Origin of the sequence: Rhodococcus sp. PSBB066 (assembly GCF_017068255.1) — a bacterium.
In the GTDB taxonomy this organism is placed as follows: Bacteria; Actinomycetota; Actinomycetes; order Mycobacteriales; family Mycobacteriaceae; genus Rhodococcus; species Rhodococcus aetherivorans.
The window spans coordinates 2,106,210-2,163,880 of the sequence record NZ_CP070859.1 but is presented as its reverse complement, the minus strand read 5'-3'; the positions used below and the strand labels follow the sequence as shown (position 1 = coordinate 2,163,880).

51 protein-coding genes (2 of these 51 cut by a window edge) are annotated in these 57,671 nt (G+C 68.0%); 26 read left to right on the top strand and 25 right to left on the bottom strand.

From position 1 onward, the window contains the following. From JYA75_RS10095 to JYA75_RS10040, 12 genes are all read right to left on the bottom strand, one after another. Positions 1-76 carry the 5' portion of a CaiB/BaiF CoA-transferase family protein gene (locus tag JYA75_RS10095; RefSeq protein ID WP_006934175.1) on the bottom strand. The gene continues 1,115 nt to the left of window position 1, outside the view, so 76 of the gene's 1,191 nt are visible here — the first part of the coding sequence; its start codon is at positions 74-76; its stop codon lies beyond the left edge, outside the window. An 83-nt stretch (positions 77-159) separates the two neighbouring features. Beyond that, entirely contained in the window at positions 160-1,110 is a 951-nt protein-coding gene (locus tag JYA75_RS10090) for an EamA family transporter (RefSeq protein WP_029545748.1), read from the bottom strand. A gap of 5 nt (positions 1,111-1,115) precedes the next feature. Next, positions 1,116-1,901 (bottom strand): enoyl-CoA hydratase-related protein, encoded by a 786-nt coding sequence (locus JYA75_RS10085; RefSeq protein WP_006934177.1) that lies wholly within the window; start codon positions 1,899-1,901, stop codon positions 1,116-1,118. Between the two features lie 64 nt (positions 1,902-1,965). Next, positions 1,966-2,823, bottom strand: coding sequence for a 1,4-dihydroxy-2-naphthoyl-CoA synthase (gene menB / locus JYA75_RS10080; RefSeq protein ID WP_203330171.1), 858 nt, complete (start codon positions 2,821-2,823; stop codon positions 1,966-1,968). Between the two features lie 289 nt (positions 2,824-3,112). Beyond that, positions 3,113-4,747 carry an alpha/beta fold hydrolase gene (locus tag JYA75_RS10075; protein WP_006934186.1) on the bottom strand — a complete coding sequence of 545 codons (1,635 nt, stop codon included), beginning with the start codon at positions 4,745-4,747 and terminating at the stop codon, positions 3,113-3,115. Between the two features lie 292 nt (positions 4,748-5,039). After that, positions 5,040-5,798: a 3-oxoacyl-ACP reductase family protein gene (locus JYA75_RS10070; RefSeq protein ID WP_006934189.1), complete on the bottom strand. Its 759-nt coding sequence runs from the start codon at positions 5,796-5,798 to the stop codon at positions 5,040-5,042. 55 nt (positions 5,799-5,853) lie between these two features. After that, positions 5,854-6,777: a hydroxymethylglutaryl-CoA lyase gene (locus tag JYA75_RS10065; protein ID WP_006934203.1), complete on the bottom strand. Its 924-nt coding sequence runs from the start codon at positions 6,775-6,777 to the stop codon at positions 5,854-5,856. 30 nt (positions 6,778-6,807) lie between these two features. After that, the gene (locus tag JYA75_RS10060; protein WP_006934204.1) at positions 6,808-8,046 is read right to left on the bottom strand and encodes an acetyl-CoA hydrolase/transferase C-terminal domain-containing protein; all 1,239 of its coding nucleotides are present in this window, start codon (positions 8,044-8,046) and stop codon (positions 6,808-6,810) included. Further along, complete coding sequence (locus JYA75_RS10055; RefSeq protein ID WP_203329939.1) at positions 8,046-9,239, bottom strand: thiolase family protein; 1,194 nt, start codon at positions 9,237-9,239, stop codon at positions 8,046-8,048. The genes JYA75_RS10060 and JYA75_RS10055 overlap by 1 nt, the downstream gene beginning before the upstream one ends. After that, positions 9,239-9,988, bottom strand: coding sequence for an SDR family NAD(P)-dependent oxidoreductase (locus JYA75_RS10050; RefSeq protein ID WP_006934208.1), 750 nt, complete (start codon positions 9,986-9,988; stop codon positions 9,239-9,241). Before JYA75_RS10050 ends, JYA75_RS10055 begins: the two co-directional genes overlap by 1 nt. After that, positions 9,988-11,154, bottom strand: coding sequence for an acyl-CoA dehydrogenase family protein (locus JYA75_RS10045; RefSeq protein WP_006934209.1), 1,167 nt, complete (start codon positions 11,152-11,154; stop codon positions 9,988-9,990). The genes JYA75_RS10050 and JYA75_RS10045 overlap by 1 nt, the downstream gene beginning before the upstream one ends. Positions 11,155-11,226: 72 nt before the next feature. Further along, a complete protein-coding gene (locus JYA75_RS10040) occupies positions 11,227-12,303 on the bottom strand; it encodes an acyl-CoA dehydrogenase family protein (protein ID WP_203329938.1) in 1,077 nt (358 codons plus the stop codon). Between the two features lie 165 nt (positions 12,304-12,468). Between JYA75_RS10040 and JYA75_RS10035 the strand changes: the two genes are divergently transcribed. Beyond that, positions 12,469-13,188 (top strand): FadR/GntR family transcriptional regulator, encoded by a 720-nt coding sequence (locus tag JYA75_RS10035; RefSeq protein WP_006934213.1) that lies wholly within the window; start codon positions 12,469-12,471, stop codon positions 13,186-13,188. Positions 13,189-13,280: 92 nt separating this feature from the next. Here the strand turns inward: JYA75_RS10035 and JYA75_RS10030 are convergent, their stop codons facing one another. Together JYA75_RS10030 and JYA75_RS10025 are read right to left on the bottom strand one after the other, a co-directional pair. After that, positions 13,281-15,239, bottom strand: a complete 1,959-nt coding sequence (locus JYA75_RS10030) for an AMP-binding protein (protein ID WP_203329937.1) — start codon at positions 15,237-15,239, stop codon at positions 13,281-13,283. Positions 15,240-15,241: 2 nt separating this feature from the next. Further along, positions 15,242-16,417, bottom strand: coding sequence for an acyl-CoA dehydrogenase family protein (locus tag JYA75_RS10025; RefSeq protein WP_006934215.1), 1,176 nt, complete (start codon positions 16,415-16,417; stop codon positions 15,242-15,244). 65 nt (positions 16,418-16,482) lie between these two features. Between JYA75_RS10025 and JYA75_RS10020 the strand changes: the two genes are divergently transcribed. Then, on the top strand, positions 16,483-16,935 hold the full coding sequence (locus JYA75_RS10020) for a MaoC family dehydratase N-terminal domain-containing protein (RefSeq protein WP_006934216.1): 453 nt from the start codon (positions 16,483-16,485) through the stop codon (positions 16,933-16,935). Beyond that, complete coding sequence (locus tag JYA75_RS10015) at positions 16,932-17,351, top strand: MaoC family dehydratase (protein WP_006934217.1); 420 nt, start codon at positions 16,932-16,934, stop codon at positions 17,349-17,351. The genes JYA75_RS10020 and JYA75_RS10015 overlap by 4 nt, the downstream gene beginning before the upstream one ends. Before the next feature lie 225 nt (positions 17,352-17,576). On the opposite strand, the gene JYA75_RS10010 is transcribed toward JYA75_RS10015, so the two are convergent. Both JYA75_RS10010 and JYA75_RS10005 read right to left on the bottom strand, forming a co-directional pair. Next, on the bottom strand, positions 17,577-19,262 hold the full coding sequence (locus tag JYA75_RS10010) for an AMP-binding protein (RefSeq protein ID WP_006934219.1): 1,686 nt from the start codon (positions 19,260-19,262) through the stop codon (positions 17,577-17,579). A gap of 231 nt (positions 19,263-19,493) precedes the next feature. Further along, positions 19,494-20,273, bottom strand: a complete 780-nt coding sequence (locus JYA75_RS10005; protein ID WP_006934220.1) for an enoyl-CoA hydratase-related protein — start codon at positions 20,271-20,273, stop codon at positions 19,494-19,496. 249 nt (positions 20,274-20,522) lie between these two features. Here JYA75_RS10005 and JYA75_RS10000 point away from each other — a divergent pair, with 249 nt between their 5' ends. Together JYA75_RS10000 and JYA75_RS09995 are read left to right on the top strand one after the other, a co-directional pair. Beyond that, positions 20,523-21,653, top strand: a complete 1,131-nt coding sequence (locus JYA75_RS10000) for a LuxR C-terminal-related transcriptional regulator (protein ID WP_029545761.1) — start codon at positions 20,523-20,525, stop codon at positions 21,651-21,653. Further along, the gene (locus JYA75_RS09995; protein ID WP_006934223.1) at positions 21,646-22,629 is read left to right on the top strand and encodes a LuxR C-terminal-related transcriptional regulator; all 984 of its coding nucleotides are present in this window, start codon (positions 21,646-21,648) and stop codon (positions 22,627-22,629) included. The genes JYA75_RS10000 and JYA75_RS09995 overlap by 8 nt, the downstream gene beginning before the upstream one ends. 72 nt (positions 22,630-22,701) lie before the next feature. Here the strand turns inward: JYA75_RS09995 and JYA75_RS09990 are convergent, their stop codons facing one another. Continuing rightward, positions 22,702-23,019 carry a 2Fe-2S iron-sulfur cluster-binding protein gene (locus tag JYA75_RS09990; RefSeq protein ID WP_006934224.1) on the bottom strand — a complete coding sequence of 106 codons (318 nt, stop codon included), beginning with the start codon at positions 23,017-23,019 and terminating at the stop codon, positions 22,702-22,704. A gap of 364 nt (positions 23,020-23,383) precedes the next feature. On the opposite strand from JYA75_RS09990, the gene JYA75_RS09985 reads away from it, so the two are divergent. The 5 genes from JYA75_RS09985 (at position 23,384) to JYA75_RS09965 (ending at position 28,915) form a co-directional block, all read left to right on the top strand. Then, positions 23,384-24,706, top strand: coding sequence for a cytochrome P450 (locus JYA75_RS09985; RefSeq protein WP_006934225.1), 1,323 nt, complete (start codon positions 23,384-23,386; stop codon positions 24,704-24,706). A 4-nt stretch (positions 24,707-24,710) separates the two neighbouring features. Further along, positions 24,711-25,940: an FAD-dependent oxidoreductase gene (locus JYA75_RS09980; RefSeq protein WP_006934226.1), complete on the top strand. Its 1,230-nt coding sequence runs from the start codon at positions 24,711-24,713 to the stop codon at positions 25,938-25,940. 59 nt (positions 25,941-25,999) lie between these two features. Further along, the gene (locus JYA75_RS09975; protein WP_029545763.1) at positions 26,000-27,106 is read left to right on the top strand and encodes an NAD(P)-dependent alcohol dehydrogenase; all 1,107 of its coding nucleotides are present in this window, start codon (positions 26,000-26,002) and stop codon (positions 27,104-27,106) included. A 36-nt stretch (positions 27,107-27,142) separates the two neighbouring features. Beyond that, positions 27,143-28,588 (top strand): aldehyde dehydrogenase, encoded by a 1,446-nt coding sequence (locus JYA75_RS09970; protein ID WP_006934228.1) that lies wholly within the window; start codon positions 27,143-27,145, stop codon positions 28,586-28,588. 75 nt (positions 28,589-28,663) lie between these two features. Next, positions 28,664-28,915: a DUF3263 domain-containing protein gene (locus tag JYA75_RS09965; RefSeq protein WP_006934236.1), complete on the top strand. Its 252-nt coding sequence runs from the start codon at positions 28,664-28,666 to the stop codon at positions 28,913-28,915. Between the two features lie 35 nt (positions 28,916-28,950). On the opposite strand, the gene JYA75_RS09960 is transcribed toward JYA75_RS09965, so the two are convergent. Both JYA75_RS09960 and JYA75_RS09955 read right to left on the bottom strand, forming a co-directional pair. Then, positions 28,951-32,424 carry a serine/threonine-protein kinase gene (locus JYA75_RS09960; RefSeq protein WP_239010556.1) on the bottom strand — a complete coding sequence of 1,158 codons (3,474 nt, stop codon included), beginning with the start codon at positions 32,422-32,424 and terminating at the stop codon, positions 28,951-28,953. Positions 32,425-32,946: 522 nt separating this feature from the next. Beyond that, positions 32,947-34,023 carry a LuxR C-terminal-related transcriptional regulator gene (locus tag JYA75_RS09955; protein ID WP_155948158.1) on the bottom strand — a complete coding sequence of 359 codons (1,077 nt, stop codon included), beginning with the start codon at positions 34,021-34,023 and terminating at the stop codon, positions 32,947-32,949. 563 nt (positions 34,024-34,586) lie between these two features. Between JYA75_RS09955 and JYA75_RS09950 the strand changes: the two genes are divergently transcribed. From JYA75_RS09950 to JYA75_RS09910, 9 genes are all read left to right on the top strand, one after another. Continuing rightward, positions 34,587-35,918, top strand: a complete 1,332-nt coding sequence (locus JYA75_RS09950; protein ID WP_006936686.1) for a cytochrome P450 — start codon at positions 34,587-34,589, stop codon at positions 35,916-35,918. Next, positions 35,915-37,153, top strand: a complete 1,239-nt coding sequence (locus JYA75_RS09945; protein ID WP_203329936.1) for an FAD-dependent oxidoreductase — start codon at positions 35,915-35,917, stop codon at positions 37,151-37,153. The genes JYA75_RS09950 and JYA75_RS09945 overlap by 4 nt, the downstream gene beginning before the upstream one ends. Positions 37,154-37,208: 55 nt before the next feature. Then, a complete protein-coding gene (locus tag JYA75_RS09940; protein WP_006936691.1) occupies positions 37,209-37,529 on the top strand; it encodes a 2Fe-2S iron-sulfur cluster-binding protein in 321 nt (106 codons plus the stop codon). 81 nt (positions 37,530-37,610) lie between these two features. Then, positions 37,611-39,086, top strand: a complete 1,476-nt coding sequence (locus JYA75_RS09935; protein WP_006936692.1) for an aldehyde dehydrogenase — start codon at positions 37,611-37,613, stop codon at positions 39,084-39,086. 39 nt (positions 39,087-39,125) lie between these two features. Continuing rightward, positions 39,126-40,244 (top strand): NDMA-dependent alcohol dehydrogenase, encoded by a 1,119-nt coding sequence (locus JYA75_RS09930; protein WP_006936693.1) that lies wholly within the window; start codon positions 39,126-39,128, stop codon positions 40,242-40,244. 77 nt (positions 40,245-40,321) lie between these two features. Beyond that, positions 40,322-41,602, top strand: a complete 1,281-nt coding sequence (locus JYA75_RS09925; protein ID WP_006936694.1) for an aromatic ring-hydroxylating dioxygenase subunit alpha — start codon at positions 40,322-40,324, stop codon at positions 41,600-41,602. Continuing rightward, positions 41,599-42,159, top strand: a complete 561-nt coding sequence (locus tag JYA75_RS09920; protein ID WP_006936696.1) for an aromatic-ring-hydroxylating dioxygenase subunit beta — start codon at positions 41,599-41,601, stop codon at positions 42,157-42,159. Before JYA75_RS09925 ends, JYA75_RS09920 begins: the two co-directional genes overlap by 4 nt. Next, entirely contained in the window at positions 42,156-42,953 is a 798-nt protein-coding gene (locus JYA75_RS09915) for an SDR family NAD(P)-dependent oxidoreductase (RefSeq protein ID WP_006936698.1), read from the top strand. Before JYA75_RS09920 ends, JYA75_RS09915 begins: the two co-directional genes overlap by 4 nt. Before the next feature lie 63 nt (positions 42,954-43,016). Beyond that, positions 43,017-44,795 carry an AMP-binding protein gene (locus tag JYA75_RS09910; protein ID WP_006936700.1) on the top strand — a complete coding sequence of 593 codons (1,779 nt, stop codon included), beginning with the start codon at positions 43,017-43,019 and terminating at the stop codon, positions 44,793-44,795. 477 nt (positions 44,796-45,272) lie between these two features. Here JYA75_RS09910 and JYA75_RS09905 read toward each other — a convergent pair whose 3' ends face one another. Beyond that, complete coding sequence (locus JYA75_RS09905) at positions 45,273-46,307, bottom strand: amidohydrolase family protein (RefSeq protein ID WP_006936701.1); 1,035 nt, start codon at positions 46,305-46,307, stop codon at positions 45,273-45,275. 258 nt (positions 46,308-46,565) lie between these two features. On the opposite strand from JYA75_RS09905, the gene JYA75_RS09900 reads away from it, so the two are divergent. The 3 genes from JYA75_RS09900 to JYA75_RS09890 all read left to right on the top strand — a co-directional run bounded on the left by JYA75_RS09900 (position 46,566) and on the right by JYA75_RS09890 (position 49,377). Then, positions 46,566-47,333 carry an FCD domain-containing protein gene (locus JYA75_RS09900; RefSeq protein WP_044475980.1) on the top strand — a complete coding sequence of 256 codons (768 nt, stop codon included), beginning with the start codon at positions 46,566-46,568 and terminating at the stop codon, positions 47,331-47,333. A 92-nt stretch (positions 47,334-47,425) separates the two neighbouring features. Then, on the top strand, positions 47,426-48,547 hold the full coding sequence (locus JYA75_RS09895) for an extradiol ring-cleavage dioxygenase (protein WP_029545782.1): 1,122 nt from the start codon (positions 47,426-47,428) through the stop codon (positions 48,545-48,547). Then, on the top strand, positions 48,544-49,377 hold the full coding sequence (locus JYA75_RS09890) for an alpha/beta hydrolase (RefSeq protein ID WP_203329935.1): 834 nt from the start codon (positions 48,544-48,546) through the stop codon (positions 49,375-49,377). The genes JYA75_RS09895 and JYA75_RS09890 overlap by 4 nt, the downstream gene beginning before the upstream one ends. A 168-nt stretch (positions 49,378-49,545) precedes the next feature. Here the strand turns inward: JYA75_RS09890 and JYA75_RS09885 are convergent, their stop codons facing one another. From JYA75_RS09885 to JYA75_RS09875, 3 genes are all read right to left on the bottom strand, one after another. Then, entirely contained in the window at positions 49,546-49,962 is a 417-nt protein-coding gene (locus JYA75_RS09885) for a hypothetical protein (protein ID WP_006945883.1), read from the bottom strand. A 152-nt stretch (positions 49,963-50,114) separates the two neighbouring features. Continuing rightward, the gene (locus JYA75_RS09880; RefSeq protein ID WP_006945884.1) at positions 50,115-50,597 is read right to left on the bottom strand and encodes a nucleoside deaminase; all 483 of its coding nucleotides are present in this window, start codon (positions 50,595-50,597) and stop codon (positions 50,115-50,117) included. A 61-nt stretch (positions 50,598-50,658) separates the two neighbouring features. Further along, positions 50,659-51,912: a lipase family protein gene (locus JYA75_RS09875; RefSeq protein ID WP_239010555.1), complete on the bottom strand. Its 1,254-nt coding sequence runs from the start codon at positions 51,910-51,912 to the stop codon at positions 50,659-50,661. A gap of 177 nt (positions 51,913-52,089) precedes the next feature. On the opposite strand from JYA75_RS09875, the gene JYA75_RS09870 reads away from it, so the two are divergent. From JYA75_RS09870 to JYA75_RS09855, 4 genes are all read left to right on the top strand, one after another. Beyond that, complete coding sequence (locus JYA75_RS09870) at positions 52,090-52,569, top strand: nuclear transport factor 2 family protein (RefSeq protein WP_203329934.1); 480 nt, start codon at positions 52,090-52,092, stop codon at positions 52,567-52,569. 1 nt (position 52,570) lies between these two features. Beyond that, positions 52,571-53,401 carry an SDR family NAD(P)-dependent oxidoreductase gene (locus JYA75_RS09865; protein WP_006945887.1) on the top strand — a complete coding sequence of 277 codons (831 nt, stop codon included), beginning with the start codon at positions 52,571-52,573 and terminating at the stop codon, positions 53,399-53,401. Positions 53,402-53,526: 125 nt separating this feature from the next. Further along, positions 53,527-54,678 carry a bifunctional alpha/beta hydrolase/OsmC family protein gene (locus JYA75_RS09860; protein ID WP_006945888.1) on the top strand — a complete coding sequence of 384 codons (1,152 nt, stop codon included), beginning with the start codon at positions 53,527-53,529 and terminating at the stop codon, positions 54,676-54,678. Beyond that, positions 54,675-56,504 (top strand): glycoside hydrolase family 15 protein, encoded by a 1,830-nt coding sequence (locus tag JYA75_RS09855; protein WP_050035820.1) that lies wholly within the window; start codon positions 54,675-54,677, stop codon positions 56,502-56,504. Before JYA75_RS09860 ends, JYA75_RS09855 begins: the two co-directional genes overlap by 4 nt. 73 nt (positions 56,505-56,577) lie before the next feature. On the opposite strand, the gene JYA75_RS09850 is transcribed toward JYA75_RS09855, so the two are convergent. Beyond that, positions 56,578-57,573, bottom strand: coding sequence for an oligopeptide/dipeptide ABC transporter ATP-binding protein (locus tag JYA75_RS09850; RefSeq protein WP_050035821.1), 996 nt, complete (start codon positions 57,571-57,573; stop codon positions 56,578-56,580). Then, a protein-coding gene (locus tag JYA75_RS09845; RefSeq protein WP_050035822.1) for an ABC transporter ATP-binding protein crosses the window boundary here: on the bottom strand, positions 57,570-57,671 show its 3' end. The gene runs 885 nt beyond the window's last position; 102 of the gene's 987 nt are visible here — the last part of the coding sequence; its start codon lies beyond the right edge, outside the window; it ends in the stop codon at positions 57,570-57,572. Before JYA75_RS09845 ends, JYA75_RS09850 begins: the two co-directional genes overlap by 4 nt.

Sequence of the window (57,671 nt, the reverse complement as noted above, 5' to 3'; positions counted from 1 at the left end):
CGATCGAACCGATTTCGACCACCTTCAGACCCGACAGCGGACCCGTGAACGAGCGTTTCGTGTCGTTCTGCGTCATTGCTGCACCTTCCCGAATTTGGTCTGATAATAATACCTTCTTGTGGTTCAGGGAAGGCTCCCAGAACACAGGAATGCTCCGGTTCAGTCGCGGACCATGCTCGTCTCCCCCGAGCGGTCGGCAGCGCGCCCACGTCGAAGCCGAGCCTGCGCACTCACCACCAACACGACGGACATCAGGACCACGACGCCACCGACGACCAGCGCAGGAGTGACCGGCTCGGACAGGACGACGGACCCGAGAGCGACGGCCACCACGGGGTTCACGTACGTGTGGGTCGCCACCAGCGACAGCGGTGCATGGTGCAGCAACCACGCGTATGCAGTGAATCCGACGACCGAGCCGAAGATCACGAGATAGCCGAACGCGCCCCAGGCCCGCAGTCCGATCTCGCCCCCGAAACGCTCGCGGGTGACCACCGACGCCAGCATCATCGCCGCACCGGCCGCCAGGAGTTGATACGTCGCGCCCACGTACACGTCCTGCGGCAGCCAGAGCCTCGGCTTGATCCAGGAGCCGAACGACCACGACAGGCTCGACAGCACGATGACCGCCGCGCCGACCAGCGGGAGGCTCGAACGGTCACCGCCGGTCGGCAGCACCAGCACGGCCAGGCCGATGAGGCCCACCCCCACCCCGGCTAGCTCGAGCGCTCGCGGGCGGTCGCCGGACACGGCACGGTAGATGCAGATCCACACGGGCACCATCGCGACGAGAAGCGCCGTCACTCCGGAGGGCACGCCGTGCAACTGGCCGACCGACGTCAGGCCGTTTCCACACGCGAGGAGCAGGACCCCGAGGAACGCGGCACCGCCGGCCTCACGCCGGGTGACGAGCAGCCGCCTCCAGCCGCGGCGCACGGCGAGAAATACGGCCATCAGCAGGGCGGCAAGAAGGAATCGCGCACCCATCGAGCCGAGGGGCGGCACCTCCTCGATGACCAGGCGGATCGCGAGGTAGATCGATCCCCAGATCAGGTAGACCAGCGACAGGGCGAGCGCGACCGCTCCCCGCCCGGCGGATCCGGACGACACGGCGCTCAGGAGAAGCGCGGGGCGCGCTTCTCGAGGAACGCGGTGATGCCCTCCTTCGCCTCCCCGCTCTCGAACAGGTCCTGCTCCTGGGCGACCTCGAAGCGGAAGCCCTCGTCGAGCGGCGTGTCGAACGCGGCGTCGACCGTCCGGATGACGGCGCGCTGCGCGGGCAGCGACATCGTGCACAGCTCGGCCGCGAGGGCGAGCGCCGCCTCCGTCGCGCCGCCGGCCGCGACGAGCCGGTCGATCAGCCCGATCGCGTGTGCCTCGTCGGCGCGGACCTGGCGGGCGGTCAGCATGATGTCGAGCGCACGACCACGGCCCACAAGACGCGGGAGACGTTGGGTACCACCGGCTCCCGGGATGAGACCGAGCTTGACCTCGGGAAGCCCGAACTTCGCGTCCGCCCCGCCGACCCGCAGGGTGCAGGCCATCGCGAGCTCGAGGCCACCCCCGAGCGCGAGACCGTCCACCGCGGCGATCGTGATCCGGTCGGCCGACGCGAGCCGGTCGAGCGCCCCGCGGAGCCGATCGCCGTAGGCGGTAAATGACTCTGCATCCACCGACGACATGTGCTTGATGTCCGCCCCTGCAGCGAAGAAGCCGGGGATATCCGATCGGACGACGATCACCTTCACCGAACCGTCGGCATCGGCGGCGTCCAGCGCCGCGTTCAGGCCGTCGATGATCGGCAGGCCCAGGGCGTTCGCGGGCCTACGCTGGAGCGTGATCGTCATGACGCCGGCAGCGGCGTCACTCCATGTGACTGCGGGCGTAGCGGTTTCCGACATGCACACCATCCTGTTCGAACCAGCAATGACCCAACCATACTAATTGTTGGACCGAAATGGAAGGTCAGGGCCGGCGCGGGAACTTATCGAACTCCGGACGGCGCTTCGCCTTGAACGCCTCGCGCCCCTCCCTGGCTTCTTCCGTGGAGTAGAACAGCAGATTCGCATCGTGGGCGAGCTGCTGGATGCCGGCCATGCCGTCCTCCGCCGCATTGAAACTGGCCTTCATGAGGCGCAGCGCGAAGGGGGAGAGCTCGAGCATCTCGCGGCACCACTGGACGGTTTCGCGCTCGAGGTCGGCCAGTGGCACCACGGTGTTGACCAGCCCCATCTCCAGGGCCTGCCGTGCGTCGTACTGGCGGCACAGGAACCAGATCTCCTTGGCCTTCTTCACCCCGACCAACTCCGCGAGCAGACCCGCGCCGTATCCGCCGTCGAAGGAACCGACCTTGGGACCGACCTGGCCGAAGCGGGCGTTGTCCGCCGCGATTGTCAGATCGCACACCAGATGCAGGATGTGCCCGCCGCCGATCGCATACCCGGCGACCATGGCCACCACCGGCTTCGGCAGTCGGCGAATCTGGATCTGCAGGTCGGTGACGTGGAAGCGTCCCACGCCGCCCGCCTTACCCGGCTCGGTGAGGTAGCCGGTGTCTCCGCGCACCCGCTGGTCACCTCCCGAGCAGAACGCGTCGGGCCCCTCCCCTGTCAGCACGATGACACCGATCGAGGAATCCTCCCGGGCATCGACCAACGCGTCGGAGATCTCCATCAACGTCTGCGGCCGGAACGCATTGCGCACCTCGGGACGGCAGATCGTGATCTTTGCGATCCCGTCACCGCTGTGCTCGTACCGGATGTCCTCGTACTCTTCCACCGGAGTCCAGGCCACGGTTGCGCCTGCTTCGTTGTTCGTCGTCATGTCGCGATCATAGGCGCACCTGCAAACGATCGTTAACGTTCCAGCCGTGTTCACACTCCCGATCGTCCGCCGCTCCTTGTCCACCAATCACTTCCAGCCCCGCACTGTATGGACTTTGCACTGCGTGCGCGTGGATGCAGACCTTTCCGTCACGTCCGTCGACCCGGTGTCACTGTGGTGCAGCCGACCGTCACGGAGACGCACAAGGACGGTCTCGCCGTCCCGCCGTCGGGAGCGACGGAGTCGGCGATTTCGAGATCCATGCGTGCCTCCTCGGCCGGCGAAGCTGTCAGTTCGAGGGCTCCCCGACATAGCGTCCCGGAGCGGGGCCGAGCGGATACTCGGCTTCGTGCAGGACCGGCGACGACATGCGGTCTCCTGACCTCTCACTTACCCAGTCGGCCCACGGCTCCCACCAACTGCCCGTCACGCGGGTGGCCTGGTCGAGCCACTGGTGCGGGTCCGCACCGGGGGCGCCGCCGGTCCAGTAATGGGACTTCGGATTGCCGGGCGGATTGACGAGGCTCGCGATGTGCCCGGAGTAGCTGAGAACGAACGTGCAATCACCTCCGAGGAGCTGTGTGGTCCGGTAACACCCCTTCCAGGCGGTGAGATGGTCGTCGATCGCACCGGAGACGAAGGTCGGGACTGTGACGGTCCCCGGGTCGACGGGCGTGCCGAGCACCGTCATCGAGCCCGGCTTCGCCAGCATGTTGTCGCGGAAGATGTCGAGGAACTGAGCATGTAGGGAGCCGGGCAGATTCGTGCCGTCGGCGTTCCACGCAAGTATGTCGAATGCAGGCGGGGTCCTGCCCATCAGATAATTGTTGACGACGTAGTTGAACACGAGGTCGTCCGGGCGCATCCACAGGAAGGCGTTGCCCATGTCGCGGGCGCTGATGATGCCGTTCCTCAATGAGCGGCCCCGCGCGAAAGACACCAGCTTTTGCCCGGCGAACGCATCGAGCAGTTCCTTGTTCTCGAAGTCGAGCATGGTGACCGCATAGGACATCGAGTGCACCCGCGTGTCGCCGGTGGCCGCCATATGATTGAGCAGCCCGGTCGAGATGATGCCACCCGCGCAGAATCCGATGAGATTCACGTCGTCGCTGCCGGTTTCTGCTCGAACCGTGTCGATCGCCTCGGAGACTCGCCGAGCGTAGGTGTCGAGATCCCATCCGCCCTGGTCCTGGTTGGGGTTACGCCAGGAGAGCATGAAGGTTTGCAGACCGCGGGACACGGAGTGTTCGACGAAACTGCGTCCCGGCTGGAGGTCCAGGAAGTAGAAGCGGCCGATCGGGGGCGGCACCACCAGTACCGGACGGGCGTGCACGGTGTCGGTGGTGGGCACATAGCGGAGCACCTCCGCGACCTCGTCCCGGGCCACCACGGCACCGGGTGTGACGGCGAGATCGCGGCCGACCTCGAAGGCACCGTGCGGGACCATGGCGGGCATGCCACCGTTTCGCCGCACGTCGGTGACGTAGTTCCGGAGTCCGCGCACCAGGTTCAGGCCGGCCGTGTCGAACGTCTCCTTGAGGACCGTGGGGTTCGTCATGAGGTAGTTCGTCGGGGCGAGTCCGCTCACGACGATCCGTGCTGCGAAGGCGAGTTGTTGTGCCCGAACCGGATCGGCGATTCGGCCGATACGGTCGACCGCGTCCTCGATCTCCCGAGCGGACAGCAGATAGGCCTGACCGATGCGCCGGTACATCGGGTTCGAGGTCCACGCGGGATCGACGAATCGACGATCCCCCTTCGGGGGTGCGACCTCGGAAGCGCCGAGGGCGATCCGAGATAGTTCACCGCCGAATCGGGCCGAGCCGGCGGCAACCGCGCGGACACCCTCGGCGGCTCCGCTCACGACGCCGGCCCACCGGCCCATCCGTCGATACAGGCCGCTGCCCGGTAGGGGAATCTTCATGGTTGGTGGCTCCTTCGGGTGCCGCACTATCGCGTTCCTGCCCGAACCGCGAGAGCCGAGTCGCCTTACCCCCGCGCCCGTTCGAGATTCACACGAATTTGAATTACGTTCATGGTCAAATTGTTCGAGTAATTCGAGGGACCTGCCGCAGGTGGGTGGGCCGCTCGGTCTCGGATCGACCCGATCGCACGCGGCACGCCGAGCTCCGGACACGACGGACGGACACGACGGACGGACACGCCGGCCGGCAGCCGATCGACTGCCGGCCGGTGTGTGGGACAGGCAGTGGCGCTCAGGCCATCGTCAGGCCACCACTGACGGACAGGGTCTGGCCGGTGACGAACTCCGCCTCGTCGGAGGCGAAGAACGCCACGGCGGCGCCGATGTCGGTGGCCTTGCCGAGCCGCTTCATCGGCACCGCGCGGGTCATGCCGGCGATCACCTTGTCGGCTTCCTGACCGGAGTTGTCGGCGAACTTGCGCAGGGCCGGGGTGTCCGTCGGTCCGGGGCACACCGTGTTGGCGGTGACGCCCTTCGTGGCGACCTCACGAGCGAGGGTCTTGGTGAACGCGATGATGCCGCCCTTGGCACCCGAGTACACCGCTTCGAGCGACGAGCCGACGCGTCCGGCGTCCGAACCGATGTTGATGACGCGCCCCCAGCCACGCTCGACCATGCCCGGCAGGGTCGCCTGGACGACCCGCAGCTGGCCCTTGAAGTTGATCTCGAGGATCCGGTCCCAGAACGCCTCGTCGGTCTTCAGGAACGGCATGAAGTCGTCCCATCCGGCGTTGTTGACGACGATCTCGACGGGACCGAACTGCTCGGCGACCTGCTTGACCGCCGCCTGCACGGACTCGGTGTCCGTCACGTCGACCGGGACGGCGATTGCCTGGCCTCCGGCCTCGCGGATGGCGGCCGCGGTCTCCTCGGCGGCCTCGAGGTTGAGGTCGGCGACCGCGACGCGGAAGCCCGCGGCACCCAGCGCATCGGAGATTCCCTTGCCGATGCCCTGCGCGCCGCCGGTGACGAATGCGACTCGATTGCTCATGATTTCACTCCGTGTTGTTGGTTCTGATGTCGAAGTCGTACCGGGGACGAGGGCGTCAGCGCACGCCCGCGGCCCACTGGATCGGGCCGGCCACGATCGAGTGGCTGGTGAGCTTGCGGCCCAGCACCTGCTGAGCTTCGCGAGCGGCGTCGATGACCAAGTCGAGGTCGAGGCCGGTCTCCACGCCCATTTCGTGGAACATGCTCACCAGGTCCTCGGTGGCGATGTTGCCGGTCGAACCCACCGGGACGGGGCAGCCGCCCAGTTCACCGAAGCTCGACTCGAAGCTCGCGCACCCCGCCTCGAGCGCGGCGAACGCGTTCGCGAGGCCCTGGCCGCGGGTGTTGTGGAAGTGCGCGGTGACCTCGACGCCGGGCAGACGTTCGATGGCCGCGGCGAAGAACTCCGAGGCGTAGGCCGGATTGCACATGCCGGTGGTGTCACCGAAGCCGATCTCCGTGGCTCCGGATTCGGCGAATCTCTCCGCCAGGTCCAACACCCGCTTCAACTCCACCTTGCCCTCGAAGGGGCATCCGAACGACGTCGCGATGACCGCAGCGCAGTGCAGGTCCTCGGCGACGATCCGGCGAGCCATGATGTCGTTGTCCGCCATGGTTTCGTCGACGGTGCGGTTGACGTTCTTCTTGTTGTGGGTTTCGGATGCGCTGACGAAGATCGCGACCTCGTGGAAGGTGTCGCGAACCTTCAGCGCGTTGTCCAGTCCCTTGCTGTTCGGCACGAGGACCATCAGCCTCACGTCGTCGGGCACGTCGATGCGGCTGAGCACCTCCACCCCGTCCGACAGCTGCGGGATGACGTCGGGCCGCACGAAACTGGCGACCTCGATACGCTTCAGGCCGGCGCGCCCGAGGGCGTTGATCAGCCGCACCTTGTCGTCGGTCGGGATGGTCTCCGGCTCGTTCTGGAAGCCGTCGCGCGGACCGACTTCTCGGATCTGTACCCGTTGGGGACGCGTCATGGCGTTCACTCCTCGTTTCCGCTCGCTCCGCTACGAAGCAAGGTCGTGCTCGGTCAGTGCGATGTCCAGCTGCTCGCGATGTTCCGGGGCTGCCACGGCGATCATTCGTCGGGCCCGTTCCGCGAGCGAACAGCCCCGCAGTTCGGCGACGCCGTGCTCGGTGACGACGTAGTCCACGTCGGCGCGGGCCGTGGTGACGGATCCGAACTGGAGGGCCGGCTTGATCGACGAGCGGCCCCGCGCGGTGGACCGCAGCGCGATGACCGAGCGGCCCCCGGTCAGGGCCGCGGCCCGGGAGAAGTCCACCTGTCCGCCGACCGCGCCGACGTAGGTGGCTCCGGCCTGTTCCGCCCCCACCTGCCCGGTGAGGTCGACCTCGATGGCGGAGTTGATCGACACGAGCGCGGTCAGCTGCGAGAGCACTTGCGGCGCATGGGTATAGCTGGCGGGACGGAATTCCACCGGCAGGTGCGGGAGTCGCTCGTACAGGGTGGCCGTGCCCAGCGCCGCCCCGGTGACGTGGCGTCCGATGTCGATCTGTTTGCGCGCACCGGTCAGCACGCCCTTGTCGATCAGCCGCAGCACCGCATCGGAGATCATGCCGGAGTGCAGGCCGAGGTCCCGATGTCCTTCCAGGGCCGCCAGCACCGCCGAGGGCAGCGTGCCCACACCGACCTGGATGGTGTCGCCGTCCTCGACGAGGCCGGCGACGTGCCGGGCGATCGCCGTCTCGACGGCGGCGGGCTCACGGTCGGGCGCTTCGAGCAGCGGCCGGTCGGTCTCGACGACCGCCGCGAACCGCGACAGCGGGATCCTGGGTGCACCGTGGGTGGTCGGCATGCGCTGATTGATCTCGGCGATCAGGACGGGGGTGTGCTCGAGTGCGTCGGCGACGTAGTCGACGCCGACGCCGAGCGAGCAGTTGCCGTCGGCGTCGGGAGGAGCGACCTGCACGAACCCGACGTCGCACGGCAGGCGGTGCTCGGCGAACAGCCGGGGTAATGCCCCGTAGTGGCAGGGCACGACCTCGAGCCGGTCCCGTTGGCTGAGCCGGCGCAGTTCACCGAGCCCGCCGTAGGAGACGACGGACAACTCGTCCGGGGTCTGCTCGGTGAGTCGGCGGTCCCAGGTCAGTCCCACGAACGCCCGGACCGGGCCGATCGACGGGAGCTGGTCGAGCAGGGCGTGGACGAGCGGGGTGGGTTCCGCGCTCGTCTGGCTCCACCAGATTCCGTCGCCGGCCCGGACGTGGGGCGTGAGGTCGATCATCAGTCGATCCGTTGGATCAGGGTGGCGGTTCCGAGTCCGCCACCGCAGCACATGGTGACCAGTCCGATTTCGGCGTCGCGACGTTCGAGTTCGGCGACGATCGTCGCGATGAGACGGGCGCCGGTGGCGCCGACCGGGTGCCCGAGCGCGATCGCGCCGCCGTTGACGTTGACCCGGTCCATGTCGGGCTTGAGTTCGCGTTCCCAGGCCAGGACCACGGAACTGAACGCCTCGTTGATCTCGAAGAGGTCGATGTCGTCGATCGTCATCCCGTTGCGGTCGAGCAGCTTCTGTGTTGCCGGAATCGGACCGGTGAGCATGATGATCGGGTCGACTCCGACCGTGGTCTGGTCGAGGATCCGGGCGCGGGCGCGCAGACCGTGGGTCTCGACCGCGTCCCGCGAGGCGAGCAGGACACCGGCCGCGCCGTCCGAGATCGGCGACGAACTGCCGGCGGTGATCCGGCCGTTCTCCCGGAACGCGGTCCTCAGGCCGGCCAGGGTATCCAGGCTCGTGCCGGGCCGGACGGTCTGGTCGGTCCTGCGGAACTCGCCGTCGAGCTCGAGGGGGATCATCTCTTCGTCGAACCGCCCGGCCTCGATGGCCTCGGTCGCCAGACGATGGGATCGCACGGCGAATTCGTCCATCTCCTGCCGGGCGATGCCCCACCGGTCGGCGATGAGCTCGGCGCTCTCGCCCTGGTGCACGAAGTCGTACTTCTCCCGCAACTCGGCCGGCCACGGATCGCCGTAGAACTCGGAGATCTTGGCCGGGGAGTTGATCGGCACGTGGCCCATGTGCTCGACACCGCCGGCGATGACGAGGTCGTGCGTGCCGGACCCGACGAGGGCGGCACCCATCTCGACCGCGGTCTGCGCGGAGCCGCAACGGCGGTCGAGGACGACGGCCGGCACCTCGGGCGGGTATCCGGCCTGCAGCCATGCGTTGCGGCCGATGTTGCGGGACTGCTCACCGAAGGGCGCGGTGCAACCGACGATGAGGTCCTCCACTGCCGCCGGGGCCAGACCGCTGCGGCGGATCAGATCCGTGTAGACCGCGCCGAGCATCTCGTTCGGATGCGTATCACGGAACCATCCGCGTTCGGCGTGGGATCGGCCCATGGGGGTGCGAGCCGCTTCGGCGATGATCACCTCGCGCGCGGAGCGCTGGAACGGGTTGGTTGCGTTGGTCATCAGATCACCGTTCCACCGTCGACGGGCAGCACCTGGCCCGTGATGTACGAGGCGCCGTCGGAGGCGAAGAACACGAAGCTGGCCGAGATCTCGTTCGGCTCGGCCCAGCGCCTCAGCGCGACACGCTCGAGGGTCTTGGCCGCGAGCTTGTCGTTGCTGCGGATGTTCTCGGTCATCGGCGTGGCTGCAAGGGGCGCAATGGCATTGACGGTGATCTGTTTGCGGGCGAGCTCGCGGGCCAGCGACTTGGTCAGGCCGATGATGCCCGCCTTGGCCGCCCCGTAATTGGCCTGGCCGATGGTACCTTGCAGGCCGGCGGCGGAGGTGACGTTGATGACGCGCCCGGTGCCGTCCTCCGGCAGATAGGGCAGCACGGCTTTGCTGCACACGTAGCTGCCGACGAGGTGGATGTCGACGATGCGGCGGAAGTCGTCCTCCTCGAGATTCGGGAACATCGCGGGTGCGATGGCCCCGGCGTTGTTGACCAGGATGTTGACGACGCCGCCCCCGAGGGCGGCGGCCTGCTCCGCCGCGGCCGCGGCCTGGGCGGCGTTGCGGACGTCGAGCACGGCGGACTTGGCGGTACCGCCGGTGGCGGTGATCTCCGCGGCGACGGCGGCGGCCGCGTCCTCGTCGACATCGGTGACGAGGACGGCAGCGCCGGCGGCGGCGTACGCGTGCGCGACGGAGGCGCCGATGCCGCTGCCCGCGCCGGTCACGAGGGCGGATCTTCCGGTGAGTTCGAACATCAGTAGCTCCTGGGGAGGCCGAGCACGTGCTCGCCGAGGTAGTTGAGAACCATTTCCTGGCTCAGTGGTGCGATGCGCGTCAGGCGCGCCTCACGGAAGTAGCGCGCGACGTGGTACTCCTCCGAGTAGCCCATGCCGCCGTGGGTCTGCAGGGCGCGGTCGGCGGCCTGGAAGCCGGCGTCGGCGCACAGGTACTTGGCCATGTTGGCCTCGCGGGCGCAGGGGCGGCCGTTGTCGTAGAGCCAGGTCGCCTTGCGCAGGACGAGCTCGGCGGCGTCGAGGTGGGCGAGGGAGTCCGCGAGGGGGAACTGGATGCCCTGGTTCATGCCGATCGGGCGGCCGAACACCTCACGCTCGGTGGCGTACTGGGTGGCGCGGTGCAGGGCGGCGCGGCCGATGCCGAGGGCCTCGGAGGCGACGAGCATCCGTTCCGGGTTGAGCCCGTCGAGGATGTACTTGAAGCCCTTGCCCTCCTCGCCGACCCGATCCTCGACGGGGATCTCGAGTCCGTCGATGAACAACTCGTTGGAGGTGACGGCATTGCGGCCCATCTTCTTGATGGGGCGGATCTCGACCTTCGAGCGGTCCAGGTCGGTGAGGAAGAGCGTGAGACCGTCGGTCTTCTTGGTCACGTCCTCGAACTTGGTGGTGCGGGTGAGCAGGAGGATCTTCTCCGACTCCATCGCCTTCGAGATCCACACCTTGCGTCCGTTGACGATGTACTTGTCGCCGTCGCGCCGCGCGAAGGTGGTGATCTTGGTGGTGTCCAGGCCCGCGCCGGGTTCGGTGACCCCGAAGCACACGTGCAGGTCTCCGTTGACGATTCGCGGCAGGGTGCGCTGCTTGAGTTCCTCGGAGCCGTGCACGATCACCGGGTGCATGCCGAAGATCGACAGGTGCATCGAGCTGGCGCCGTTCATGCCGGCTCCGGACGCGGCGACCTCCTGCAGCAGGATCGAGGCCTCGGTGATGCCCAGGCCGTGTCCTCCGTACTCCTCGGGGGTGGTGATGCCCAGCCAGCCGCCCTTGGCGAACGCGTCGTAGAACTCCGTGGGGAATTCGTGGGCGGCGTCCTTCTCCACCCAGTACTGCTCGTCGAACTTGCCGGCGAGTTCTCGTACCGCATCTCGGATCGTTGCCTGATCCTCGGTCAGATCGAAGTCCACAACACAGTCCCGTCGTCGTCGCTACCGTTTGGCATTAAGTTACTAAAGGACAGACCATTTAGTCAACGGTGGTCAGCCGGCCGCCGGCAGAAGAGGCAGATCCCGAGCGAGACGCTCGTTCCACACCTCCGGGCTTCCGAACAGCTTCTCGTCGAGCTTGGTGCGCTTGTAGAACAGCTGCAGGTCGTGCTCCCACGTGTAGCCGATGGCGCCGTGCATCACGAGCGCACCGTCGGCGGCCTGGACCGCACTCCGGGTCACCTGCGCCTTCGCGATCGCAGCATGCATCGCGCGCTCCTCGAGGCCGAGATCCACCGAGGCCGCGGCATAGTAGGCGATGGACCGAGCCGCCTCCACGGACACGAGAATCGTTGCGGCAGAGTGCTTCATCGCCTGGAAGGAACCGATCGGCACACCGAACTGGTGGCGTGTTCGGCTGTAGTCCACCGCCAACCGCAGCATCCGCTCCATCGCCCCGAGCGCGTCCGCGGAGACGAGCACGGCGGCGCGCAACCCCGCGTCGGCCAGCGCGGCCGGCGCGTCGACGTCGAGGCGCTGCGCAACGACGTTCTCGAACCGTACGTCCGCCGCGCCCCGGGACGGATCGAGGAAACGCCGCGGCGTGACCGTGACGCCCGGGTCTGCGACCCGAACGAGATAGAGGGCCGCTCCCTCGCTCCCCTCGGCGGGGACGACGAGCCGAGCGGCCCGTTCGGCGCCGAGCACCGCGGACACGCGACCGGTCAGCGCCCCTCGCTCGTCGACGCGCACGGCGTCGCGGAGCCCGAGGGGACGACTGGAATCGAGTGCCAGGGCAGCGAATTCGCCACCGGTGAGCACCGCGTCGGCGACATCAGGCGGCAACAGAGGGGCCGCGAGCACCGACGCGGTCCACGCGCTCGCCGGTGCGGCACACCGGCCCAGCGCCTCGGCGGTCAGCGCGAGTTCGACCAGACCGCCGCCCTGTCCGCCCACGTCCTCCGGCAGGCCGGCCGAGAACCACCCCTCCTCCACGAATCTGCGCTCGAACTCGGCAGGTTCACCCGATTCGCCCCACTTCCGGACGTTCGCGGGTGCCGCGAACCGCTCGAGCCAGCCGCCGAGGGCTTCGGTGAACATTTCCTGCTCTTCTGACAGCTCCCAACGCATGGAACTGGTCCTCTCGATGAGTCGGGGAATACCCTGCAAGATGAATGCAGCGACGATTCGATGGTATATTAGGTCTGACCGTTAGACCAGAGAGGGCGGGGAGTCATGTCACCAGCCGCACCGAGCACGACCCGGACCGGACGTTCCTCCATCCAGCTGACTCCGATGGAGGTTCCCAAGGCGTCGGATGTTCTTGCCAACGAGCTGCGCGAACGCATCCTCAGCGGCGAATACACCGAAGGGACCCCGCTTCCCCCGGAACGCGAACTCGTCGTCCAGACGAAGATGAGCCGGACCACGGTGCGCGAGGCTCTGCGTATCCTCGAGGTACAGGGCCTGGTACGAATCAAGGCGGGACGCGCCGGGGGTGCCTTCGTCCAGCGACCCGGCGAGCAGTCGATGGCCGACACCGTGGCGCTGCTCATCCGAGGACGCCAGATCCGCCTGGGCGCGCTGCTCGAAACGCGCGAGGCGATCGAACCGTTCTGCGCGCAACTGGCCGCCCGCCATCGGACCGACGAGGATCTCGCCCGGCTCGACGCCGCGAACGAGGACATCGCGGCCGCCGGCGACAAGCTCGACGCGTTCCTCCAGGCCAACGTCGACTGGCACATCGCCGTCGCCAGCGCGAGCCACAACGAACTGCTGTCGGGTCTGATGATCTCGCTGTCCCGTGCCATCTACGCTGCCACCGAGAACGAGGGCTTCATCGACGAGAAGGTCCGCGAGATCACCGTGAAGGCGCATCGTTCGGTCACCAGAGCGATCCGAGACCGCGACCCCGATGCTGCGGTCCGTCGCATGAGCCGCCACGTTCACTCGTACGCCGAGTCGATTCGGGAGTTCGAAGAGCGCACCGACATTCCACTGGACCAGGAGTCCTGAGCGACGCCCCCGTCCAGGCTCGCAGGAGTCCCCCTCACCCCGAGGGACACGATGGCCCCCATACCACTTCGGTATGGGGGCCATCGCGTCGCCTACGTCCCTACGGCGCCCAGCTCGGCACCGGTCACCACGGCGCGGATCTCCTCCACCGCCTCCGGGTTCTCGGCACCGGACAGGTCTCCCGGATCGGTGCCCAGCGCCGCCGCCCGCACCGCGCGGCGCAGGATTTTCGCCGACCGTGTCTTCGGCAGACGCGACACCCGGTGAACCACGCTGGGCGCGAACGGCTTACCCAGTTCTGCGGCCACACTGGCGGCCAGCTCCCCCGAGATGTCCGTCCCGTCCGCATCCGCGCGGGGCACCCAGAACGCCCACACCGTTTCCCCCTTCTTCGGGTCCGGGACACCGACCGCCGCGGCCTCCGACACTGCCGGGTGCGCGGTCAGGATCGCCTCGACCTCCGCTGGGGCCAAGCGTTTGCCGGCCACGTTCATGACGTCGTCGGACCGGCCCCGGATGTACCACTGCCCGTCGCTGTCGACAAGCGCATAGTCTCCGTGCCGCCACATACCGGGGAACGTCGACCAATACGCCTCGAGGTACCGCTCCTCGTCCTTCCACACCCCGCGGGTCATAGACGGCCACGGCTGCCGGCACACCAGCTCGCCCTGTTCACCGCGCAGCGGACGGCCAGCATCGTCGACGACGTCGACGTCCATGCCCAGCGACGGACCGCCCAGCGAGCAGCTGCGGATCGGCTGCACCGGATACGGTGCGAGGAACGACCCGCCGACCTCGGTACCGCCGGAGAAGTTGATGATCGGGACGCGGCCACCGAACACCTCGCGTGCGAGCCACTCGTACGAGTCCGGGTCCCACGGCTCCCCGGTCGAGCCGATCGTGTGCACCGAGGACAGGTCGTACCGGGCGGCGACATCGCTTCCCTGCCCGCGCAGCGTCCGGATGAGCGTCGGAGAAACTCCGAGCATCGTCACCCGATGCCGTTCGGTCAGCTGCCACAGCCGGTCCCGGTCCGGTACGTCCGGTGAGCCCTCGTACAGCAACAGCGTCCCACCATTGGCATGCGTGCCGACGATCGACAACGGACCCATGATCCAGCCCATGTCGGTGATCCAGCAGAACACCCCGCCCGGTTTCAGATCGAACGAGTACGCCACTTCGCTCGCCGTCTTCACCAGGAACCCGGCGTGGGTGTGTACGGCGCCCTTCGGCTTGCCGGTCGTGCCGGACGTGTAGGCCAGCGCGAACGGCTCGGAGGCGTCCATGGCCTCGATCGGGACCGCATCACGGCTCGCGAGCAGTCCGGTCCAGGACATCTCGCGCTCACCCGATCCTGCTCCGGCGTCGAGGTTGTCGACCACGACGACCGACTCCACCGTGGGGCAGGTCTTCAGGGCCTCGTCGAGGGCCGGCTTCATCGGGACCGACTTGCCCCGGCGGATGGTGCCGTCCGCGACGACCACCACTTTCGCGTCCGCATCCTGAATGCGGGACGCGATCGCGCTGGGCGCGAACCCCGAGAACAGCGGCACGAGAACCGCACCGAGCCGGGCGATGGCGTACATCGACACGACGGCCTCGGGAATCATCGGCAGGAACAGGGCGACCGCGTCGCCCCGGCCCACTCCCAGCTCCCGCAGTCCGGCGGCGGCACGCTCGACCTCCGCCCCCAGCTCGCGATACGTCAGCGTGCGGACAGTTCCGTCCTCCGCCTCGTGCACGACGGCGAGCCGATCGGCGGCCACCGGATCGGCGACCCAGCGCCGCAGGCAGGCGTCGACGATGTTCGTCCTACCGCCGACGAACCAGTCGGAATGCTCGATGCCGCGCGAGGTGTCGAGCACGTCGCGATACGGCACCTGGAACGGCAGCTCGAGATCACGGACCACCGCATCCCAGTACCACCGCACGTCGGCGACGGAACGGGCACGCAACTCGTCCAGGCCGCCGAGGCCGTGCGCGCGGGCGAGCCGCGTGACGTTGGCGTTGTCGACGTAGTCGGCGGTGGGGATCCACGTGTAGTCGGACATGGTCAGCTCCTCGGCATCTCGAGCATGCGCTCGGCGACGATGTTGCGCTGGATGAAGGTGGAACCACCGGCGATGGCGGTGCCGCGCGCCTGGTACGCGAGCCGGAGCCAGCGTGACGTTCGCTGCTGCTCGTCGTCGAGTGCGAACTGGCCGCCGGCGGGCTCCAGGGACAGCCGGAAATCCGCCAGTTCTTCGACGAGTGGGCAGAAGAACAGCTTGCCGATCGATGTCACCGGACCGGGCGGGCCGTCGTTCGCCGCCAGCGTGATCACGCGCTGGCCGATGAGATAGTGCACGAGCGCGCGGCCGTAGAGGTCCGCGACCTTCTGCCGGATCACCGGATCCGCACCGAGCGGGCGGCCCGACTCGTCGGTCATCTCCGCGATGTCGTCGACGATGTCGTCGACGGCCCGTTTGGTGTTGACCCGGCCGGTGGCGATCGCCACCCGCTCGTACGCGAGCGTGCCCATGGCCACCTTCCACCCGCCGTCGACGTCGCCGACGACGAGATCGTCGGGGATGAACACGTCGTCGAGGAAGACCTCGTTGAATTCGGCCTCACCGAGCATGTGGGCAAGCGGGCGAACCGTGATTCCCTCGCTGTCCATGGGAAGGAGGAAGAAGGTGATGCCCTTGTGGCGGGGTCCCCCGCCCGTGCGGGCGAGCAGGATGGCATGAGCTGCGATGTGCGCTCGGCTGGTCCAGATCTTCTGCCCGTTGATCTTCCATCCGCCGTCGACCTTCGTGGCCTTGGTGCGCAGGGACGCGAGGTCGGACCCGGCCTCCGGTTCGGAGAACAACTGGCACCAGATTTCTTCTCCGGTGAGGATCGGGCGGAGGAACCGTTCCTTCTGTGCCGGTGTGCCGAAGTCGATGATGGTGGGACCGGCGAAGTCCTCGCCGATCGTGTTGAGTCGCTCCGGCGCGCCCACGCGATCCATCTCCTCGGTGAAGATGGCTTTGCGGATGGGGTCGGCGGCCTGCCCGCCGTACTCCTTCGGCCACGACATTCCTCCGTAGCCGGCGTCGAAGAGCAACCGCTGCCATCGTCGCCAGAACGGGACCTTGTCGACCAGATCCACCGGTTCCGGCCAGGGCAGCGTCGTGACTGCCTTCTCGGCCCATTCGCGGACTTCTCTGCGGAAACGGGCTTCGTCCGGGGAATCAGCGAGTTCCATTGCACCCCTCCTCACGTATTTAGGACGAATGATACTATAGGTCAGTCCAAAAAAGGAGGGCCGTCATGACAGATCCACTCCACTCCGGCGAGGTGGACCGGGTCGAGTACGACATCGAACGCGGCAAGATCCGCGAGTTCGCCCGCGCGACGTTCACCACCGATCCCGTCCACACGGACCGGTCCGTGGCGCATACAGCCGGATTCGCCGATGTTCCCGCGACCCTCACCCACACGGTCGTCGCCGGGCACCAGCGCGACCAGCGCAGGTTTGTCGAGACGCTCGGGCTGGCACTCGAGCGAGTGGTGGTCGGCTCGGTGAAGTGGACATTTCTGCGACCCCTGAGTGCAGGCGACCACGTCGTCGGCACCCGGCGCATCGTCGACGACGTGCAGCGCGAGGGCAAGCGCGGCGGATCGATGCGCGTCGTAACGCTGGAGACCGAATACGTCGACGCCGCCGGTGATCCGGTGGTGCGACTGGAGGAAGTGCTGATCGAGCGAGGAGAACAACGATGAGAGCACCTGCGAAGGCCCGCATCGGCGCGGTCGTCGACACGCGTGTCGTCGGTCCGATCACCCAGACGGACATCGTGCGATTCGCCGGCGCCGGAGGCGACTTCAACCCCCTGCACCATGATCCGGAGTTCGTCGCGACGTCCGGGTTCCCGGGCATCATCGCGATGGGCCAGATGCAGGCCGGGATCCTGGCCGGCTGGCTCTCCGACACATTCGGCGTCGAGCACGTCCGTTCCTTCGGCGTCCGCTTCGTCGCCCCGGTCTTCCTCGGCGACACCCTGACTGTCGGTGGGACAATCACGGCGATCACCGAGACCGACGGGGAGGCGCGGGCCGATCTCGATCTCGTCGTCTCCGGAACGAAGGGGCCCGTCGTCACCGGTTCGGCGACGGTCGTCGTCGCCGAGGTCAGATAAGCCCCCGGATTCCGGAGGGGGGTGATCCGCTGCCGCGCCCCGGCCCGCACGCAGCAGGCAAAGACCGCGTACACCGGCAGCGCCGGCGGGGAAGTCCCGGCGGCCGGGCGACGGGTCGGGGTCGCGGCAGGACGGGCACGGCGCGGCAAGCGCAGGTGAACTCCTGGTCGCGTAGTGACGTGAGCCACTCATCGGGCAACCAGGAGTTCACCTGCCTCTCAACCTTTATGGGCGTTGGGCACCGGCAGTCAACTCTGCCGCGATGCGCTTGCGGAGGAGGTGCTTCTGAATCTTCCCGGTGGCGGTCATGGGCAACTCGGCGACCACCTCGACGCGTTCAGGTGTCTTCTGAATGGCAACTCCCCGATCGAGCAGATAGTTGCGGAGATGCTCCAGGGTGGGAGCATTCTGCTCCTCCTTGGGCACCACGTAGCAACACACCCTCTCCCCGAGCCGCTCGTCGGGCATTCCCACCACGGCGAGAGCGAGGATTCCGGGATGATCGGCCAACTTGTCCTCGACCTCGCGCACACTGATGTTCATGCCGCCGCGGATCACGATGTCTTTGGTTCTGCCGGTGACCCGGACGAACCCATCGGCATCCATGACTCCGAGATCTCCTGATCTCGAGAAACCTTCGGGAGTAAAGAGTTCCGCCGTGTCCTCGGGCCGGTTCAGATACTCGATCATATGCGAGGGCCCGCGATAGGCGATGTCGCCCTCACTCCCCCGTGCCACCTCGAGGCCGTCGTCCCCCACAACCTTGACCTCTGCCCCCGGCAGCGCGGCGCCGTCGGACGTGACCGCCCGGCTCGGGTCGTCCTCGACGGTGCAGGTCGTCGTGGTGAGATTCTCACTCCTCCCGTACAGCGACAGGATGGTGGTGGTGGGCAGGTCGGACTTCGCCTTCTCCACCACGGCCGCCGGGATGGGGGAGCCGGCGCACACCCAGATCCGGAGGGAGGATAGATCAGCGTCCGGATCCTCGTCGGCCGCAGCCAACAACGTCTGCAGGAACGTGGTGGCCGTGACCGCGGCCGTACATCCGAACTTCTTGATCTCGGCGAGCCCGCGCTCAGGGGCCCACTCCGCCATGATGTGGGTCGCCGCGCCGCTGAGCAGAGGTACGAGCACACTGGTGACGAGTCCTGTGGTGTGCGTGATCGGGGACGGCCCGAACTGGACATCCGCCTCGGTATGCCCGAAGGCCGTCTTCAGCGCACGTGCGCCCGAAGCGTAGGTGTTGAAGGTGTGCAGGCAGCCCTTGGGACGCGACGTAGTTCCGGACGTGTACACGATGACGAACGGATCGTCGGGGTGGGCACGGAAGCCGAGTTCCGTGTCGATGACGTCCGGGTCCGCGTCCACGACCAGGCTCTCGAGAACCTCGATGCCCCGCTCGGCGAGTGCCTGACGGCTCTCCCCCGAAGCGCGGACCGCGATGATCGTCTCCAGCGTCCGCGACGACCGCCGGATACCATCGAACATCGACGCATAGTCGAAGCCCTTGAACTGTGCCGGTGCGATCGCCATCCGGATCGAGGCGTCGGCGACAACGTGTGACACCTCATCCGTCCGGTAGATCGGCATGATCGGCACCGTCACCACGCCGATCCGAGCGAGCGCAGCTGCGACGACGACGAACTCCCCCCAGTTGGGCAGTTGAACGGCGACACGGTCGCCGGCCCGGAGCCCTCTCCGGTGGAGGCCGAGCGCCAGCCGCTGCGACCTGTCGTAGAGCTGAGAGAAGGTCAGCTCCTGCACGCCGTCGGTGACGAAGATCTTGTCGGGGCTGCCCTCGGCACGTGCCCGCAGAAGGTCGGTGAAGTTCTCGTCGGCCCATTGGCCACTGGCATAGAACTCTTCTACCTGCCGGGGGGTGTATCGGCCGAGGTTTCGATCGCGCGTCATGGGAGGATTCCGTCCTTCTTGAGCTGCCACACGTTTACGTAAAGATTAGAATGGTTAGACCGAAGTGGCAACCACCTACGACAACATCCGCGAGCGCTCATTGCACCCGCTGGTCGACCGGCAAGCGAAGGGGCCCACAAAAATTCACCGTCGGCTGCGAGCCCGGCACCGGCTGAGCCATGTAGCCCGGTAGCTGTCGACGACGGACCCCGAGGAGCCCGCCGTGGCTCCTCATCGCATTTTCCACACCGGCGCACGCTTCTCACGGAAGGCCGTGACACCTTCGACAACATCCTCCGTGGTGAAGGCAAGGGCCAGTTGAGACTGCAGCGTCGCAAGTGCGTCCGGCAGCGACATGTCACGAGTGTTGTTGATGGCATCCTTGCCCAGGCGCATCAGCAGCGGTGACTTTCTCGCCAGTCGGCGCGCCCACGCGCACACCTCCGCATCGAAGTCGCTGTCCGGAAACACGCGATTCACCAGTCCCAGTTCGTGAGCTTCTGCGGCGGTGAGTTTCTCTCCATACATCATCAGCTCATTGGCCTTGAGCCGCCCGACGTTCCGGTAGATGAGCGCAGAGATCATGAACGGGAAGACGCCGACGTTGATCTCCGGGCATCCGAAGTGGGCAGACTCCTTGGCCAGCACGAAGTCACAGGCGAGCGCGAGCCCGAACGCGCCCGCGAGCACGTCGCCACCGGCCGCACAGATCACCGGCTTGCCGAGACCGCCGATGAGTCGGTACAGCCGCGGGAAGCGGTCCAGGCCCGCATACTTGACGATCGTCGGGGTGTCGCTCGCGAATGCTTTGAGGTCACCGCCCGCCGAGAAGATCTTCTCGTGCGACGAGGCCAGCACGACAACCCGCACGTCGTCGTCCCCCCGCGCGCGCTCGAGCGCGGCCAGGAGTTCGTCCAGCAGGTCGTCGGACAGGGCGTTGCGGGTTTCCGGGCGGTCGAGAGTGAGGACGGCGACGTGCTCGTCGACGTCGTAGCGCACAGGGGAAGCCATACTGGCCATCCTTCCATTTTGGTCCTACCATTCGACCCTAACCTCGCGAACAGGTGGAGACAAGAGCCGATCGAAGCAATTTCCGCCGAGAGCGTGACGAGATTGGACTGACCATATACATTGGAGGTAAGCCGCAGACGGCGACCGGACGCCCTGGCGATGCAACTCTCTATACTGTGTGGTGTGTCACAGGAAGGTGCGACGGCGTCGCCGCCGTCCGTGTGGCCGCCGTGGCGCGAGGAGTAGTGAGTGGTCATTTCGACGAGTTCGTTCGAGCTTGCCGAGCAGGCAATTGCAGAACTGCAGGAACTCCTCGGCAGCGAGCCGAGCCTGGTTCGCCTGGCGGGTGGCGAGCCGGATCCGGCAGTGATCCGCGCGTTCGCAGCCCGCAAACTCCGGGAGGGCGCCGACTCTCCGGAGCAAGCGGTACGGCTCGCCGACCTCGTGATGCGGCTCGACGCCGCCGACCGCGACGACATTTCGCGCCGACTGCGCATGCACAGCGAGCAGTTCGAGGCGCTCCAACACGTCGTGCGCGCCATCGACACCGGAGCCGACAGGATCGCGCAGACCGTGACGCAGGAACTGTGCACGAACCTCGGGTACGCCAAGGCCATGTTCTCCGTGGTCCGCGGTTCCACTTGGTCACCCATCGCGCTCGCCGTCCACCCCGAATTGACCGGGGATTTCCACCCACTCATCAAGGCCATCGACGGTCGAGAGATCTCGCTGCGGGAAGCCCCGCGGGAAGCCGAACTGGTTCGGCGTCGCCGGCCGTACGCAGTGGATGCCTCCGACACCTACCGGCACACGTACCGTCCTCTCATCGACCTGTCGCGCCCGGCGGGATATATCGCCGTTCCCATCGTCGTCGGCTCCCGCGCAGTGGCGATGATCCACGTCGACCGGCAGAGCGACGGACTCTCCGACACCGACGTCCACATCGTCGGCGCGCTCGCCGCGGTGTGCGCCTCGTCGAAGGAACGCGCCGATCTGCGGCAGCAGATCTATGCGCGCAACGAGCACATCGACGCCGAGGTCCAACGTCTCACCCGGGCACTGCGGCACCTCGCACAGGCGCCCGTGACGATGCCGGAACTCGGTACCCGTGAACTGTCCCGCTCCGACGTGGCGACGCTGGACGGTGGGTCGCAGGACCCGGCCATTCCGCGCGCGCAGTCGCTGACCACTCGCGAGCGCGAAGTGCTCACACTCATGGCGACCGGGGCGACCAATGCGGCGATCTCCCGGCGGCTCTGTATTTCCGACGGCACCGTCAAGAGCCATGTCCAACGGATCTTCAAGAAGCTCGGGGTATCGACGCGCGCCGAGGTGGCAGCGCTGTACGCCAATGCCAAGACGGTGACTGGTGGTGCCTGACGTACCCGAAGCGGATGCGCAGCCGGACATGAACACCGGGGACGCCGATCTCGAACGCGCCATCGCGGACCTCCTCACCGACATGCGCACTGCCACCCCCGAGCGCGCAGCCGAACTCGGCCGGCGCCTCGTAGATCTCCTCGATCGGCGAAAGGCCCTCGCGGAGAAGCGGACCGCCGAGGTCGGCGCACTGGCGTCAGGCATCGATCGTGCCGTCCACGCCTTGGACGACGCCGCCTCGAGTGCGGAACTCATGCGACGCGCGTGCGAGCGTGTCGCCGAACTCTGCTCTGCCCGGAAGGTCCTTCTGTCTCGGCTCGAGGGGGATCGAATCGTTCCCGTGACCTCCTTCAGCACCGACCCCGGTACGACGCCGTCGCTGCCCCTCGGGTTCGACCTCGTGGCGGGCTCCCCCGAAGCACATGCGCTCGCGACGAGCACGGTCACGGTCGATGAAGTGGTTCCCGAGTCGATGCGAGAAATTCTGGGTAACAGCGGTTTCGCCACCGTTCCGGTCCTCGTCGACGGGAACGCGACCGCGCTCCTGCACGTCGACACAGCACTGGACGGTCCACGGCGCCACGCCCTGAGCGTGTTCGCGGAAATGCTCGGCGGCTGCTTCGAACGGGTCGGTCTCGAATCGCGTCGCGAACGTCAGGACCTTCTCCTCCGCGAGAGCGCCCGACGGTGGAGCAGCGACACCGACTTCGACGCGCTGCCTCCACGCGGCGCGACCGACAGCGCGCCGTCCCCCACGGAACACGACGACGCGGACCAGCGCCTGCTCGATCCGCTCACCGACCGCGAAGCGGACGTCGTTCGGCTGATTCTCACCGGTGCGTCGAACGCCGCGATCGCCGCCGAACTGGTCATCACCGTCGACACGGTCAAGTCGCATGTGAAACGCATCCTCCGAAAACTGGGCGCTACCAACCGCGCCGAACTGATCGCGAAGTATCAGTCCACCCCTCGGTGACGCGGCGGCCCCGGCACCGTGACTCGCCCTGACCTGGCGGGCCTGGCGATGCAGGCCCACCGGACGACGTCGTCAGGCGTCGGAAGGCGGCACGGTCACCGTGATGGTGTCCACCTCCGGCGTCAGCACGAGCTGGCAGGCGAGGCGAGAGCACGGCTGGACGCCGTCGAGAAACTCGAGAAGATCCTGCTCCTCTGCCGTCGGCTCCCCGAACACCGCGGCGGAGTCGTCCACGTACACGTGGCAGGTGGCGCACGAGCAGCTGCCACCGCATTCGGCGACGATGCCGGGAAGGTTGTTGCGTACCGATCCGTCCATCACGCTCTGGCCGGCCGGGACGTCGACGGACGACGTCGAGCCGTCCGGGAGCTGGTACACGACAGTGGGCATGGCGATCTCCTCCAGGTTGACCGATGAACATCTGCGCGGCCGCCTCGCGGGGCCGGGTGCCGTACCCGGAAGGTGCGGCCGTTCTCCGTGCCCACAATTGTGTCGAGGATCACTGGATGCCCGCATCACCACATCGACCGATTACCCCCCTCCCTGAGGGTGAAGTTGCGACGGGACCAGCACAGTGCCGCGGGGTGACCGGGCACACATCCCCCGTTAGGTGGACAACATTCGTTCGCTGGTGTGATGCCTCTCACTCTCTGGGCTGACAGGCTCGAGTCACGTCAGTCGGCGTGAGCGTCGAACCTATGGCGCCACATCTCACTGCACCACGCAGATCTCACTGCACCACGAAGGGGAATCGATGAGCACTACAGAGCAGGTCACGGAGCTGATTCCGGACACCGTCGCCCGTCGGATCGTGCTGCCCGAAGGGCACCGGGACAACGACGCGTTGTTCGAGGCCTACCGTTGGCTGCGCGAGAACAACCCGCTCGGCCGCGCCGTGGTGGAGGGGTACGACCCGCTGTGGCTGGTGAGCAAGCATGCCGACATCATGGAGATCGAGCGCCAGCCCGACATCTTCACGAGCGCGGGCGGCGAGGACAAGGGTTCCGTCAACCCGATTCTGGCGAACCAGGCCGGCGACGAGTTCACCAAGAGCATCAACAACGGCAGTCTCCGCATCCTGGAGACCCTCACCTACCTCGATCCGCCGGAGCACACCGAGATCAAGGACATCGCGATCGACTGGTTCCGGCCCACCAACCTCGCGAAGTGGGAAGCCACCATCCGTGACCTTGCCAAGGCGTCCGTCGCCCGGCTCCTCGAGACGGACGGCCGGATCGACTTCGTCAAGGACTTCGCCCTGCACTACCCGCTGCACGTCATCATGAGCCTGTTCGGGGTGCCCGAGGAGGACGAGCCCCGCATGATGGCCCTGACACAGGAATTCTTCGGGACGGCCGACCCCGACGCCGTCCGTGAGGATGTCGAACCGCTGACTCCGGATGCCGCCGCCAAGCAGTGGGTGGCCACGATCCAGGACTTCTACGCATACTTCGAACAGCTGCTCCAGGATCGCCGCGCCAACCCCAAAGACGACCTCGCGACGATCATCTCCCTCGCCCGCGACAAGGACGGTAGGTACTACCCGAACGAGATGGCCTACGGTTGGTTCATCGCCATCGCGACGGCGGGCCACGACACCACCTCGAGCACCCTCGCGGGCGGCATCCTCGAGCTCGGCCGCAACCCGGACCAGCTCGCCAAGGTGAAGGCCGACCTGGCACTCGCTCCGCACCTCGTGAACGAGTCGCTGCGCTGGGCCTCGCCGGTGAAGCACTTCATGCGTCAGGCGACGCAGGATTACACGCTGCGCGGCCGCGACATCAAGAAGGGCGACCGCTTCATGCTGCTGTACCAGTCGGGCAACCGCGACGCCGAGGTCATCCCCGACCCCGATCGCTTCGACATCACCCGCCGGCCCAACAAGCACATCGCCTTCGGCTACGGCCCGCACATGTGCATCGGCCAGCACCTGGCGAAGCTGGAACTGCGGATCATGTTCGAGGAACTGCTCCCCCACATCGAGTCCCTCGCGCTGGTGGACGAGACCAAGATGATCCAGACCAACTTCGTCGGTGGACTCAAGAACATGCCCGTCAAGATCGAGTTCACCGGGTAACACGATGCTCACGTCACACCCCTCACCCACCGTGGTGATCGTCGGGGCCGGGCATGCCGGCGGCACACTCGCCGGCATGCTGCGGCAACAGAAGTTCGACGGCCGCATCGTCCTGTGCGGGGAGGAAACGCATCCGCCGTATCACCGTCCGCCGCTGTCGAAGAAGTACACCGACGACGAGTTCGTGCAATGGCTCAAGCCGGAATCCTTCTACGCCGACAACGCCATCGAAACCCGCCTGGGTGATCCGGTCGTACACATCGACCGGGATGCCCGGACCGCGACGACGGCATCCGGTGCGACCCTCGAGTACACGACGCTCGTCCTCGCCACCGGCGCCGCACCGCGGACCCTGACGCTCCCCGGCAGCGACCTCGACGGTGTCCTGAGCCTGCGCACCCTCGGCGACGCCACACAACTGCGCGAGGCGGTCCACACCGGGTCCTCACTGGCGATCGTCGGCGGTGGGTACGTCGGACTCGAGGTCGCAGCGTCGGCCCGCGCCCGCGGGTGCGAGGTCACGGTCATCGAGCGTGAGGATCGGGTACTGGCACGGGTCGCCAGTCCGGAACTCTCGGCCGCCCTCACCGAGTTCCACCGCGACCGCGGCACTCACATCCTGACGGGGGCCGAGGTCCGGGAGATCACCGGGACAGCCGGTCGCGTCGGTGGAGTCACCCTCGCCGACGGCACCGATATCGCCTGTGACCTGGTGCTGGTGGGCGTCGGCGCGATCCCCAACGACGCACTGGCCCGGGAAGCCGGCATCGACTGCCTCACGGGGATCGTGGTGGACGGGTCTGCGCGCACCAGCGATCCGCATGTCCTCGCCATCGGGGACGTGACCTACCGCCTGCACGACACACTGGGCAAGATGGTGCGTCTGGAGAGCATTCCCAGCGCGGTAGAGCAGGCGAAGCAGGCGGCAGCCGTCATCACGGGCGCGCCCCTGCCACCCCACGAGGTGCCGTGGTTCTGGTCGGATCAGTTCGATCTGAAAATGAAGATGGCCGGGATGGTCGATTCCGCCACCCGGGCAGTCCTGCGCGGGGATCCGTCCGAGTCCTCCTTCGCCCTGTTCCACCTCGACAGCGACGGTGTTCCGGTTGCCGTCGAGACCGTGAACGCCGCAGCCGACTTCATGGCCGGAAAGCGCTTCATCGGCAACCGCACCAAGCTCGACCCCACCGCACTCGCCGATCCCGCGACCTCGCTGCGGGAAGCCGTTCTGTAGAGCATTTCGACTTTCGCCGGCCCTACCGGGCCGGCCCTCAAGACATGGAGTACGTGATGATGGAAGCACTCGCAGCAGTCGCGAGAGAGCCGCACGCCGAATTCACCCTCGAGCCGATCACTATCGAGGGACCGAGGGCCGGCGAGGTCCTCGTCGAGATCGAAGCGGTCGGCATCTGCCACACCGACCTCGCCGCCCGCGACGGCGCCCTCCCGACCGCGCTGCCCGCCGTCTTCGGCCACGAAGGATGCGGCGTCGTACGGGAAGTCGGCCCCGGCGTCACCAAGGTCGCCCCCGGGGACCGCGTGGGCATCACCTTCAACAGCTGTGGGACCTGCCCGTCGTGCACCACGGGGGCACCCTCGTACTGCCACCAGTTCATGCACCTCGCCTACGACGGGGTGCGCGAGGACGGCACGGGACCGCTGTCCACCACCGACGGTGAGCGCCTCACCGGTCTGTTCTTCGGGCAGTCCTCCTTCGCCACCTACAGCCTCGCCTTCGAGCGCAACGTCGTGAAGGTTCCCGACGACGTCCCGGCCGAACTCCTCGCTCCCCTCGGCTGCGGCATCCAGACCGGGGCGGGCGCGGTGATGCGTTCCCTGAACTGCCGGCCCGGATCTGCGGTACTCGTCGCCGGCGCCGGCTCCGTCGGCCTGGCCGCCGTCATGGGTGCCGTCGTGCAGGGCTGCACCACCATCATTGCCGTCGAACCCCATCGATCCCGGCGTGAACTCGCCCTCGAACTGGGCGCCACCCACGTCGTCGATCCTGCCGCCGGCCCACTCGTCGAGCAGGTCCGGGCCATCGTCCCGGCCGGTGTCGACTACGCGATCGACACCTCCGGCGTCCCGGCCGTGATCGAGTCGCTCGTCGGAGCCATGACCTTCCACGGCAAGATCGGCCTCATCGGCGTACCCGCCGACCCGGCGGCCTCCGTGCCGCTGAACATCATCAACTCCCTCGCCATGGGACTCACGATCACGGGGATCATCGAGGGCGACAGTGTCCCCGACGAGTTCATCCCCGAACTGGTCGAGCTCTACAAGGCGGGCAGGTTCCCGCTCGACAAGCTCGTCACCACCTTCCCCTTCGCGAAGATCAACGACGCGATCGAGGCCCAGCACCGGGGCGAGGTGCTCAAGCCCGTGCTCGTGCAGGACTGACCACCCCACCGACACACTTTCGAGAAGGACACCCCGATGACGATCGACTACACCGATCTCTACATCCGCGGCGGATGGGTACGGCCGTCCGGCGATGCGACGATCTCGGTCATCTCGCCGAGCACCGAACAGCGGATCGGCTCGGTGCCGGACGGCACCGAGTCCGACATCGACGATGCGGTCGAGGCCGCCCGCGCGGCGTTCACCGGCCCGGACGGCTGGGCGTCGTGGAGCGCCGCCCGGCGCGCCGAGGTGCTGGGCCGCTTCGCCGACGAACTCGAATCCCGCGCCGAGGACACTGCGACCCGGGTGAGCAGCCAGAACGGCATGCCCATCAGCCTGGCCCGGCAGTTCGAGGGCGGCTTCCCGCCTATCCTGCTCCGCTACTACTCCGAGATGGCGGCGAAACAGGAGGACGAGATTCGTCCCGGCATGCTCGGCGGATCGACCCTCGTCACTCGCTCCCCCATCGGCGTGGTGGGCGCGATCGTGCCGTGGAACGTCCCCCAGGCCATCACGTTCCTCAAGCTCGCTCCGGCGCTCGCCGCCGGCTGCACCGTGGTCCTCAAGCCGTCTCCGGAGACCGTGCTCGATGCCTTCCTGATGGCCGAAGCGGCGATCGCGGCGGGCCTGCCCGCAGGTGTGCTCAACATCGTCCCGGGTGGACGTGAACTCGGCGCCTACCTGGTGGCGCACCCGGGCATCGACAAGGTCTCGTTCACCGGCTCCACCGCCGCCGGCCGGGCAATCGGTCGCACGTGCGGTGAACTGCTCCGCCCCGTCACTCTCGAGCTCGGCGGCAAGTCCGCCGCCGTGGTCCTCGACGACGCCGACCTCGCCGCGAACATCGAATCCTTCTATGCGGCGACTCTGCTCAACAACGGCCAGATCTGCTGGCTCGGCACCCGCGTCCTGGCGCCGCGTTCACGCTACGACGAGATCGTCGACACCATCACCGATCTCGCGAAGGGCCTGTCGGTCGGAGACCCGCTCTCCGACACCACCCAGATGGGACCGCTGGTCTCGGCCCGTCAACGCGACCGCGTCGAGGGCTACATCGAGAAGGGCAAGTCGGACGGCGGGCGGATCACCACCGGCGGCAAGCGTCCCGCCGGGGCAGATCACGGCTGGTTCGTCGAGCCCACCATCTTCGCCGACGTCCAGACCGGGCACACCATCGCGCAGGAGGAGATCTTCGGCCCGGTGCTGTCGGTCATCCCCTACACCGACGAGGCCGAGGCCGTGGCCATCGCCAACCACTCGGACTACGGCCTCGGGGGTTCGGTCTGGACCGCAGACCCCGAACGCGGTGCACGCTTCGCCCGCAACATCGCCAGCGGCACGGTCGGTATCAACGGCTACGCCAACGATCCGACCGCCCCCTTCGGCGGCATCAAGAACAGCGGACTCGGACGGGAACTCGGACCCGAAGGACTGGCAAGCTACCAACAACTCAAGAGCATCTACCTCGACGTGCGATGACCCCGGCGTGGGCGCGGCCGCATGCACAAGCATGCAGCCGCGCCCGCGGCGGTAGGTGCCAGGAAAGGAGACACAATGACGAAAGATGAAGTCGCGCTGCTCGACTTCGCGGTGCAGTGGGCACCCTACGACGGCGGCGACGAGCACATCCTTCCCGAGTTCGGACTCGTCCCCACCGACTTCTACCACCGATTGCGGTGTCTCCTCGACGCGCAACCGAAGATCGACGCCGGGACGCGGCGCCGTCTGAAGAGCCTTTGCACACGCAAACTCGGCTATCCCACGGTCGTCCAGCAGAAGTCGACGTCGCCCAACCGAGGACGGTGAAATACGCGGTCGTGGCGGATGCCGCGTTCCCGGGTTCACGCATCGTCCGGAGTCGTGGACGGGTTCGGGCTCTCCAGCAATCGGTCCAGGTAGAGAGCCGTTGCGGGACTGAGACCGTGGGCGCTGCGCTCCTGCGCGATGCGGTGCAGAAGGACGCTTACAGCGGACCCCGCATCCAGTAAGGGCTGGACGATACTGACCCCGGCGCATTGCTCGAGCACCGGAAGAACCACGCGCTCCGCCTCACGGTCCGACCCGGCAGTGGCGAGGCACTCGGTCAGCAACACGCGCGCATAGAGGGATGCTCTCGGCCGCCAGGTGGCGTCGATCGACTCTGCAAGCACTCGAGCTCTGTCACAGGCCTGCGTCCGGGCGCTGGCCGAGCCGGCAACAAGGAGCCGGATGACCGATTCCTCTGTGATCTCAGTGGTAACCCGACTGATACCGTCCAGCGGTTCTTGCGGGAGCTGCCGAGGAAAGCTGTCCGGGCTGAAATGCCCGGATCCGATTCCCAGGCGAATGCGCTCGTTCACGAGGTGCGCCGACAGGCGCGGAAGTTGCAATGTACGTGCCAGCTGTTCGCCTTCGTTCAATCGCTCGGCAGCAGCGTCGTACCGGCCGAGCCGGTGCTTCAGGCGCGCACCGACGACGTAGGTGGACAGCATGAAATCGACCGTTCCGCCTTCGGCCCCGAGACTGTGGCTCTGGTCGAGGAATCGCTCGGCCTCGGCAAGGTTCCCCTGCTCGTACAGCAGGTCTCCGAGCAGGGCCCCGGTGAGCCGGGAGCCGTAGGACAGTTCCACTCCCCGCTCGGTTGCCAGCTGCATGGCATGACGGAAACTGGCCTCGGCATCGCCGAGATCGAGTTGTTCTCGTGCGGCCAGCCCGTCGAGGCAGTACCCGTAGATGACGCTGAAGGGCCCGGAAGATCGCCGATGGTATGGACGTACCCATTGCTGCCAGCGCCGGGCCTCGGCAAAGTCGAACCGATGGATCGATCGAAACGACGCGACGTCAGCGGTGCCGCACAGGACCCAGGGGCGGAGCCGGTCGGCACGGGCGGTGCAGGCCTCGACCGCCGCATCCATCCCGTCGAGCCGGTCGTCGAAGGCGTTGACCGTGGCCCGGATGAGCGCTGCTTCGGCTCGGATGTCAGCTTCGTCTGCGGTTGCCGACGGCAGAGCTGCCGCGATGTTGCCGAGCGCCTCGGCGGCGGCAACGCGATGATGCAGGATGGCATGCGCCCAGGCCAGCGTGGTCTGTAGGCGCAGCCGGCGCGCGCTGGACGTGCCGGGGAGCTTCGCGGCCAGGCCGAGCAGGGTGCTCATCTGTGAGTGCTCGAGCAGTGGTATCGCCTCGTGTTCGACGGCATCGATCGCGTCGTCGTCGCTGCCGGCGACGAGGAAGTGATCCACAGCCGGGCTGAGTAGGTGCTGTTCGAGAAACCACTCGGCGGCGGTGTGATGCAACTCGATCAGGCGTTCCGGATCGTCACGCTCGAGCCGGCGGCGCAGGAACTCGGCGAACAGGTGGTGGTAGCGGAACCACTGTCCCTCCTCGTCGAGACGCGTGAGGAACAGGTTCCGCGCCTCGATGTCTTCGAGCACCGCCTGGGTATGCCCACGGCCGGTCAGGGCGGTGGCGAGAGCAGCGCACGTGCGCTCGGTGATCGACGTGGCGAGCAGGAAGTCGAGCAGATCCGGCTCCAGGGTATCGAGGACGTTCTCGGCGAGGTACTCGCCGAGAGCCCGGTGCCGGCCGGACAGATGACGGATCGCCGTGCGCGGATCGTGGTGTTCGCGCAGGGTCAGGGAGGCCAATTGCAGCGCCGCCACCCACCCGTCGGTCGATTCCTCCAGATCGACGACCTCCTCCTCGTCGAGCTGCACATCCGTGGCGCCGGTGAGCAGTTCCCGGGACTCGCCGAGGTCGAAGCGTAATGCGGCCGAGTCGATTTCGATCAGTTCGTTGCGCACGCGCAGGCCGCTCAACGGCAGACCCTGCCGGGTCCGGCTGGTGACGACCAGCTGCAGGTGGTGGCAGCCGTGTTCGAGCAGGAACCGGGCGATGGACCGGCTGGCCGGGTTGGTCACCCGGTGCCAGTCGTCGAGGACCACCGCGATGTGCTGCCCACCCGCATGCGTCCGGTTGATCAGGGTGGTCAGCACGAACCGCTCGGCGCCGCCCCCGTGTCCTTCCAGCGCCCGGGTCAACTCGGTGCCCAACCCGGGCAGGGTCACCGTGATCGCATCGACGAGATGCGCGAGAAACCACGCCGGGGTGTTGTCGTCCTCGTCGATGGTCAGCCAGGCGGTCGTGCCGCCGGTGCGCTCGAGCATCTGCACGTACTGGGTGGCCAGGGCGGTCTTTCCGTATCCGGCCGGACCATGAATCAAGATCAACCGGGGTCGGGTCGCGGTCCCGAGCCTGCCGAGCAGCCGGGTGCGCGGCACCATCGCGTGAGCCGTGACCGGGGGGCGGTACTTGGTGGTCACGGCGGGCGGAGGGACGGGCCCGGACGCCCCGGCCGACGGCTCGAGGCGCAGGTACGCCGCGGTCCCCGCAGGGTCACGGTTTTCCCGCTGTGGTGGGCTCTCCTCGTCCCCCGCCAGCGGCAGCGGCAGGTCGGCAACGTGGTATCCCAGATCCGTCCCGGCCCGGCGCAGCGCCTCCCCCAGCGCCGCCGCCGTGCCGAAGCGGTCGGCGGGGTCGCGGGCCATCGCCTGCTCGATCACCACCCGGACGCCCTCCGGGACCTCGTGTGCGCGCAGATCGGGGATCGGTTCGGTGCTGATCCGCAACAACTGCTCCACCAGTTCCTCCCCGCGGCGCCGAGCGAAGGCGGGGCGGCCGGCCAGCGCGGTGAACAAGGTGGCGCCGAGTCCGTAGACGTCCGAGGCGACCGAGGGTGAGCGTCCGTGCAACACCTCCGGCGCGGTGTAGGCGGGGGAACCCACCACCAAGCCTCGGGTGGTGTCCTGCCGGTCCGCCAGTCGGGCGATCCCGAAATCGGCGAGTTGCGGTTCGCCGTACTCGGAGAGCAAGATGTTCGCCGGTTTGATGTCCCGGTGCAGCACCCCGGCCCGATGCGCCGTCTCCAAAGCTCCGGCCATCTTGATCCCGATGTCGAGCACCTCGGGAACCGTGCGCGCCCCGCGCCGGGTGATCCACGCGTCGAGCGAGTCGCGGCGGTGGAACGGCATCACGATGTAGGGACGTCCGGTATGGGTGACGCCGGCCTCGAGCACGTGCACGATGTTCGGATGCCCCGACAGCCGGCCCATCGCCTGCTGCTCACGCAGGAAGCGAATGCGATCGGCCTCATCGGGGTTCGAGCTCAAGACCTTGATCGCCACTACCCGGTCCAGGGCGGGTTGACGGCAACGGTAGATGATGCCGAAACCGCCCCGGCCCAGCACCCGAGGCTCGTCGAAACCGACAGCAGCCAGCTCGTTGGCTATCTCTCTCTCGAACTGGTTCGAGGGATGCTCGACGGCTTCGTCCGACACGGTTGGTCCTCACCGACTGTTACGCCACTGACTGTCTCCGGTCGGATCATGGTTGCACATGGCTCTACCTGGGTTTGGTTCCTCATTCTAGCCTTACCGGCACAGACTCAGGCGGGAGTCGAGACCGCCATGAGTGCGGGCTTCGGAGCAGGCCGGTCCCGCACTCACGGCGCCACATTTCACGTGTTTCGAGCATGTGCGTCCGGCGCGCGAGGGCAATAGCCACACCGGCTACTGCCGCCCGGACCGAGGCGGGGTGGAGTTCGGGCCGGAATCGGTTGACGGGACCTGTGACGCTGAGCGCGGCGATCGCGCGGTTGCCGGATTCCAGCACGGGCACCTCGATTTCGTTGTGCCGCAGAACCATCGGTGAATACATGCCGCCCGGCACGAGTCCGGTCACCGAGGGCCCCGAGCAGCGGAAGACCGAAATCGGTAATCCCTTGTTCCTGGAGCGGGAGCCGGGACCGCGCGGCATCCCCGCCCTGGCACTCGCGTCGGATTCCTCGATGCCGGAAGGAGTTACCCCGCCCGAAGATAGCGGGAGACCGCTTCGGCTCGGTTGGCGGCACCGAGTTTGCGCAGAATGTGCCTCACGTGGGCCTTGACTGTGGCCTCCGAGATGAACAGCCGGTTCGCGATGCGGGCATTCGAGTCACCCTCGGCCATGTGCGCAAGGACCTCGAGCTCCCGCCGGGTCAGCAGGTCCACATTCCCCACAGGGTGGCCGGACTGCATCGGGTGGCGATATCCCGGAAGCGCAACGACCGAATCGTTCGCCGACTCTTCGTTGGAAGCGATCATTTCGTCCAGCATGTCCGGCGAGGCATCCATGACGGCGGTGACCTGCTGCCGGATCGTCCGGAGGCGTTCCTGATAGTAGAGACGTTCCAGGGCATAGCCGAGACATTCCGAGAACGTGCGGACAAGCGTCCGATCGAACTCGCCGACCTCCCGGCCGTCGCTCGGGCTGTCGGCGTGGACGAAGCCGAACACTCCGGAGCCGACCATGATGGGAGCGGCGACGTAGGAGGAAGTGCTCGTGACCTGCTTGAAGCCCGGGTCCACGCGGTCGTCTGCCTGCGCCCGGGGAACCAGCACCGGCGAACGGCGCCGCACGATCTCGCTTTCGATGAGCCGGTGGCCCAGCGTCCGGCTCCGACTGCCGACCGCCAGGATCTCGGCAGCGAGCGCCGAATCGTTCCGCACGTAGCACGACTTCGCCACCCAGCGGTTGCCCTCGACCCGGGACAACATGCACCGCCGATAACCCAACTCGCCGACATGGGTCGGGGCGAGCCGGACAAGCTCGGCTACCGACCCGACGGTCCGCAGCGCATCGAGCGCCCGCCCGACTCCGGCGATCGCCTCCGATCGCTGTGCCAACTCGGCTTGGCGCAGCATCACCCGCGCGTGACCGACCTGCTGGGACAACCCGAGCAGACGAGCGATCTCCGCGCCGGGCGCTGTTTCACCGAGCCTGCGCGTGAGGGCCTCCTCGACGACCTCGAGGGCGAAATCTGCCTCGTCGAGGTCGGCCGGAGTGCGCGAATCGGCCGGGGCGTTCCGCCCCAGGAGCTCATGGGCAAGTGCCAGCACACCCCGGGCCCGCTCCAACTCCTCACCGACACTCCCGACGGGGCGTAGCGCAGGCGAAGAAGCGCGGTCGGCCGCGGCCGACCGAAAGGGCATCGTCGGTACCACGTATTCGGTGCTCCTTCCCGGCCTCATTGCCAGAGCAGATAAGGGAAATGTTAGCAATTCATGCATGCATGTCTCAATACCCCGGATTTTCTGAAGGAATCCGATCGGCGTAGTTCGGTCAGGCCCGGGCTGGTGGCGTTTCTCGCTCGCCCGTGCCGACCGCGCGCAGGAGTCCGTCCGCCGATGCGCTCGACCACGGGGCGAGACATGGATGCATGATTCTGAATCTTCCTCCTGTCCGTCCAACGATAGGCGTGGCGAGGCGCTCTTCCTCTTTCGGCGCAGGTGGTCGCCGAGGCCGAGTCAGCCGTTGGGATGAGAAACGTGCGCCCAGGGAGTGATGTGCATCACCCCGCCCGGGATCGAAGATTATCGGGACTCGAGTGATCGGCGTCACGCGACGGACGGCCGGACCGCGACGTCTCCGCGACATTGCTGCCACCCATCGGAGGAAAACTGTGACCACCATCGAGGCCATTACGGGTCCCACCCGACCCGTACCGGACGAAATCGCCCGCCGGATAGTTCTCCCCGAGGGCCACCGAGACGAGACGGCCCTGTTCGCGGCCTACAAGTGGCTGCGGGAGAACAACCCGCTCGCCCAGGTACACGTCGAAGGCTACGACCCGCTGTGGCTGGTGACCAAACACGCCGACATCCTGGAGATCGAGCGCCAGCCGGAACTCTTCTGCAACGGCGGAGGGTCCGACCCCGGCACCCACAACCCCATCCTGACCAACCAGGCCGGCGACGCGTTCACCAAGAGCCTCACCGGCGGGAGCCTGCGCATCCTCGACGCCCTGCCCTATCTCGATCCGCCGGAGCACACCGCGGTCAAGGACGTCGCTAGCGACTGGTTCCGGCCCGCCAACCTCAAGCGCTGGGAGGATCGCATCCGGGCGCTGGCCACGGAGGCAATCGCACGGAGGCTGCGCCCCGGGGGGAACGAACTCGATCTCGTCAAGGATTTCGCGATCTTCTATCCGCTGCACGTCGTCATGACCCTCTTCGGCGTTCCCGAAGAGGACGAGCCGCGCATGATGGCTCTGACCCAGGAGTTCTTCGGCACGGCCGATCCGGACGAGGTCCGCGCCGACGTCGAACCCCTCAGCCCGGAGGCCGCGGCCAAGCAGTGGGCCGCCGCCATTGCCGACTTCTTCGCGTACTTCGACGTACTGGTGGAGGATCGCCGCGCCAACCCACGCGAGGACCTCGCCTCGATCATCGCCAACGCGCGACAGGCCGACGGCGAGTACTGGCCCAAGCAGTTCGCCTACAGCTGGTTCGTGACGATCGCGACCGCCGGGCACGACACGACCACCTCCACCCTGGCCGGCACCCTCGAAGCACTCGCCCACCACCCCGATCAGCTCGCCGCGGTCCAGCAGGATCCCACCCTCATCGGAGACCTGATCAACGAGGGCCTGCGCTGGTGCTCCCCGGTGAAGCACTTCATGCGCCAGGCCACCGAGGACTACGAGCTGCGCGGTCGACACATCAAAGCCGGTGACCGGCTGATGCTGCTCTACCAGTCCGGCAACCGCGACACCGACGTCTTCGACGCCCCGGACGAATTCCGCATCACCCGCAAGCCCAACCGGCACATGGCCTTCGGATACGGCCCGCACATGTGCACCGGTCAGCACCTGGCCAAGCAGGAGTTGCGGATCATGTTCGAGGAGTTGCTGCCGCGCATCCGCTCGATCGAGATCACCGGGGAACGCAAGGTGACCCAGACCAACTTTGTCGGCGGGCTGAAGAGCCTGCCGGTCCGGCTGGAGCTCGCGTGACCACCGCTCCCCCCGGCGCCGCCCGGGGTGTGGTGGTCGTCGGTGCCGGGCATGCCGCGGCCTCACTCGTGGGCCTGCTCCGGCAGGAGGGGCACACCGGCAAGATCACGATGCTCGGTGAGGAACTCGACTACCCGTACCACCGGCCGCCGCTGTCGAAGAAGTTCGCCGAGGGTGACCTCGAGCAGTGGCTGCGCCCCCCGGAGTTCTACCGCGAGCAGGAGGTCACGGTGCGTCTCGGGGAACAGGTCACCGAAATCGACCGCGGGGCCGGACAGGTCATCACGGCCTCCGGCGAGCGGATCGGGTACGACGTGCTGGTCCTCGCCACCGGCTCCCGCCCCCGCCCCCTGCCGGTCGCGGGAGCGGAGCTGGCCGGGGTCGGCGCGCTTCGCACCCTCGGCGACGCCCGAGCCCTGCGCAAGTGGGTCACGGAAGGCCGCACCCTCGCCATCATCGGCGGCGGCTACATCGGCCTCGAAGTGGCGGCAGTCGTTCGCTCCGCCGGCGCAGACGCGGTGATCCTCGAACGCGAGGACCGGGTCCTGGCCCGGGTCGCGAGCCCCGAACTGTCGACGATCCTCACCGCGCGGCACACCGCACAGGGCACGGTCGTGCGGACCGGTGTCGGGGTCGTCGGGCTCGAGGGCACCGAGGGGCAGGTGCAACGCGTCGTCCTCGACGACGGGGAGACGATCGACTGCACCGCAGCGCTGATCGGGATCGGCGCCCTGCCGTGCGACGAGTTGGCCGCAGCCTGCGACCTGGAGCGCGGCCCGGCCGGTGGCATCGTCGTCGACGAGTTCGCTCGCACAAGCGATCCCGCGATCCTCGCCATCGGCGACGTGACCTGCCGGCGTGTGCCCGGACTCGACAGCATCGGGCGACTCGAGAGCATCCCGAGCGCGACCGAACAATCCCGGCAGGCGGTAGCCGCGATCCTCGGCACACCGTCGCCGCAGCCCGAGACGCCGTGGTTCTGGTCCGACCAGTTCGACCTGAAGCTGAAGATCGCCGGCGTCGTGCGACCTGGGGCCGACATCGTCTGCCGCGGGAACCCCGAGTCGGGGCGCTTCGCTCTCTTCCACCTACGCGACGGAATCCCCCTCGCGGTCGAGTCCGCCAATGCCGCACCGGAATTCATGGCCGGAAAGAAGTGGATCGGCGCCGGCACACCTGTCGATCCCGGCCGACTGGCCGATCCCGGTGTCGCCCTGCGCGACGCCGTCCACTGACGCCATCGCGCCGGCCTGCGACGTACCACCCCACCTGCACGATCCGAGGAATACCATGCCCAAGATCACCTATCTCGTCCCCGACGGAACCGCCCACATCGTCGATGTCCCAGTGGGACAGAGCATCATGGACGGGTCGGTTCGCAACAACCTGCCCGGCATCGTCGCCGAGTGCGGCGGCAGCTGCTCCTGCGCGACCTGCCACGTACACGTCGACCCCGAGTACGCCGAGCTGTTCGACGCGGCCACCGACGAAGAACGCGACCTGCTCGAGTACGCCGAGGATGTCGACGAGCGCTCCCGGTTGTCATGCCAACTCATCGTCAACGCCGCGTGCGAGGGCGCCCGAGTGGTCGTGCCCGATTCCAACGGCTGACCCGGCGCCGGACCCCACCTGCGGGGCCACCCCCTTTCCTCACCCCATTTCCGGGACCGCGCTACAAAGGAGCCGCACCCCATGACCGCACTCACCGGCACGACCGACTATCAGCAGTTCTACATCGACGGAAGCTGGGCCGACCCGTCATCGTCGCGCACCGTCGAGGTGCGGGCCGCGGCCACCGAGGAACGCCTCGGCAGCGTCCCGGAAGCGAGCGAACGGGACATCGACGACGCCGTCGCCGCCGCCCGCCGGGCATTCGACGACCCTCGGGGCTGGTCCCGCTGGGATCCGGCGCGCCGCCGCGAGGCGCTCGAGCGTTTCGCCGTGGCACTGGAGAAGCGCGCCCCCGAAACCGCGACCCGCGTGAGCTCGCAGAACGGTATGCCGATCTGGCTCGCTCAGCAGTTCGAGGGCGGGTTCCCGGCCCTGCTGCTGCGCTACTACTCCGGCCTGGTCGCCGACACCCCCCAGGAGGAGACCCGGCAGGGCATGCTCGGCGGGAAGGCGCGCGTGATCCGTGAGCCGATCGGCGTGGTCGGCGCGATCGTCCCGTGGAACGTCCCGCAGGGAATCACGTTCCTCAAGCTCGCCCCCGCCCTCGCCGCCGGATGCACGGTCGTGCTCAAACCTGCTCCAGAGACGGTCCTCGACGCCATGCTGATGGCCGAGGCAGCCGCCGAGGCACAGCTGCCGGCAGGCGTACTGAACGTCGTGCCCGGTGGAGGCGAGATCGGGGCCTACCTGGTAGCCCATCCGCAGGTGGACAAGGTCTCGTTCACCGGATCGACGGCGGCCGGCCGGACGATCGCCGAGACATGCGGGCGCCTGCTGCGCCCGGTGACCCTCGAGCTCGGCGGCAAGTCCGCCGCGATCGTCCTCGACGACGCCGACCTGGCCTCGACGATCGAGAGCTTCTTCGCCTCGACACTTCTCAACAACGGTCAGATCTGCTGGCTCTCGACCCGCGTACTGGCCCCCCGATCGCGATACGCCGAGGTCGTCGACACCGTCAGCGGGCTCGTGTCCTCCCTGCGGATCGGTGATCCTCTGGCCGAGACCACTCAGATCGGTCCGCTGGTGTCCGCACGGCAGCGCGATCGGGTCGAGTCCTACATCGCCAAGGGGAAGGCCGAAGGGGCCCGGCTGACCGCCGGCGGCGGCCGGCCGGCGGGCCTCGACCACGGCTGGTACGTGCAGCCGACCGTGTTCGCCGAGGTCGACAACAACCACACCATCGCCCAGGAGGAGATCTTCGGGCCGGTCCTGTCGGTGATCCCGTACACCGACGAGGACGAGGCGGTTGCCATCGCCAACGCCTCGGACTACGGCCTGGGCGGCAGCGTCTGGACCACAGACCCGGAGCGCGGCGAGGCCGTCGCCCGCCGGGTGCGCACCGGCAGCATCGGCATCAACGCCTACGTCAACGACCCCGTCGCCCCCTTCGGCGGAATCAAGGCCAGCGGCATCGGCCGTGAACTCGGACCCGAGGCCCTGCACAGCTACCAGGTCCTCAAGACCATCTATCTCGACGCCTCGGCCGCGCAGGCCTGAGCAGAACCCGTCTCACCGACCCACACCCGAGGAGTCCTCATGAAAAGCCGCGGCGCCGTTCTCCGCCAAGCCCCTGGCAAGTTCGAAATCGTCGACCTCGTCGTCGACGAACCCCGACAGAACGAGATCCGAGTCAGGATGGTCGCCTCAGGGCTGTGCCACTCCGACGACCACATGGCCACCGGTGACCTCCCCGTCGCCGTCTACCCGGTCTGCGGTGGACACGAGGGCGCCGGCATCGTCGAGTCGGTCGGCCCGAACACCTCCGGCTTCGAACCGGGAGACAAGGTCATCTTCTCGTTCCTGCCGGCCTGCGGAAAATGCCGCTGGTGCTCCACCGGGCACCAGAACCTCTGCGACCTCGGCGCCAACGTCCTGGTCGGCTCGCGCTGGGACGACCCGACGAGCTTCCGACTGCAGCTCGAGGACGGCACCCCCGTCGCCCAGGCACTCGGCATCTCCACCTTCTCCGAATACACGACGGTCGCCGTCGACTCCGCCATCAAAGTCCCGGCGGACACCCCGCTGGAAAAGGCGTGCCTGCTCGGCTGCGCAGTCGGGACCGGCTGGGGCTCGGCGGTCAACACCGGCAAGGTGCAACCCGGCGACACCGTGCTGATCCTCGGTGTCGGCGGCATCGGCGCGAACGCCGTCCAGGGTGCCGTGCATGCCGGTGCGGCACGGGTGATCGTGGTCGACCCCGTCGCCTTCAAGCGGGACACGGCGCTCTCTCTGGGTGCCACGCACGCGGTCGCCACCGTCGAGGAGGCCATCGAGATCGCGAAGAGCTTCACCAACGGCCAGGGCGCCGACGTCGCGATCGTCACCGTCGGCGTCATCACCGGCGACCACATCGCGCAGGCATTCGCCGGTATTCGCAAGCAGGGCACGGTCGTCGTCACCGCGCTCGGCAACGCCGCCGCCGTCGGCATCCCGGTACCGATCCTCGAATTGATCCTCTACGAGAAGAAGATCAAGGGTTCGCTGTTCGGCTCGTCGAGCCCGCGCGCAGACATCCCCAAGCTGCTCGACCTCTACCAGGCCGGCTACCTGAAGCTCGACGAGTTGATCACCACCGAGTACGCCCTCGACGACATCAACCAGGGATACGACGACATGCGTGCCGGCACCAACATCCGCGGTGTCATCCGGTTCTAGCGACCGCCCGACTGCACCGATCCGGCCCCTCGGATCCCCTCCCGCACCAACCTCGGCCCAATCCCAGAGAGGCACCGATGACCGTCACAGACGACCCGACGACCCAACTACCGACACCCCACGGACCGTTCGTCGAGGACGATCGTGAAGCACACAGCTTCCGTGTCCACCGCTCCACCATGACCTCACCGGAGGTCCATGCGATGGAACTCGAGCGGGTCTTCGCGCACAGCTGGCTCTACGTCGGCCACGAGTCGGAAATCCGCAAGAAGGGCGACTACGTGCGCCGCCCCGTCGGCGGACGCCAGGTTTTCATGGTCCGCGGACGATCGGGGCAGGTGAACGTCTTCCACAACACCTGCACCCACCGCGGCGCAATGGTCTGCCGCGCCGAACGTGGCAACGCGAAGATCTTCTCGTGCTTCTACCATGCCTGGTCGTTCAACACCGACGGCGAACTGGTGGGCATCCCGGACCGCCAGGCGTACGGCGACGACCTCGACTTCGGCAAACTCGGGCTCCGGCCCGCCGCCAAGGTCGACAGCTACCGCGGCTTCGTCTTCCTCTCCTACGATCCCGACATCGTGCCCCTGGTCGACTACCTGGCGGGCGCCACGGAGTACCTCGACCTCGTCGTCGACGCGGTCGAGGACGCGGAAATCATCTCCGGAACCAACGAGTACGCGATCAATGCCAACTGGAAACTCCTGGCGGAGAACAGCATCGACGGCTACCACGCGGTCAGCACCCACGACACCTACTTCAAGTACCTGGTAGCGCTGGGCACCGACCTCGCGGGTGGGGTCCAGGGCACGGCGAAGGCCCTGGGCAACGGGCACGCGGTACTCGAATACACCGCACCGTGGGGCCGACCGGTGGCGAAGTGGGAGCCACTGTTCGGTGAGGGCGCGCGCGAGGAGATCGGCCGGCTGCGCGCCGAACTCGTGGCCAAGCACGGCGAAGAGCGCGCCTCGCGCATGGCCGACGTCAACCGCAACCTGTTGATCTACCCGAACCTGGTGATCAACGACATCATGGCAGTTACCGTACGCACGTTCATGCCTGTCTCCGCGGACCGGATGGAGATCACCGCCTGGGAGCTCGCTCCGAGTCAGGAGCAACCCCAGCTGCGGCAGCGCCGTCTCGACAGCTTCCTCACCTTCCTGGGCCCCGGTGGCTTCGCCACCCCGGACGACATCGAAGCCCTCGAGTCCTGCCAGCAAGGCTTCCACAGCGGCGGAGTGGAGTGGAACGACATCTCACGCGGCATGGCGCGCACGCCCGAGGCCAACGACGAAGAGCAGATGCGTGCCTTCTGGCGACGCTGGAACGAGCAGATGATCGGAGAGGCCCGATGACCACCACCGCACCCGAGACTCCGAAGGCCGCGCCGGCGCCGTCCCCGCAGGTCGACGACCTTCGTCAGGTCACCCGCAGCCGAGTCGAGGACCTGCTCTACCTCGAGGCCGAACTGCTCGACGACTGGGACCTCGACACCTGGATCACCCTCTACACCGACGACTGCCGCTACGTCGTGCCCTGCAACGACACCCCCGACGCCGACCCGGCCCGGGACCTGGTGCTCGTCGACGACGACCACCTGCGTCTGTCCTGCCGCGTGGAGCGACTCAATTCCCGCCGGGCACACCGGGAATACCCGCACTCGGCCACCAGCCACCAGGTGTCCAACGTGCGGCTGCGCCCGGTCGTCGACGGCACCGACGGTGCGGCCGAGCTTCCGGTGGTCGCCGAGTTCGTCGTCTGGCGCTTCCGCGGCGAACGCTCCTACACCTACGCCGGCCGCTACCACTATCGACTGCGCGTCGTCGACGGGCACCTGCGGATCGCGTCGAAGCGGTGCGTGCTGCGCATGGGAAGCCTGCGCCAGGTGTCCGACGTCGCGATCATCCTGTGAACGCCGAACTGGACGGGGCACCGTTGCGGGGCCGCACCGTGATCGTCACGGGAGGAGCGACCGGCATCGGTCTCGCGATCACCCGCAGGTTGCTCGCCGACGGCGCGTCGTTGCTCGTCGCTGCCCGTGACGAGGACGAACTCCATCGCGGGCTCGGGGCGCTGAGCGCACCCCCCGGCGTTCCCGAGCCCGCGGGATTCGTCGGTGATCTGGCGCTCCCGGGCGCCGCGGACTCGATGCTCACCGCGGCAACGGACGCGTTCGGCCCGGTGTACGGACTCGTCAACAACGCCGGCGGGGGCGTCATCGCGCCGACGCTCCAGCATACCGAGCAGACGCTGAAGTCGACCATCGACAACAACCTGTGGACCACGCTGCGGGCCAGCATGGCGTTGCTCCCCCATCTCGTCGACAACGGCGGAGGACGCATCGTCAACATCGGCGCCGAGTCCGTGCGCAACGGCCTCACCGCCCACGCGGTCTACAACGCCGCCAAAGGCGGGGTGCACGCGTTCGCCGTCGGATTGGCGCGCGAGTTCGCACCCGCAGGCATCACCGTGAACACCGTGGCGCCGGCCTACACCCTGACCGCGGAGCTGGCCGCCGCGATCGAAGGAGACCGCCTCCCCGACGTTCTACGGCCGGTCGTCGAGGACGCGGTGCGACTCATTCCGATGGGCCGCCCCGCTGTTCCCGACGAAGTCGCCGGGGCCGTCGCCTATCTCCTTCGCCCGGAATCCGGCTTCGTTACCGGACAGGTGATCAGTGTGAACGGCGGCAGCAGCATGGGCTGACACGTCGCCGCGCCACAGACCGACCGATCCCACATCCAGGGTGCAGACCCGGAAAGGTGAGCCATGACCGGCGTATCCCACGTCGACGACACATCCCGTGTCTCGGGTACATCTGATCCTGAACAACTTTCGACCCACGGCCGGGCAACCGAGCTCTACCGGTCGGCACGCGATCTGCTCCAGGATCTCGGCCGCGACTACCGCAAGGCGGTCGACGAGTTCACCTGGCCGGATCTCGGGGAGCGGTTCAACTGGGCCGTGGACTGGTTCGATGCGATCGCACGGGGCAACGACCGGGTGGCCCTGTGGATCGTGGAAGAGAACGGCGCCGAGGCGAAGTACACCTTCGACGAACTCGCACGCCGGTCCGATCAGGTCGCCGCCCATCTGGCCGCCCACGGAGTGGCCCGGGCAGACAGAGTCGTCCTCATGCTGAACAACCAGGTCGAACTCTGGGAGGCCATGCTCGCGGTCATGAAGCTCGGTGCGGTCATCATGCCCACGACCACCGCGCTCGGCCCGGTGGATCTGGCCGATCGCATCGACCGGGGCGGTGCCCGGCACGTCATCGCCAACATCGCCGACACCACCAAGTTCGACGAGATCGAGGGCAAGTACACGCGTTTCGTGGTCGGCGACGCGCATGAGGCACCTGCCGGCTGGGTGAGCTTCGCCGACGCATACGCGCTGGACGTTCCCCGTGCAACGCACCCCGGCACCGCTCCGCACGACCCCCAGCTGCTGTACTTCACCTCCGGCACCACGAGCCGGCCCAAACTCGTCGAGCACACGCAGGTGTCCTACCCCCTCGGGCACCTCGCAACCTCGTTCTGGGTCGGAGCCGCACCCGGGGACGTACACCTGAACATCAGCTCGCCGGGCTGGGCGAAGCACGCCTGGAGTTGCTTCTTCGCCCCGTGGATCGCCGAAGCGACGATCTTCGTCTACAACTATTCCCGCTTCGATGCCGCCACGTTGCTCGAACAGATCCGCCGGGCCGGCGTGACCACGTTCTGTGCCCCACCGACGGTGTGGCGAATGCTGATCAACGCCGACCTCTCCGGCGGCCCCGCGCAGCTGCGTGAGCTGCTTTCCGCGGGAGAACCGCTGAACCCCGAAGTCATGGATCAAGTGCGGCGGCAATGGGGATTGACGGTCCGCGACGGGTTCGGCCAGACCGAGCTGCCATTGGCTGTCGGGAACGTACCCGGCATGCCGGTCAAGCCCGGATCGATGGGTCTGCCGTTGCCCGGTGTTCCGGTCGTGCTGGTCGATCCGGTGACCGGCGCGCGGGTCGACGGTGTCGGAGAGGGCGAGCTCTGCGTCGATCTGACAGCGCGGCCGATAAGCCTGATGACCGGCTACCTGGGCGATCCCGAACGCAACGCCGAGGCGATGGCAGGAGGCTTCTACCACACCGGCGACGTCGCTTCCCGGGACGCGGACGGCTACATCTTCTACGTCGGGCGCACGGACGACGTGTTCAAGGCCAGTGACTACAAGATCTCGCCGTTCGAGCTGGAAAGCGTGCTGATCGAGCATCCGGCGGTCGCCGAGGCCGCGGTCGTGCCGGCCCCCGACGAAGTCCGGCTGGCCGTGCCCAAGGCCTATGTCAGCCTAGCGCCGGGTCACGAGCCGACGCGGGCGACGGCACTGGCCATCCTGCGGCACGCCCGCGAGAACCTCGCGCCGTACCAGCGCGTACGCCGCCTGGAGTTCGCCGACCTGCCGAAGACCATCTCCGGCAAGATCCGCCGCGTGGAACTGCGTGGCCGCGAAGAATCCGGCGTCGCCGGTGCCGGTGAATGGCGCGACGACCAGTTCCCCGAATTACGGCCCTGAGTCGTGTACCCCGGGGCTGCACCTGCCCCGGGGTACACGAACATCCCTGAGCGAGTCCTGGTTCCGTCGCAGGCGCCGGGACCGAAGCACATTGTGATGGTGCGTGGTTGCGAACGAGCACAGGTATGCCTACGCGAGACAGGGGATGGATCGCCGGACAGCAGTACGTAGTGCCGGCCTCGCCGAGACGGAGCTTTCCTCGGTGCTGGGATGGAGTGTGGCCGCTCTGCACCCGGATATCCGGATGAAACGAGGGTCGGTACCGGGAGTGGTCGCGGTGGCGTGCAGGTTCTGCCAGACCTGACAGCGGCACGGCAACCCCGACTCGCACCACACCCGGCCCCTGCACCTGAGTGCCCCGGTGGAACAGCCACCTCGGCCACGGACGCTCGTCGACGGCCGCTCCACGGTCCTTCAGCTCCGCCCCCCACTGCCGCCGCTCCTGCCCGCTGGTTACGGGTCAGTGGGAGTTCGTCGTCAGCGGGCGTTTGCCGGTCCGGTGAGCGGGCGAACCGTGGCAATGAGCTCGGCGGCGTTGTCGCGGCGGATCGCGGCCGCGAGCTCGTCGGAGCAGGCGCCGAGGACGGCTCCGGGCGGTGTCTCGCGTGCAGCGAAGGGGTAGTCGGTGCCCAGCAGGACGTGCTCGCCGCCGAATCGGGCGACAGCCTGGCCGAGTGCCGCCGCGTCGTAGGTGAGGGAATCGCACCACAGGTCCCGGGCCCGCTCGCTCGGCGCCGGTCCGGGCGTGCCGGAAAGAACGGCGCCTCGGTCGAGCCGGGACAAGATCGCAGGTAGGGCGCCGCCGCCGTGGGCCAGGCACAGGCGCACGCCCGGAGTGCGGGTCCGCCCCGTGAGCAGCGCCGCCGCGGCGGTCGTTGTCTCCATGGGCATCCCCAGTCCGAACTCCAGGCCCAACATCGACAGCCGCGGGTCCAGCGTCGTGTCCACCGGGTGCACCAGCACCAGTGCCGAGCGCTCGGCCGCAGCAGCGAAGAACTCGTCGAATGCGGGGTCGGCCAGCTCTCGCGTGCCGACGCGAGTACCGATTTCGACACCGAGGAAACCCAGTTCGTCGATGCAGCGGGAGAGCTCGGCGACCGCGGCGTCGGGGTCCTGCAAGGGAACGGCGCCGAGGGCGTACAGCCGCCCCGGTGCCTCGGCGACCAGTGCGGCGAGGGCATCGTTCTGCGCCGCCGCCAGGATCCGTGCACCGTCGGCGGGCTGGTCGTGACACAACGTGACAGGAATGGGCGAGACGACCTGTGCTGCAATCCCCTCGGCGTCCATGTCGACGAGTCGGCGCTGGGCGGACCAGCACCGGTGGTCGATCTCGCGGTAGGGGCGACCGCCGAGCAGGAGCTGGGCACGTCGGGGATCGAGGAGTTCGATGGACGGCCAGCGTCCCGGTCGGCCGGACAAGTCCGGAAGCCGGGTGCCGATCGCGTGGGTGTGGACGTCGATCGCCCCGAGAGGAAGCGGAGATCTGGCGTTGCCGTTCACGTGCGTGCTCATGCTGGCTCCCTCGACGACGCCCGCGGGGTCGATGTTCCGACGGGGTGATCGAAACCGTAACAAATCATGACTACAGGATTCAAGATGATTACGTTGGTCCACCTTCCCGCGCCGGCACTCCCGCTACACCCCACACCCGGGGGCTCACAGCGCGCGAATCTCGCCAATCCTGCAGATACGATTGAAGTCGGACTACGGCCCTGCGCCGGCGTCTCCGGCATATACGCAGTTCACAGCCCTGGGAAGAGGTCGAACCTGATGACGTCATCGACTAGGACTCACTCGCGGACAGCGGACGGCCCCGGAAAGAAGCAGGCCCAGCGGTCGCTCTCGCGGGCACAACAGGTCGCCGTCGAAGTGGAGAACGAGCTGCTCGCCGCGCACACCCCGGTGGGGACCTCCCTCGGCCGACGTACGGACCTCATGGAGCGTTTCAGGGTCAGCCCGACCGTGATCAACGAGGCGTTGAGGATCTTGCGCGACCGCGGGCTCGTGGTGGTCAAGCCCGGGCCCGGCGGCGGGGTGTTCGTTGCGAGCCGGCCGCCGCAGGTCCGGCTCGGAGCGCTCGACCTGTGGTTCTCCGGAACAGGAACGGATCCACTGGATCTGTTCGAGGCCCGCATGCACTTGGAGGACGTCCTGACCAGGGTTGCCGTAGAGCGGGCGGGCCCGACGGACATCCGCGACATGGAATGGGCACTGGAGTCGATGCGGTCGGCGAGTACGCCGCGCGACTTCCTGGATGCAAACCTGAGGCTGCATCTGGCGATCGCGCGAGCCGCCCGGATCCCCGTGCTGGCGGGCATGTACGAGGCGATCGCCGCGATCATCGGCGGTGCGGCCACGCGCGTCGAACTGCTGCCCGACCACGAGGAGATGTACCGGCACAGCATCGCCGTGCACGTCGAGATCGTGGCCGCCATCCGCGACGGTGACCGCGAGGCGCTGGACAAGTGCCTGGGACTGCACCGTCAGGACCTGGTGCGGGCGGTGGATCCCACTCGTTCGCCGGTCGCGCCGGAATAGTTGCCGACAATTGTGCTCCATCCCTTGAATTATGCATACATGATTCCGTAAGGTTTGTCTCGGCAGCGATGCCGAATGCATGAGGAGGAGTCATGGCAGAATTCCTCGGGTTGGGGATCACTCACTATCCCTTGCTCGCCGGCACCGACGAGCACATGGCAGGGCTACTGCGGTGGACCCTGACCGACCCGGACATCCCGGAAGACCTGAAGGATCCGGCGAACTGGCCGGCCCGGATGCGCCGCGAATGGGACGACGACGGCGGCACGGCCGCCGCAGCCGCGCATCGGGCCGAGCTGGTCGACCACCTCGCCCGGTGCAGGGCCGCACTCGACGAGTTCGAACCGGACCTCGTGGTGGTATGGGGTGACGACCAGTACGAGAACTTCCGCGAAGAGGTCGTGCCGCCGTTCTGCGTGCTGGCCTACGACGACCTCGAGGTCCCGGCGTTCGAGGTGATGAACGAGCGCGGCAGCCCCAATGCCTGGGGACTACCCGACGACTTCACGATCACCCTGCACGGCGACCCGCAGGCCGCGCGGAGCCTGGCAAATGCCTTGATCGAGAACGGCTTCGACATGGCATACTCGTATCGCAAGCGCGCCGAGGCCCATTTCCCGCACGCCATCCTCAACACACAGATCTTTCTCGACTACGAGAACGCGGGATCGAAGCTTCCCTATCCGATCGTGCCGATCACCGTCAATTGCTATGGCCAGCATGCGATTGCCCGCAAGGGCGGCCTCGCTCGATTCGCCGACATCGCCGACGAACAGCTCGACCCGGTCGGCCCGACCCCGAACCGTTGCTTCGACCTCGGCGCCGCCGTAGCGCGCGCGTTCGCCGCGACCGACAAGCGGGTCGCCCTGGTGGCCTCGTCGAGCTGGTCGCATGCCTTCCTCACCGACAAGCTCTGGCATCTCCGTCCGGACACCCCGGTCGACGAGCGGCTCTACGACGCTTTCGTGCACGGGGACGTCGACACCTGGCGTGCGGTGAGCGGCACCGAGATCGTCGAGTCCGGCCAACACGAGATGCTCAACTGGTACTGCCTGCTGGGCGCGATGCACGAACTCGGGCTGCCACTGACCTGGTCGACACTCGTCACCACCGACGTATTCAACTCCAACAAGTGCTTCGCCGTGTTCTCCGGCAAGCCCGACGAAGCCTACGCCGGCGGTGCCGGTGGCCGGGCGGGACAGGAACCACGATGACCACCACCGACATCGCCCAGGGACGCCGAGTCGCCGTGCCCGGTGTCACCGCCGGACCGATCGACACGTTCTACCTCGAGGCCGGCAGCGGCGATCCCGTTGTGCTGCTTCATGGATCCGGCCCCGGAGTGTCGGGCTGGGCGAACTGGCAACACACCATTCCCGGGCTTGCCGAGCACTTCCGAGTGATCGCACCGGACACCGTGGGATACGGGGCCACCTCGCGTCCCGGGGACATCGTCTACTCACTTCGCACCTGGAGCGACCACATCCTCGGCCTGCTCGACGTGCTGGAGCTCGATCGGGTGTCGCTGGTCGGCAACTCGCTGGGCGGACGGATGGCGCTCGACCTCGCCGAACGCCATCCGGAACGGATCTCCCGAATGGTCCTCATGGGCTCGCCCGGCGTCGGGATGACCGTGACCGACGGGCTGAAGGCCCTGCGCGCCTATGAACCCTCCCTGGAGAACATGCGGGCACTGCTGCTCGACTACTTTGCGGTGAACCCGTCCATCATCACCGACGAGCTGGTCCGCATTCGCTACGAGGCGAGCCTGGAAACGTTCGACTCCTACCGCGCGATGTTCCTCGACCCCCGGCACAAAGGCAACGAGCTCGGTATCACTGAGGAGCAAGTGCGGTCGATCCGCACGCCCTCGCTCCTGATTCACGGACGGGAGGACAAGGTCGTGCCGCCGGAGGTCTCGTGGACCATGCTGCACCTGCTGCAGGACGCGGACCTGCACGTCTTCGCTCGTTGCGGGCACTGGACGCAGATCGAGCGGGCCGCGGAGTTCAACGAACTCGTCGCGGACTTCCTGCGGGGCTGAGCGCAGTCACCCCCTGTGCGGAGCACAGAGTTCGTTGTCGGCTGCGTCCGTTGGCAGCGACCACGCGAGGGACTTCGGGACGCCGGACAGCGGGAACCGCGGCCCGACTCGCGTGGAGTCGGGCCGCCGTTGCCTATGACACCTCCCGCCCCGGTGAGCGGTCAGAACTCAGCCGAAGGAGAAGTGGTGGCTGCCGACGAACCGGGTCTGCGCCGGGCCGGGGATCGAGACGTCGATCGAACCGACGCTCCGGTACACGTGGTCGTCGTCCTGGCAGTCGGAACGAACGGTGTAGTCACCGTCGGGCACGTTGTCGAACTTCACGGTTTCGTAGTCGGCGTAGTAAATCTTCGCGCTCTTCACCAGGGGAATCTCGTCGATCACCGCGTTGCAGTAGTGCGGGTAGTCCGCCTCGGGGGCCCGGTAATAGATGAACTTGACCGTGATCGTGTTCTCCCGCACGCTCACGCTCCAGCTGCCGTACGGGTAGGGATCCACTGCCGATGCCGTGGGCGCAAGGCCCGTCATCAATGCGAGCGGCGCCGCGAGGGCGACCGCCGCGCGTCCGAGCTTCGAGCCCTTCATAGGCGTTCCTTTCGACCGTTGACCAGCCCCGACCGGTTCAATGGTCGGCCCAGGAACGGGTACAGGAACTGCAAAGCACCGCAGTCGAACACAACCCGTGATCAACATCGATCGACTGTCACCCGGCCGTGACCGGGCGTGTCACGGAACAGTCACGCCGCGTGCCCGTGGCACCGACGATGCAGGGCACGCACCTCGTCGACGAGTTCCGGCACCGGCCCCTCCACAGTCACCCCGGGCGCGACCTCCTGGATCGGCAGGGCCCGGACGGGCGCCGGCGGCACACCCATCTCCTCCAGCCAGCCGACGAGTTGCGCCGACGACGCCACGTACACGACGCGGCCCAGCCCCACCCAACCGTGCGCGGCCGCGCACATCGGGCAGTGCTCGCCGGACGTGTACACCGTCGCGCCGGCGCGCGCGGCTTCGCCCATGTGCGCGGCGGCCCAGCGGGCCAGTTCGAACTCGGGGTGCCGGGTCCGGTCCCCGCCCGCGACGCGGTTGCGGTCCTCGGCGAGGCTCGTGCCGTCGGCCGACACCAGCACCGAGCCGAACGGCTCGTCGCCGGCGTCCAGCGCCTCCCGCGCCAGTTCCACGCACCGCCGCAGGTGCGTCATCCCCGATTCGTCGATCACGAGGTCCTCCCGGTGTCGCGGTCGTCGACCGCATCATGCCACCGCGGCCGGTGGACCGTCCTCAGCCCGCGCAGGTGCCCTCGTCGGGCGCTCCCGCGAACCGCCGGTCCATCCAATCCAGGCCTTCCACGGCGGCCGGAAGCAGGCCGATCCCGTGACCCGCGCCGGTCCCGGGCAGCACCGGTGGAATGGCGTAGCGGCGATAGGTGACGGATGTGCCTCCCGCGCACCACTTCCCGACCATGGTGTCGACGCCGCTCACCTGGACGAAGTCGTCGGTCGTGTTCTGCGCGACGAACGTCGGGATGGCGGGGGCGATGTTGCCGAGCTGCTGCTCGTGCACCAGCGACGCCCACGGTTCGGCGGCCAGGTGGTCGGCGATGGGCCGGCCGTCGACCGTGTACCAGGTCGTCGGGAAGAACGGATTCATGCGCGGCGCGTCGTAGATGCAGTACGTCTCGGCGCGCGCGAGGATGTCGCGTCCGGCGGGATTGAACACACTCAGCAGTTCCTCCCGCAACTGCGGATAGGCGGCGGCGAATCCGTTGACCACCCAGCCGATTCCGCCGGAGAGCAGCGAGCCGTCGCCGGCGACGGCGAGATCGGCGAGCGACGCCGGCGGTGAACCCGCGACCGCGGCGACGACGGGCAGCTCGGGAGCGTAGGTGTCCGCCAGCTCCGCGGCCGCCGCCGACGACATGCCGCCCTGTGAGTAGCCCCAGAAGCCGATGCGGGTGCCCTCGTCGATGCCGCGGTCGGTCAGCCGCAGGGCGGCACGGGCCATGTCGAGCATGGCGTGCCCCTGCGAGACGCGGTTCAGGTAGGGATGCACACCGGGTGTGCCGAGGCCCTCGTAGTCGGTCATCGCGACGGCGTAGCCCCGCGCGAGCAGCGGCACGATGTGCAGGTATTCGTACTCCTGGGCGTGATGGGTCAACTTCGACGGCGCGCACTGATCGCCCATGCCCTGCGTGCCCGGGCCGAGGACGATCGTCGGGCGCGGGCCGTCACCGGCCCAGGGTTGCGACGGCACGAACACCGTGCCGGTGACGGCGGTCGGGCCGCCCGTGGCGTTCTCGCTGCGGTACATCACGCGGGTGGCGGTGGCGTCGAGCGCCGGCGCGACGGCCGGTTCGGCGCGCAGGACGTCGCCGGCCGCACCGTCGGGCAGCGGGTCGGGCGGGAGGTAGAACCCGGCGTCGCCCGTGCCTGACACGGACCCTGTCGGAGCGGCGGCCGCGACGGGACCTGCGACGAGGGGCATGAGCAGCATCGTCAGGGCCGCGGTGAGCAGTCGGGCGGTGCGCATCGGCATGCCGAGCATTCTGCACACGTGTGTACCGCCACGGAAGGTGTTGCGCCGATATTTCTGCAACAAGTTCTATGACAGGATGACGCCACGGTCCGATCACCGGGACGACCGATGCCGAGAGGAGCCCCCCGGCGCTACGGTCCGCTCGCCGCTGTATCCGCAGGACGGAAGGACGACGCGATGACCGTCGAAGAGCGACTGGCCCGCCTCGAAGCGCTCGAGGAGATCCGGATGCTCAAGCACCGGTACTTCCGCGCGTGCGACGCCAAGGACCCGAAGGCCATGCGCGACTGTTTCGTCGCGACGGGCGTCGACATCTATTACGGCCCCGCCCTCGGCAGCTTCGACGACGCCGACGCTCTCGTCGACGTTTACGCCCGCATCGCCCTCGAACGCGTCGACGACCGGTACATCGTGCTCGACATGCACCACGGCATGCACCCCAGCATCGAACTCACCGGCGACGGCACCGCCACCGGCGCCTGGACGCTGCGGTTCCGGCAGGTCGACCTGCGTGCCCGCACGGAGCGGGTGAGCGCACTCGACTACGACGACGACTATGCGATCGAAGACGGCAGGTGGAAGATCGCCCGGTGCCACGTGCGCGTCCACTGGTCCATCGAACGGGCCCTGACCGACGACGTGAAAGTGGTGTTCTGACATGACCGAACGCAGGGTCGCCCTCGTCACCGGCGCGAGCCGCAGCGTCGGCAAGGGCATCGCATGCGCCCTCGGCTCCGACGGCTGGACCGTCTACGTCACCGCGCGGGGCCCGGTCGGCACCGACAGCCCCCTGGACCGGACCGCCGCGACTGTCACCGAACGCGGCGGGCTCGGCATCGCGGTGCAGTGCGACCACACCGACGACGAGCAGATCCGGGCACTGTTCCGGCGCATCGCCGACGAGCAGGGCGGCCGGCTGGACCTGCTGGTGAACAACGTGTGGGCGAGCCCGCCCGGGTTCGCGGGCTTCTCCGAGCCGTTCTGGAAACGCCCGATCAGCGATTGGGACAGTCTCGTCGGCGTCGGACTGCGCGCCCACTACGTGGCCTCCGTCGATGCCGCGCAGCTGATGGTGCCGCGCGGCAGCGGGATGATCGTCAACATCTCGTCGTTCGGCACCCGCGGCTACCTGCACTCGGTGCTGTACGGCATCTCGAAGGCCGGCCTCGACAAGATGGCCGCCGACATGGCCGTCGATCTCGCCGGCACCGGCGTCACCGCCCTGTCGCTGTGGCCGGGACTGGTGAAGAACGAGGCGATGCTCGCCCGCGGCATCGACAACTTCGAGGGCTTCTCCCTCGCCAACGCCGAGACCCCGGAGTTCGTCGGCCGCGTGATCGTCGCGCTGGCGAACGATCCGAAGGTGAACGAGCGCAGCGGGCGCACCCTGATCACCGCCGAGACCGCCCTCGACTACGGGGTCGTCGACGTCGAAGGCAATCAACCGGATTCGCATCGGGCCGCGTTCGGCGGCGGCCCGCTGTACTGATCCGCGGCCCGGCGCACCGGGCGAGACGCCGTGATCACCCCTGCGGGTGCGGATCTTCCGCGGTTCTCACCGGGTTTCCCGAGGACGAGATAGCCTCGGGCGAGAGGGTGAAAGGGAGCGGCAGCATGCACAGCGAGAGACTCCACTTCGCCGGCTCCGGCGCTACGGAACTGGCGGGCCGGCTGGACCTGCCGGAGGGCACGCCGCGCGCGTTCGCACTGTTCGCGCACTGCTTCCCCTCCAGCGAGGACGTACCGGCGGCGGCGCGGATCTCGGAGGTCCTCACCGAGCACGACATCGCCGTCCTGCGCTTCGACTTCGCCGGTCGCGGTGGGTCCGGCGGGGACTGTGCCGGCACCACCTCCGGTCCCGATGTCGCCGACCTCGTGCGTGCGGCGGATTTCCTGCGCACCCACCATGCCGCTCCCAGCATCCTGATCGGCCACTCCCGCGGCGGCACGGCCGTCCTCGCGGCGAGCGAGCACGTGCCCGAGACGCGAGCCGTGATCACGATCGGTGCCCCGGCCGGGACCGAGCGGATCCACCGGCCCGGAACCGCACTGCTGGTGATGCACTCCCCCACCGACGACACGGTCGGCATCGACAACGCCCGACAGATCTTCGCGGCCGCCCGCCACCCCAAGTCCTTCCTCTCCCTCGACGGCGCCGACCACCTGCTCTCCCGGCAGTCCGACGCCCGGTTCGCCGCCTCGCTGCTGGCGACATGGGCGAGCAGGTACCTCGACGAGAACACTGCGGCCCAGGCGCCCACCGCGCCGGCCTCGGCCGAAGGCGTCGTCGAGGTCACCGGGAACGGAGCCACCCGGTTCGGGCAGCGCATCACCCTCGGCCGGCACCTGATCACCGCCGATGAGCCCACACCGGTGGGCGACGACACCGGGCCTTCGCCGTACGACCTGCTGCTCGCCTCCCTCGGCGCCTGCACGTCGATGACGCTGCGCATGTACGCCGACCGCAAGCAATGGCCCCTGGAGAACGTGACGGTTTCCCTGCGTCACAGCCGGATCCACGCCGCGGACTGCGAGGACTGCGAGACCCGGACCGGGCGGCTCGACAAGATCGAACGCGTGATCCACCTCGCCGGTGTTCTCGACGAGCAACAGCGGCAGCGTCTGCTCGACATCGCCGACCGCTGTCCGGTGCACCGGACCCTGCACTCGGAGATCGTGGTGGACACCGCCCTCGCAGCCGGTGACCCCGCCGACCGGGAGACCCGCGACGCACCGACGGCGACGACCGGGCCGGCACCGGCATGAGTTCGCTGCCCATCGGCGACTACGCACTGCTCTCGGATCGGCACTCGGCCGCACTGGTGTCGTCCGACGGTTCGATCGACTGGCTGTGTATGCCCCGCTTCGACAGCCCCTCGATCTTCGCCGCGATCCTCGACGACAACGCCGGGCACTGGTCGATCCGGCCGGCCGGCGAATTCCGGGTTCGGCGCGAGTACGTCGAGGGCAGCATGGTTCTTCGCACGCTCTTCCACACCGGCGGGGGGACCCTCGAGCTGCGCGATGCCCTGATCCTCGGGGATGCGCAGGACCCCCATCGCCTGGGGGAGCATGCGCCGCACATGCTGGCCCGGACCGTCAGCTGCACCCGCGGCAGCGTCAGCGCGGAGCTGCTGTTCCGGCCTCGTCCGGAGTACGGTCTCGTCGCGCCGGTACTGACCGCCGTCGACGGCGGGATCACGGCCGCCGGTGGGGCGAGCCGGTTGACCCTGTCGAGCACGGTGCCCCTCGAGGTCGGCGGCGGCGCAGCCCGGGCCCAGTTCGACCTGCACGCCGGGGAGAGCGCGTACTTCGCGCTGCAGCACGCGGCACTCGGCGCACCCGTCCCGCCGGTGCGTCCCGGAGCCGCCGTCAGGGCAGCGGTCGACGACACGACGACCGGCTGGCAGGACTGGTCGGCGCAGCACCAGGCCTACCAGGGCCGCGCGCGCGACCTGGTCCACCACTCGGGACGGGTGCTGCAGGCCTTGAGCTACCAGCCCACCGGCGCGATCGTGGCGGCAGTCACCACCTCGCTTCCAGAGCAGGTCGGCGGTGCGCGCAACTGGGACTATCGCTACTCCTGGGTGCGCGACGCCAGCATGACCATGCAGGCGTTGTGGGTCGCTGCCTGTCCGGACGAGGCACACGAGTTCTTCGATTTCATGGCCACTGCCGCTGCCTGCTCCTACACCAACCGCCCCCTCCAGATCATGTTCGGCATCGGCGGGGAGCACGACCTGTCGGAGCGGACCCTTCCGCACCTCTCCGGCTGGCGTGGCAGCAAGCCCGTCCGGGTGGGGAACGGTGCCTGGACCCAGCCCCAGCTCGACACCTACGGCGAATTGCTCGACGCCGCCGCCCAGCTCCGTGACCAGGTCGGCTCGCTCGACAGTCCGACTCGAAACTTCCTGGTGGGCCTCGCCGACGCCGCCGCGGCACGCTGGCGCCAACCCGACAACGGCATCTGGGAGGTCCGCGGCGAGCCGCGGCACTTCGTGCACTCCAAGGTCATGTGCTGGGTGGCCCTCGACCGTGCTGTCGCCCTGGCCGACTGGCTCCACGCCGACGGCCATGTCGAGGCATGGACGGCCGCTGCCCAGGAGATCCGAGATGCGGTGCTCACGCAGGGGTGGAACGAGGCCCTCGGTTCGTTCACGCAGTCCTTCGGCGCATCGAACCTCGACGCCACCGCCTTGCTGCTGCCGATCGTGGGTTTCCTTCCCCCGGACGACCCGCGGGTGCTGTCCACGATCGACGCCGTCCGCGAGCGGCTCACCGACGCCCGCGGCCTGGTTCACCGCTACCACACCGCGGCGGGGGTGGACGGCCTCGAGGGCCAGGAGGGAACCTTCCTGCTGTGCACCTTCTGGCTCGCCCAGGCCCTCGCCCTGGCCGGTCGCACCGACGAAGGTGCCGAGGTCTTCGAACGCGCGGTGGGCTACGTCAACGACGTGGGATTGCTCGCCGAGGAGATCGACTCCGCCACCGGGGAACAGCTGGGCAATTTCCCCCAGGCGTTCAGCCACATCGGACTGGTCAACGCCGCCTGGGCGCTGCACCAGGCAGAGCACGTCGGCACGTTCCACTGAACCGGCTGGATCGAGGTGGAGGAAGAGAGTTCCGGGGTTCGCCGGCCGCGTGATCGTCGCACCGGCGAACGCGTCACGCGAGGTGGCAGGCCACCTGCCCGCCGCCGGGCACCTCGGTGGTCTCCGGTCGGCGTTCCCGGCACACCGGCATCACCTGCGGGCAGCGGGAGCTGAACGCACATCCGGCCGGGGGATTCGCCGGGTCGGGCAGCTCGCCGTCGAGCCGGATCCGTACGCGGGTGCGTTGCCGCACGGGGTCCGGGACGGGCACCGCGGACAGCAGCGCCTGCGTGTACGGATGCGCGGGCTCGGTGAACAGCCGTTCCGACGGCCCCCACTCCACGATCCGGCCCAGGTACATCACCGCCGTGGTGTGGGCGATGTGCCGGACCACGGCCAGGTCGTGGGCGATGAACAGATATGCGATGCCCAGCTCGGCGGACAACTCCTCGAGCAGCGCGATGACCTGGTTCTGGGTGGACACGTCGAGGGCACTCACCGCCTCGTCGGCGATCACCAGCCTCGGCTCCACCGCGATGGCCCGGGCGATGGCGATGCGCTGGCGCTGGCCGCCGGAGAACTCGTAGGGGTAGCGCTCGGCGTGCTCAGGCCGCAACCCCACCTGTTCGAGCAGGCGGCGCACCTTCCGACGCCGAGCCTCGGCGTCCAGGTCGGTGTGCACCTCGAGCGGTTCGGCGATGGCGTCCCCGACCGTGCGCGACGGATCCAGCGAGGAGTACGGGTCCTGGAACACCATCTGCATGTTGCGCCGCGCATCCCGCAGTTCCGACCGGTTCAGCGTGGTGAGGTCGACGCCGTCGAGGACCACCGAGCCGGCGGCGACGTCGACCAGCCGCAGGATGCCGCGGGCGGTGGTGGATTTTCCGGATCCGGATTCCCCGACCAGGGCGAAGGTCTCGCCGGGCCGGATGTCGAAGCCGACCTCGTCCACCGCGCGGATCGTCCGCTTCTTACGCGACATCCGGCCCCGGACGGGGAACTCGACCCGCAGGCCCCGCACGCTGAGCAGCGGTGCGCTCGCGGCCGATTCGACGACGTCCACAGTCATGAGGTTCCCTCCAGGATCAGATCGGTCACCCGCGCGCAGCGCGATACGCGGTCGTCGCCGACCGGCCGCAGCGGCACGTCGACCGCGCACTCGTCGGC

Bases quoted from the DNA above. Each gene is read 5' to 3' on its own strand.
- JYA75_RS09900 (WP_044475980.1), top strand. From the start codon at position 46,566: ATGACGTCATCGACTAGGACTCACTCGCGGACAGCGGACGGCCCCGGA.
- JYA75_RS09970 (WP_006934228.1), top strand. From the start codon at position 27,143: ATGACGATCGACTACACCGATCTCTACATCCGCGGCGGATGGGTACGG.
- JYA75_RS09935 (WP_006936692.1), top strand. From the start codon at position 37,611: ATGACCGCACTCACCGGCACGACCGACTATCAGCAGTTCTACATCGAC.
- JYA75_RS09885 (WP_006945883.1), bottom strand. From the start codon at position 49,962: ATGAAGGGCTCGAAGCTCGGACGCGCGGCGGTCGCCCTCGCGGCGCCG.
- menB (WP_203330171.1), bottom strand. From the start codon at position 2,823: ATGACGACGAACAACGAAGCAGGCGCAACCGTGGCCTGGACTCCGGTG.
- JYA75_RS09985 (WP_006934225.1), top strand. From the start codon at position 23,384: ATGAGCACTACAGAGCAGGTCACGGAGCTGATTCCGGACACCGTCGCC.
- JYA75_RS09850 (WP_050035821.1), bottom strand. From the start codon at position 57,573: ATGACTGTGGACGTCGTCGAATCGGCCGCGAGCGCACCGCTGCTCAGC.
- JYA75_RS10070 (WP_006934189.1), bottom strand. From the start codon at position 5,798: ATGAGCAATCGAGTCGCATTCGTCACCGGCGGCGCGCAGGGCATCGGC.
- JYA75_RS09860 (WP_006945888.1), top strand. From the start codon at position 53,527: ATGCACAGCGAGAGACTCCACTTCGCCGGCTCCGGCGCTACGGAACTG.
- JYA75_RS10055 (WP_203329939.1), bottom strand. From the start codon at position 9,239: ATGACCAACGCAACCAACCCGTTCCAGCGCTCCGCGCGCGAGGTGATC.
- JYA75_RS09855 (WP_050035820.1), top strand. From the start codon at position 54,675: ATGAGTTCGCTGCCCATCGGCGACTACGCACTGCTCTCGGATCGGCAC.
- JYA75_RS10005 (WP_006934220.1), bottom strand. From the start codon at position 20,273: ATGGCTTCCCCTGTGCGCTACGACGTCGACGAGCACGTCGCCGTCCTC.
- JYA75_RS09930 (WP_006936693.1), top strand. From the start codon at position 39,126: ATGAAAAGCCGCGGCGCCGTTCTCCGCCAAGCCCCTGGCAAGTTCGAA.
- JYA75_RS10050 (WP_006934208.1), bottom strand. From the start codon at position 9,988: ATGTTCGAACTCACCGGAAGATCCGCCCTCGTGACCGGCGCGGGCAGC.
- JYA75_RS09965 (WP_006934236.1), top strand. From the start codon at position 28,664: ATGACGAAAGATGAAGTCGCGCTGCTCGACTTCGCGGTGCAGTGGGCA.
- JYA75_RS09865 (WP_006945887.1), top strand. From the start codon at position 52,571: ATGACCGAACGCAGGGTCGCCCTCGTCACCGGCGCGAGCCGCAGCGTC.
- JYA75_RS10025 (WP_006934215.1), bottom strand. From the start codon at position 16,417: ATGGAACTCGCTGATTCCCCGGACGAAGCCCGTTTCCGCAGAGAAGTC.
- JYA75_RS09975 (WP_029545763.1), top strand. From the start codon at position 26,000: ATGGAAGCACTCGCAGCAGTCGCGAGAGAGCCGCACGCCGAATTCACC.
- JYA75_RS09895 (WP_029545782.1), top strand. From the start codon at position 47,426: ATGGCAGAATTCCTCGGGTTGGGGATCACTCACTATCCCTTGCTCGCC.
- JYA75_RS09905 (WP_006936701.1), bottom strand. From the start codon at position 46,307: ATGAGCACGCACGTGAACGGCAACGCCAGATCTCCGCTTCCTCTCGGG.
- JYA75_RS10065 (WP_006934203.1), bottom strand. From the start codon at position 6,777: ATGACGCGTCCCCAACGGGTACAGATCCGAGAAGTCGGTCCGCGCGAC.
- JYA75_RS10060 (WP_006934204.1), bottom strand. From the start codon at position 8,046: ATGATCGACCTCACGCCCCACGTCCGGGCCGGCGACGGAATCTGGTGG.
- JYA75_RS10075 (WP_006934186.1), bottom strand. From the start codon at position 4,747: ATGAAGATTCCCCTACCGGGCAGCGGCCTGTATCGACGGATGGGCCGG.
- JYA75_RS09920 (WP_006936696.1), top strand. From the start codon at position 41,599: ATGACCACCACCGCACCCGAGACTCCGAAGGCCGCGCCGGCGCCGTCC.
- JYA75_RS09940 (WP_006936691.1), top strand. From the start codon at position 37,209: ATGCCCAAGATCACCTATCTCGTCCCCGACGGAACCGCCCACATCGTC.
- JYA75_RS09875 (WP_239010555.1), bottom strand. From the start codon at position 51,912: ATGCCGATGCGCACCGCCCGACTGCTCACCGCGGCCCTGACGATGCTG.
- JYA75_RS10085 (WP_006934177.1), bottom strand. From the start codon at position 1,901: ATGTCGGAAACCGCTACGCCCGCAGTCACATGGAGTGACGCCGCTGCC.
- JYA75_RS09990 (WP_006934224.1), bottom strand. From the start codon at position 23,019: ATGCCCACTGTCGTGTACCAGCTCCCGGACGGCTCGACGTCGTCCGTC.
- JYA75_RS09980 (WP_006934226.1), top strand. From the start codon at position 24,711: ATGCTCACGTCACACCCCTCACCCACCGTGGTGATCGTCGGGGCCGGG.
- JYA75_RS09890 (WP_203329935.1), top strand. From the start codon at position 48,544: ATGACCACCACCGACATCGCCCAGGGACGCCGAGTCGCCGTGCCCGGT.
- JYA75_RS10010 (WP_006934219.1), bottom strand. From the start codon at position 19,262: ATGACGCGCGATCGAAACCTCGGCCGATACACCCCCCGGCAGGTAGAA.
- JYA75_RS10035 (WP_006934213.1), top strand. From the start codon at position 12,469: ATGGAGGTTCCCAAGGCGTCGGATGTTCTTGCCAACGAGCTGCGCGAA.
- JYA75_RS10015 (WP_006934217.1), top strand. From the start codon at position 16,932: ATGAGAGCACCTGCGAAGGCCCGCATCGGCGCGGTCGTCGACACGCGT.
- JYA75_RS09925 (WP_006936694.1), top strand. From the start codon at position 40,322: ATGACCGTCACAGACGACCCGACGACCCAACTACCGACACCCCACGGA.
- JYA75_RS10030 (WP_203329937.1), bottom strand. From the start codon at position 15,239: ATGTCCGACTACACGTGGATCCCCACCGCCGACTACGTCGACAACGCC.
- JYA75_RS10020 (WP_006934216.1), top strand. From the start codon at position 16,483: ATGACAGATCCACTCCACTCCGGCGAGGTGGACCGGGTCGAGTACGAC.
- JYA75_RS09910 (WP_006936700.1), top strand. From the start codon at position 43,017: ATGACCGGCGTATCCCACGTCGACGACACATCCCGTGTCTCGGGTACA.
- JYA75_RS09870 (WP_203329934.1), top strand. From the start codon at position 52,090: ATGACCGTCGAAGAGCGACTGGCCCGCCTCGAAGCGCTCGAGGAGATC.
- JYA75_RS10040 (WP_203329938.1), bottom strand. From the start codon at position 12,303: ATGCGTTGGGAGCTGTCAGAAGAGCAGGAAATGTTCACCGAAGCCCTC.